Genomic DNA, 46935 nt, shown 5'->3' with positions numbered 1-46935 from the left:
CGGAGGTATACCCAAGTTCGGCTGAAGGGATCGGTCTTGAAAACCGACAGGGGAGTCAAATCCCGCGGGGGTTCGAATCCCTCTACCTCCTCCATTTTTTTAAAAAGCAACAAGTTGTTTTAAAGCAACCTTACATATTAGGAAGTAAAAAAACAGTATTCATGAAAACTTGATGCAAAATGATTCATTATTACCGTCGCGGGGTGGAGCAGTCCGGTAGCTCGTCGGGCTCATAACCCGAAGGTCGCAGGTTCAAATCCTGTCCCCGCAATCATTAGGTCCCGTGGTGTAGCGGTTAACATGCCTGCCTGTCACGCAGGAGATCGCGGGTTCGATTCCCGTCGGGACCGCCATTTTTTAGGCTCAGTAGCTCAGTCGGTAGAGCAAAGGACTGAAAATCCTTGTGTCGGCGGTTCGATTCCGTCCTGAGCCACCATTACAATTTCATATTACGGCGATTGTGGCGAAGTGGTTAACGCACCTGATTGTGGTTCAGGCATTCGTGGGTTCGATTCCCATCAGTCGCCCCATTTCGCGGGTGTAGTTTAGTGGTAAAACCTCAGCCTTCCAAGCTGATGATGAGGGTTCGATTCCCTTCACCCGCTCCAATATGGGCCTATAGCTCAGCTGGTTAGAGCGCACGCCTGATAAGCGTGAGGTCGATGGTTCGAGTCCATTTAGGCCCACCATATTTTATTGTTCCGCAGTAGCTCAGTGGTAGAGCATTCGGCTGTTAACCGAACGGTCGTAGGTTCGAGTCCTACCTGCGGAGCCATGGGGAAGTACTCAAGAGGCTGAAGAGGCGCCCCTGCTAAGGGTGTAGGTCGCGCGAGCGGCGCGAGGGTTCAAATCCCTCCTTCTCCGCCATTCGGCCCGTTGGTCAAGCGGTTAAGACACCGCCCTTTCACGGCGGTAACACGGGTTCGATTCCCGTACGGGTCATAAAAAGAAGCATACTTATGTATGCTTCTTTTTTTATGACTGTTTTTTCTTGAAGAGATGCGACAAGGTTGATGCAGTCTATTTACTTATTATAGATGTATTTAATCAATCCGATGTTTAATAAAGCTAATTCTATCTATTTAACCGATTGCGTAATGTGCATTCCTACCATAATGATCACTCCTATTCCTACTAATACTCTATCAATGTTAAGTTCGCTGAAGGCTGTGCAACAAAATAGCCTATTCCCCCCAGTGAAACAAACATTTCAGCAGCAATTACACCAACTAAGGACTGCCCGATTCCTAGACGTAATCCAGATACAATTTGGGGTAAAGAACCTGGAAGAGCGACCGTAAGGAAAGTTTGAAGCTGAGAAGCTCCGAAATTTGTACCATCCAGTGATTAGTCAGACGCCTATCCCTACGAAAGCAGCTAGAATGAATCCTACGAAAAAATTCTTAAGTGTGAATGCCAAATTTTCCAAAAGTACACCGCTTACAGCTAGTTGATATCCGACCTGTACCATTTGCAATGGAGAACTTAAAAATATAGGATTGATTACTCTAAATTGATAGAGTAACTCCCAAAAGATGAGTACACTTAAGAAGCTAATCAAACCTATATAGGGTGGTCAGCTACATCGTAGGAGTCTTTTTTCTATAAGTTTGATGTTTCCCTCTATAAAGGAAGAGACCTTTTATTAGGATGGGCATATAATATGTCTTCCGTCACTGAACGGTATCTTAATTTATAGAATATATAGGAGCCTGTAATCCTTTTACAAAAAAAAAGACCGCAAGTAAATTCAGAAGAATTTCTTGCGGTCTTTTTATATTTCACTCTTTACTCGAGATTTGCGTGTCGGCCATACATTTTATTCGTATCCAATCCCTTTTTATCCATTATCCTTAAAATGACGCTATCGAAGAAAAGTAAGAGAGTCTGCTCAAATAGAGAGCCCATCGGTTGGATTGTTTGGTAATGACCTTCCGACTGGTCTTTTGTTGAACCAGGCAACTTTATTGAGAAATCCGCCAATTTTCCAATGGTCGATTCGGGGGAAATTGTTACGGTCGCAATGGTTCCACCGATATTCGTTGCTTTCTCTGCTATGGAAATCAAACTTTTTGTTTCTCCCGAACCGGTTCCAAGGATTAAAAGGTCATCTTTTTCGAAGGTGGGGGTGACGGTTTCACCTAATACATATGCATCTATCCCCATATGCATCATTCGCATGGCAAAGGATTTACCCATCATCCCGGATCTTCCTGCACCTGCTACAAAAACTTTCTTTGCTTCAAGAATCCCATTAACCAGTTGTTCAGCTTCTTCGTCAGCTATTAAGTCTACTGAACGACTTAGCTCTTGTATGATTTTAGCCATATATTGTGAAGTCTGCATGTTAAATATTAGCCTTGTTTAATTAATTCTTGTATTTGGGCAGCTGTCCCTTTAATATCGGCTTGTCCAGTGATGCCTCCGCCAACAATGATAAGGTCAGGTTGTACTTTAATGACTTCCGGAAGTGTATCTAATTTTATGCCGCCTGCAATAGCCGTTTTTGCATTCTTTACAACGCGTTTAATGGTTTGAAGGTCCTCAAAAGAGTTTTTTCCAACAGCTTGAAGATCGTAGCCAGTGTGCACACAGATATAGTCGACGCCAAATGCATCCAATTCTTTCGCACGTGTTTCAAGATCTTTCACAGCGATCATATCAACAAGGATTTTTTTGCCTTGTTTTTTAGCTTCTTCAACAGCCCCTTTGATGGACATGTCTTCAGCTGCACCAAGAATCGTGATGATATCAGCGCCAGCTTCAGATGCCTTCATCACTTCGTAACCGGCTGCATCCATAATTTTAAGGTCAGCTAATACTTTTAAAGAAGGGAAAGCTTCTTTCATTTCTTTAACAGCCCGAAGCCCTTCATTAATAACTACCGGTGTACCGATTTCTACGATATCTATATATTCTTCCACCTGTTTAACCAATTCAATTCCTTCTTGAATGTTTACTAAGTCCAATGCCAATTGTAATTCCATTTATCCTTCACTCCCACTAGTATGTTTTAGTATGTTGCACAGTAAGTATGTACCTCTCACGTTCATTCAATGCACAGCAAGAAAATCATCTTGACTATACAATGTATCATATACTAAGTATAATATTTTTGTTAGTACGCACTTTTATTATACATAGTGTTAAAAAGTATACCATGGGATACAGGATTCTAAATATGGAGGTAATTCAGATGACAAGGCTAGAGAATAAAACATTCAATTGTGAGAAGGAATTGACCCTTTCTGTTATTGGGGGAAAATGGAAGATGCTTATTTTATGGCACTTAGGCAAGCAGGGGACCAAGCGTTTTGGTGAATTGAAGGCACTTATGCCGGGCATCACTCAAAGAATGCTGGTTAACCAGCTTCGAGAGCTGGAAGAAGATCTTATTGTTCATCGCGAGGTCTATCCAATCGTACCTCCCAAAGTGGAATACTCTCTGACAGAACAAGGAGAAAGCCTGATGCCGATTCTTGATTCGATGTATAATTGGGGTAAAAATTATATGGAGAATGTCGTTGGAGGGCAAGAAGATAGTAAAGAGAGTATCAAGTAGAAAAGGAGTTCTTTTAAGCATTATAAGGATAGCATTAAAAAAGTGCTGACCCCGTACAAAGTTCTGTACAAGGTCTGGCACTTTTTTATTTTTCATCTATATAGCTGTCTTTCTTCTTGTAAGGGATATCGCCCATTTTAGAATCAATCTTCCGGTCATCGAGCATGTCTTCGTATTCTTCTTTGTTCTCGTTGGATACGACTTGACGATTTTTTCCTTCTATATCATTGGCAGCATATCCTTCATAGTCTTCAGGGAATGTCTCGGTATCGTCTTCTGTATCATAAAGTTCGTTATAGCTTGTGCGATTATGCTGATAGTCTGCCGGAGTGTCTGATGTTCCGAATTGAGCTACTTCACCGAAACTGTCCTCTTTGACCGTATTTTCGTCGTCTGTATCTGAATGGCGCCTGTTCTCAAAGTTATCTCCCTTAGAAGGGATCAGGATATCTTCCTCGGCTGGCCTATATTCATCGGTCACGTCGTCATGGACTTTTTGTTCTGGTGTATGCTCGATACAATATAAGGTGGAAGGAACCACTTCAAGCCGTTCATATGGGATATCTTTGCCGCACTCCTTACAAACACCGTATGTTCCTTCTTTTATGGCTTCTAGGGCAAGATCGATTTTTCCGATTTCCTCTTCCGCGTGCTCATTGATGGCTTGATATCTTTCCTTGTCGAAAAGCTCGGTGCCTAAGTCGGCGGGGTGATTATCATAGGAAGAGATTTCGCCGGAAAAGTCGGTTTGTGCCTGTTTGGTCACGGTCTCATCATTCTTGATTCTTTGTTGAAGCTGCTCTTTTTCACTCAACAGCTCTTCTTTTAATTTCAAGATTTGTTTTTCGGTCGCCATTGGTTTCCTCTCCTTTTATCAGTACGATTATTGTTTATCGTTGTTTTTGTGTAGTTATTAGTAAGTACCCGAATCAGAGGGATGGGAAACAATAAAAAACCCCATGCACCATGCACGGGGTTTAAAGCTTTGTGTTTATTGAATGAAATAATGGATCAGTAAACCGATGAACATCAGCAAACCGAAGAACGTATTCGTTTGTGCCGTAGCTTTCATGGCTGGCACCATTGTGATGGCTTCCGTTTTACCTGCAAAGCCCTTGATGGCAGTCAGGGCCTTCGGAATGCTTAGGAAAGAAAGCAGGATCCAAGGCGTTACGTCTCCCAAGAGGATCAGTCCGACAACCCACACATAACAGAAGGCAAACATGACGGACATGAAAGTTAGTGCATTTTTCCTTCCCATAACGACAGGCATCGTTTTGCGGCCATGGGCTTTATCGCCGTCATGGTCCCGGAGGTTATTCGATAGATTGATCAACCCGACAAGAACACCGCTTGGTACGGCAATCAGGATGGCCAAGGAAGAAACCGTACCGGTCTGGATGAAGTAGGCGATCAAGATGATCAAGAAGCCCATGAATAGACCGGAAAAAAGTTCCCCGAATGGCGTGTATGAGATCGGCAGTGGACCTCCGGTATAGAGGTAGCCGACCAGCATGCAAACAAGGCCGACCGCGGCAATCCACCAAGATGAAGCGGCGCAAATATAGATTCCTAGTAAAAGGGAGATTCCGTACATGCTAAGGGCCAAGGTCATGATCAGTTTCGGGGTCATGCCATGACGGACGATACCGCCACCGATGCCGACCGATTCCTCGGTATCAAGGCCCCTTTTGAAATCATAGTATTCATTAAATAAGTTCGTTGCGGCTTGAATAAGGATGCTTGCGATCATCATGGCCGCAAATAATACCCAATTTACGTCATCCTCCAACAGGGCAATGACGGTTCCCAGCAAAACGGGAACAAACGCTGCAGTAAGTGTATGTGGACGAATTAACTCCCACCAGATTTTCCAGGTACGTTTAAGGGGAAGCTCGTCGTATTCTGTGTGCATTATTTCTCTCCTCAAAAATCATGATCAGTACCTTAAAATTATAACAAAGATTGAATTTGTTCACAAAAGGATATCCTATAAAAATATAGGAAAAGTGTCGCCGAGTGTCAAAGGGATTTGATGAACCAGGACTTCCAAATTAAAGGAGATGCTACATCATTATCTAAGAATCATATAATAAGGAAATAAGCAGGAACGCGTTTGTCGGTTCGAGGGTGGTTTAATTGACATGAGGTTAAATGGAGGTGTATCTTTAAATAGGTTAAAAAGCTTTTAAAATGTACGATTTGGGGGGATTTTTTTGGCTATCTCAAAAGAAACTGAACGGTTTCAGGGACTGGCTATGGCCATACAAAAGGCGAAGAACTTGAATGAACAAGTTCTATTCAGTCATATTAAGAAAATAGAGTGCAATAACCCCCTTTCATTTTATCAAGCTGGAAGAGAACGGTATAAGGGTGAGCGCTTCTTCTGGCAGGATCCCGCAAAAGATATAACCATTACTGGTTTAGGCAACGTTAAGAAAATCCAGGCGGCACCAAATGCCGACCGTTATAGAGAAGTTGAAATGAGCTGGATCAAGCTACAGAATGCTGCTGTCACAACAGGAGTGACTGATGTGGATGCGACCGGCCCTTTGCTATTTGGGGGCTTTTCTTTTGATTATGAAACCAACAGTTCGTCCCTATGGAATCAATTTGGGGACAATCTGTTCTATATACCTGCCTTCATGCTATCGATAGTGGAGGGGGAGGCCTACTTAACGACAAACCTACTTTGTTCGCCGGATGATTCAGAAAAACTCTTCATAGATATGATAAACGAAAGGGAAGCATTCCTTACTGAAAACGTGGATGATGGCGAAATACGAACCAATGTCTTTGTTGAACAGAAGGAAGTCGAACCTGAGGCATGGAAGAAGACCGTTGCACGGGCCGTTGAGGAAATTAAGACGACGGATCTTGATAAGATCGTTCTGGCAAGGGAATTGCGCCTTGTGTTTGAACGCTCCATCGATTCGAAACAGGTTCTGGAGCAACTGATTGCCGAGCAGCCGATGAGCTATATTTTCAGTTTGGAGGCAGGCGGTGACTGTTTTGTCGGTGCCACTCCTGAACGATTGATCAAAAAGCAGGGCAATGAAGTCTTTTCAACGTGTCTTGCCGGTTCGATGGGCCGGGGGAAAACCGAAGAAGAGGATACTCGTCTAGGGAATGAACTTCTTTTGGATCAAAAGAATCTACAAGAGCACCAGTATGTCGTTTCGATGATTTCCAATGCTTTTGAGGCCGTATGTGATGAGGTAACCATTCCATCAGGACCGAAGTTGATGAAGAACCGTCATATCCAGCATTTGTTTACACCGGTGAGTGGAACGTGTAAAGCGGATACGACTATTTTCGAGTGTGTCGAGAATCTCCATCCAACGCCGGCATTGGGGGGACTTCCAAAAGAGAAAGCTGTCACACGCATCCGGGAAATAGAAGGTCTCGACCGAGGCTTTTATGCGGGACCACTCGGTTGGGTGGATTCGAAGGGGAACGGGGAATTCGCGGTTGGAATCCGTTCCGCACTATTACAGGACAATGAGGCATCGCTTTTTGCAGGATGTGGCGTGGTAGAAGATTCAACACCGGAAAGTGAATTCCAGGAAACGGGGATTAAGTTCAACCCGATGTTAAGTGCTTTAGGAGGAAAAATGAATGAATGACCGAGATGCATTGACTGCCTATGCTGCTTCATTTGTCGATGAACTGGCACAAAATCGAATGAAGCATGTGGTCGTGAGCCCTGGTTCGCGGTCTACACCTCTCGCTTTATTGATGGTGGAACATCCTGATATTCAGGTACATATTAATGTCGATGAGCGTTCGGCGTCTTTTTTTGCTCTTGGATTGGCTAAGGCATTAAAAGAACCAGTCGGACTTCTTTGCACGTCCGGAACGGCTGCGGCGAACTTTCATCCTGCCGTCATTGAGGCTTTCTATTCAAGGGTGCCCCTGGTTGTCCTGACAGCTGATCGCCCCCATGAACTGCGGGATGTCGGAGCTCCACAGGCCATCGATCAAATCAATCTATATGGAAAGCAAGTGAAGTGGTTTGTCGAGATGGCACTTCCGGAGAGCAGTGATGAAATGATCCGGTATGTGAGGACCATTGGGGCCAGAGCGATAGCGACGGCATCCATGGAACCTTCAGGACCTGTCCACTTGAACTTCCCTTTACGTGAGCCACTCATTCCAGATTTAAAACAAGCCAAGGAATATAGGCAAAGTAAGGAAACGCCGACTGTGATGATCGATAGTGGGATACGCTCACTAACGGCCGCACAATTAGACGGATTGACCTCTACTTTGTCAAAAGCAAAACAAGGCATCATCGTGTGTGGGGAACTTAGGAACCCAGAGATGAAGGATGCCATCATCACATTAGCAGACAAGCTTGGGTTCCCGATACTGGCTGACCCGCTTTCTCAGTTACGGAGCGGCACACATGACAAAGACGCCATCATCGAGGCTTATGATACATTTTTGCGTGATGAAGCTGCCAAGGCTGCATTCCAACCGGATGTCGTGCTTCGATTCGGCTCGATGCCAGTTTCGAAGCCCCTGCTTTTATTCTTGAAAAAACAAAAGCAGGCTTTGACATTGGTCATCGATGGTGGTGCAGGATGGCGTGAACCGGCTGGATTGGCCACGAGCATGATCTATTGTGATGAAGTCGACTTTTGTCATCGCATCGGTGAAAAATTACCTGAAGCAACAGACAGAGACTGGCTTGGTTTGTGGCAATCCATCAATGGAGCGACGAAGAATGCCTTATCTTCCATCCAGGATGAATCGGAGTTGAGTGAAGGAAAGCTCTTTTCCTTACTCCAGGACATGATGCCGGTAGGTTCGACCATATTTGTCGGGAACAGTATGCCTATCCGGGATTTGGATACGTTCTTTTTAAACAACGAGAAAAGCATCAAGACGATGGCGAACCGTGGGGCAAACGGAATTGATGGTGTCGTTTCCACGGCAATCGGGGTGAGCACGGTTACCGAAAATACGGTGCTGGCCATAGGTGATTTAAGCTTTTTCCATGATATGAACGGATTGCTTGCAGCCAAACTGCAAAAGCAGAACATCACGGTCCTGTTGATCAACAATGATGGCGGAGGGATCTTCTCCTTCCTTCCACAGGCGAAAGAAAAGGAACATTTCGAAACGTTATTCGGAACGCCGCACGGACTTGATTTCTCCCATGCTGCTTTGCTTTATGGAGGGAAATATAACAAGGTGCGGAATTGGGATGAATTAAAACAAGTGTTCACGGATTCCTTTGAAATACCTGGATTGAAAATCATTGAAGTGCCTACAGAGCGGGAATCCAATATGCAAACCCATCGAAATTTGTGGAGTTTTGTTTCCCAGGAAATAAAACGGGTGCTTGATGGGGAAATTTCATGAAAATTGTCAGTGGAGATGTCACATATGCTGTTGAAATAGCGGGAAATGGTGAACCTATAGTATGTCTACATGGGTTCACCGGGAACCGGGATACATGGGACTTTCTTGTTCCCATGTTGCAGGACCGCTATTCTTTGATCATGGTTGATATCATCGGCCATGGGGAAACGATGGCGCCTGATGATTTCCAGCGGTATGGGATGGAGCAAGTAGCAAAGGATTTGAAGCTTATTCTAGAGAAATTGAAGCTGCGAAAAGCCCATATCCTTGGTTACTCGATGGGTGGCAGATTAGCATTGGCGTTCTCTTGCTTGTATCCAGAGTATGTTCATACATTGATGCTGGAAAGTTCCTCTCCGGGTCTAAGGACAGAAGAGGAGCGAGAACACCGCAGGGGCAACGATGCGAAGCTTGCCAAGCGAATCCTTGAACATGGCATGGAAGCGTTTGTCGAACAGTGGGAAAACATCCCGTTGTTTGAAACCCAAAAAAGGTTGTCCACAGATATACAAACTGCCATTCGACAGCAACGGCTCGCAAATACACCGATCGGTCTGTCGAACAGCTTGCTCGGCATGGGGACAGGAAACCAACCATCCTATTGGGAAAATCTTGAGACCCTGGATTTTCCCGTGTTGCTTGTGACAGGTGAATTGGATGAAAAATTCTGCCATATCGCTGAAATGATGCAAAGTCGATTGAAAAATGTCGAATGGAAAAAAATTAATGACGTCGGGCATGCAATTCATGTGGAAGATGGGCAAAAGTTTGGTAAAATAATAAATGGGTTTTTAAAGCGAAATTAAGGAGGAAATACGATGACAATTCAATGGGAAACTATTCGTGAATATGACGAAATTTTATACGAGAAGTATAATGGCATTGCAAAAGTATCGATTAACCGTCCGCATGTACATAATGCATTCACGCCAAAGACGACTGCAGAAATGATTGATGCTTTTGCTAGAGCACGTGATGATGCAAGCATCGGTGTTATCATTTTGACAGGTGTAGGCGGAAAAGCCTTCTGTTCAGGTGGAGACCAAAAGGTACGCGGGAATGGCGGATATGTTGGGGAAGATAATATCCCACGCCTGAACGTACTTGATTTACAACGCTTAATCCGTGTGATTCCAAAACCGGTCGTAGCGATGGTTGCAGGTTGGGCAATTGGCGGCGGTAATGTATTGAATGTCGTTTGTGACTTAACAATCGCTGCTGACAATGCGGTCTTCGGTCAAACTGGTCCGAACGTGGGAAGCTTCGATGCCGGTTACGGTTCAGGTTACCTAGCTCGTATCGTTGGACATAAGAAAGCGCGTGAAATCTGGTACCTATGCCGTCAATACAATGCACAAGAAGCATTGGATATGGGCTTAGTCAACACAGTTGTGCCTCTAGATCAATTAGAAGCCGAAACAGTTAAATGGTGTGAGGAAATGCTTGAGAAGAGCCCAACAGCGCTTCGTTTCTTAAAAGCAGCGATGAACGCCGATACAGATGGACTTGCTGGACTTCAACAACTTGCTGGAGACGCAACTCTTTTATACTACACAACAGATGAAGCAAAAGAAGGCCGCGACGCGTTCAAAGAAAAACGTGATCCAGACTTCGGACAATTCCCTCGTTTCCCTTAATGAAAAAAGTAAGAGAATGAGTGGTTAGATTAGGGGGCAGCTTGGCGGAATTATTCGTCGAGCTGTTTTCTATATACAAAGGAAAAGGAGAGGGCTCTTGGATGACTGAAGAGAAATTGCCGAATTGGCTGAAAAACCGTGCTCATTTATCACCTGACCGTCCGGCGATCGAGTTTGAAGGGAGCACGTATACGTTTCTTGAATTACATAGGTTGACGGAAAATATGGCGGGGAAATTGGCAGCTAGTGGGATAAAGGCTGGTGAACCATGCGCGGTTTTACTTCGGAATCATATTGATAGCGTCGTCATGATTCATGCACTCTTTTATTTGGGCGCGAAAATCGTGGTGCTCAATAATAAGCTGACGGTCAGGGAATTATCTTGGCAAATCAAGGACAGCGAGTCAATGAGGCTGATTTCGGAAGAAGGGTTTATCGAAAAGCTTTCCGGGATCCAATCGTTGCTTCCGGATGTAGAGGTTCTTTTAAAAGAAGAGTTGCCTGCCCAAGGAACCGCTGATGTACGCGATGACTTCTATCTGGAAGATACTGCGACGATCATGTATACATCGGGTACGACGGGCCATCCAAAAGGCGTCATCCAATCGTTCGGCAATCACTGGTGGAGCGCGGTCGGCTCCGTATTGAACCTTGGCTTGAGGGAAGAGGACAGCTGGTATTGTGCCGTTCCAATTTTTCATATAAGCGGGTTATCGATTCTGATGAAAAGTGTAATCTATGGAATGAAAGTCGTGTTGGTCGAGAAATTCGATGAACATGAGGCAAACCGGGCCATCTTGAATAATGGTGTGACGATGATATCGGTTGTGACGGCGATGTTGAATAGAATGCTGCATGACCTTGGTGCTGCGCGTTATCCGGAAACATTCCGCTGTGCACTGCTAGGCGGAGGCCCTGCACCTGTACATATGCTCGAAGCCTGCAGGGAAAAAGGAATACCCGTTTATCAGACCTACGGCATGACGGAAACAGCTTCGCAAATCGTGACACTTGCCCCGGAAAATGCGATGACAAAGGTTGGGTCTGCCGGTAAGGCCTTGTTCCCTTCCCAACTAAGGATAGAGAAGGACGGCAAGATATGCGGACCGGGTGTACCGGGTGAGATTGTCGTATCGGGTCCGAATGTAACGAAAGGCTATCTCAATCGTTTGGATGCGACAGAGCAAGCGATTTCAGGGGGCTGGCTTTACACGGGGGATCTGGGTTACCTTGATGAAGAAGGGTTTTTATACGTGCTTGACCGGCGTTCGGACTTAATCATTTCTGGAGGGGAGAATGTCTATCCAGCCGAGATTGAGAATGTCCTAAGTACGCACCCAGCCGTTTTCGAGGCGGGTGTCACCGGTATCGATCATGAAACATGGGGGCGGGTGCCGCTTGCTTTCGTTGTCAGGCATAAAGGCATGGAAGTTAGCGAAGCTGAGCTGTTGGCCCATTGCCGAGAGGGGCTAGCTGCTTATAAAATTCCCCGCAACGTATTATTTCTTGAAGAACTGCCACGCAATGGTGCAAGTAAGCTCTTGCGCAGGGAACTGAAGAAGCGATGGGGGGACCAGAAATGAAGTTGACATCCATCACTTTAAGGCTCGTGAAGGCCCCTTTAAAGCGGCCATTCACGACCCATCTGGAAACCGTGACGGAACGGGAAGTCATCGTTGTCGAAGCACGAGATCAAGATGGGGGTATTGGATACGGGGAGGCAGTGCCATTTTCGAGTCCATGGTACACCGAGGAAACGGTGAAAACCTGTTTTCATATGTTGGAGGACTTCCTGATTCCTAAGACGTTGGCATTCGATTTGACGCATCCCAATCAGCTTGCGGGCCTTTGGAGCGGTATCAGAAGGAATGCCATGGCAAAGTCGGCCTTGGAACAGGCAATCTGGGATTTGTATGCCAAGCAAGAGGGCATCTATCTCGGAAAGCTATTCGGGGGGGAACGAACCGAAGTGGATGCTGGGGTCGTCGTTGCCTCCGATCACATAGAGGATGCACTCCGGCAAATAGAGGAAGGCTTGGCGGTCGGCTATCGACGCTATAAAATCAAGATCAATCCAGCAAATGATACGGAATACCTGACGCAAATCCGGAGGGCCTATCCAGATATCCCCTTGATGGTGGATGCGAATTCGGCCTACTCGCTTTCGGATGTCCCTCACCTGCAAAAGCTGGATGACTTTCAGCTTATGATGATCGAGCAGCCTCTTGGGCATGATGATATCGTCGAACATGCCATTTTGCAAAAGCAGCTGAGGACACCGATCTGCCTTGATGAAAGCATCAATTCCTACCATGATGCGAAAAGTGCGCTGATGCTAAAGAGCTGCGGAGTGATCACGATCAAAATGGCGAAGGTCGGAGGTTGGTCCCAAGCGGTCAAAATCCATGATCTTTGTGTGGAGCAGGATATTCCCCTTTGGTGTGGTGGCATGATCGAGTTCGGCATATCACGTGCCCATAACCTTGCACTGGCCACGTTAAAGGGATTCACGATTCCGGGAGATATTTCTTCCTCGTCACGTTATTGGGAGCATGACATCATCGAACCGGAAGTCATCGTGAAAAATGGCGTCATTAAGGTTCCGGACAAACCGGGAATCGGTTTTGGCATCCGTGAGAAGAGGTTGGATGAACTGACAAGCTATAGGGTCGTTTATAAGTAATGAAAACCCCGATGCAATAGGGGGGAGATTATAGTGAGTAGATGAAGCTGTCATGGGGCAGCTTTTTTGCTATGGATAAAGGAGAGAACTGGATCGGTTTCCAGTTCGGCGACTCTATTACAATCGTAACTGGTTTTACCTTCCTCCTCATTTATCGATTGAATGATTAGTCCTTATTAAAATAACTCAAAAATGGGGCTTTGTCTATTTTTCCTTTTATGGATTATTTTGTATAATGTAAGAAAGCGAAAACATTTTAGAGAAAGGGAGGGGGGAAGAATATGAAAAAGCCGTACCTTATTGCAGAGGTTTTGTTAAGAAGGGGGATGCCGGATTTTGTCATTAAGGAAATCACTGCATTAGCGGAGTGCGAGTTGTTTCTTTTGAAAAGAAAATGGGGAATGTATGACCGGACGAAGGAAGCATGAAAGGAACCGTCTTCATGGTATGAATCGGTCCCTTTTTATATGGGCTATTCCTTGTTAAGGCGGTATCGATTGACAGGGCGGCCAATATTGCCATACTGGACATCAAGTTGAAGGATTTCTTCATCATGTAAGTACTCGAGATAGCGTCGGGCCGTCACCCGCGCAATGCCGATTCCATCGGCGACGTCCTCTGCGGATAGAGAGCCAGGTTGGGTTTTGATGAATTTCGTGACCTGTTCCAGAGTGGACCCGTTCAACCCTTTGGGGACATCTTTTTTCAATGTCTGCTTAGGAGACGATTGGTTTTGGAAGAGAAGGCGATCCAGTTGGGTTTGAGAGATAGAATGATCTGGCTCAACTTCCATGCGAAAGGCATAATACTGCTCAAGTGTATGTTGCAGCCTTTCGAATTTAAAGGGTTTGATTAAATAATCAAAGGCTCCATTCTGAATCATTTTCCGGATGGTTTTCTGATCATTGGCCGCCGAGATGATGATGACGTCGACATCAAGTTGGTCTTTCCTTATTTGATAAAGCGTATCCACGCCATTCAAGTTCGGCATGAAGATGTCCAAAATGACAAGATCCGGTTTTAGCTTCTTGATTTTTTCAAGACCTTCCAGTCCATTATTAGCCGTATCCACCACGGTAAAGGCGGAAAGGCGCTCGATAAATTGTTTATTTACCTCCTGGACCATAGGGTCATCTTCAATTAAAAGTACACATATTTGATTGGTCATTTGATCTCCTCTATGTCCTGCATGGGAAAGGAAAGAAAAAAGCTGGTCCCTTCGTTAGGCCGCGTCGTAAAACTCATTTCGCCATGCGCCTTTTTTACAATTTGATTGATTAGATAAAGTCCTATTCCCGATCCCTCGGAACCTTTTGTCGTGAAACCATACTCGAAAATATCCTTATGTATAGGTTCGGGAATGCCCGGTCCATTGTCTTCCAGCACGATTTGACAATGCCGTTCATCTTGATAGATGGACAGATAGACCTGCTTGGATTCTTCGGTCGAATATTTGAGTGCCGCAAAAGAATTCTCAATCAGATTTCCGACGATCAAGACAAAATCATGATAATCCAAGTCAGGTGGAAAGCGGTCCAGCTTCGTATGCTTATCCATGGTAAGCTCGATGCCAAGCTCCCTGCCTATGGAAACCTTACTCAAAAGCAGCCCCACTAAATTATCATCGTGTATGTGCTTCGTTAAGAACCTGGTCAATTCCTCCTGTTCCTCGGTGATCTGAAAAATATACTGTAGAGCATCGTCTAAATTTCCTAGTTGTATCAATCCGGCGATCGTATGTAGCTTGTTCATATGTTCATGATTTTGTACACGCAGAGCTTCCACGAATGCCTTTACGCTTGTCAGTTCCTCGGCAAGCTTCGTCACATCCGTCCGGTCTTGGAAAATGGCCACGGCGCCGACGGTCTTATCGTCTATCTTGATCGGTACCCGGTTGCTCAGGATGTTTTTTTGTTGGACGGAAATTTCCTGATTGACGATGGGAGTTGTCCGTTCCAAAACTTCTGGGAGGCGGGTATCATCCACCACATCCGTGATTTTTTTGCCGATCACGGAACCGCTTATGTTCAGCATCTGTTTGGCCTTTTCATTGAATATCGTAATGATCTGATTAGTGTCAATGGCGATGACCCCTTCATGCATGGCATTGAAGGCGGCCGTCCTTTCAACGAGCATCTGGGAAATCTGGTGGGGCTCAAGCTGGAAGGTTTCCTTTTTAATGCGCCTGGCCAGGAGCCATGAGCCGCATACACCAAACAGAAGCGTCAAAAAGAGAAGAATCAGGATTTCCGTCTTTAAGTCAGTGATGACTTCCGGGATCGTCGGCAGGATGTTCCCGACAAGGACGACACCTATCTGTTTGTTTTCTTCATTTAGGATGGGAACGAAGGCACGAACGGAAACGCCAAGTTCCCCTACGGCTTTCGAGATATATTCATGTTCTGCAAAAGCGGCCCGCTCGTCATTGCTTTTCGATAAGGTCCCCAGTTGGCTATAAACCGGATGGGAGTACCGTATATGCTGATCATTCAGGACAACGATATAATCGGCCTGATGAATCTTTCTTAAATTTTCAATGATGGGATTCAGTTCGGTCCAGCCTTCCGGTTCCAGGACCATCTTTTGTACTTCGGGAAGTTCCGCAATCGTATGGGCCGTGATCATCGAACGGGTACCGGTTTCCTCTTCCCTGATGGAGACGATATTCCCAAAAATGATAATCCCACCAATGAGGATGGAAAAGGCCACGATTATAAAGGATAGCAGGGTGATCTTTAATTGAATCGGCATATGAAAGGATTTATCCATTTGTTTTCCTCCATTAGATCTCTCCTTAATACTACCAGAATCTTCGGTTATTTTCGCCCAATTTCCTAGGTTGTCAAACAACGGTGAAAAAGCTGTGATAGAATGAACGTATAATGTGAAGCGTTCGTTAAGGAGATGTCACTATGCGTGCTTACGGGGGATACCTGGTGTTGATCGGAATAGGGGTATTTGTTGCGGTTTATATCGCCTTTCAATCGTTCTTTACAAGCTTTGGGTTCGATTTGCCCATAGATGAGGAACAGGTTGGAATGGAGGATCAAATCGTGATTAAGTTCAGTCATGTGGTGGCTGAGAATACACCCAAGGGTTTGGCGGCAAGCCGGTTTGCGGCCCTTGTGGACGAATATACCGATCACCGTGTCAAAATTGAGGTGTATCCGAATCAATCGTTGTATAGTGATCGCGAAGAAATAGAGGCATTACAAGAAAATAAGGTGCAGATGATTGCACCGACCACTTCTAAAATTACGAACATATCGGAAAAATGGATGCTTTTGGACCTTCCTTATATCTTTCCCACGGATGCTGCCCTCAAAGAAGCGCTGAATGGGGAAGTGGGAGAAGAACTTCTGAATCATTTAGCTGAGGTAAATATCGAGGGTCTTGCCTTTTGGTCCAATAACTTTAAACAAATGACAAGCAATGAGCCCATCCGCCGTCCTGAAGACTTGTCCGGGAAAAACTTCCGGATCATGCCAAGTCCTGTGCTGGAGAGTCAATTCGAACACTTTGGCGCGTCAACCTCGAAGTTGGAGTTTAATGACACATTCAAAAGTCTGGAAATCAAGAAGACGGATAGCCAGGAAAATACGATCTCCAATATCTATTCCAAGAAGCTATATGACGTGCAGAAATATTTAACCATAAGTGACCATGGCTATTTAGGGTATGTCGTCATGATGAATCAATCCTTTTGGGAAGACCTTCCTCCGGATATCCAACAGCAAATCACGCGGGCGATGGATGATACAACATCTTGGCTTTGGGACAAGGCGAAGGAAATGAACCAAACCCAGCTACAAGCCATTAAAGAGAAATCCACGATTGAAGTCTATACCTTATCCGATAAAGAGAGAAAGCTGTGGATGAAAGAAATGACAAGCATCTATCCTGAATTCGAACCAGTCATCGGAAAAGACTTGATGGAGAAGATGGAAAGAATACGCGAGAAATATATCGAGTGAAAAAAACCGGACTCAAATCCAATCTTTGAGTCCGGTTTCTTATGCTTACAAATCCTCAGCGGGTTTGAAGGTGCGGCATCCAGTTTGATGGCTTGTGTGAGCACGTTCTTCGGAATAGTGCTCGATTTTAATCATATCAGCGGAACAACGATTGCCGTGCTTCCAAAACGTACAGCTGTCAACAGCACATTTTACATCCTGAGCCATATGAATTCCTCCTCCTTTAATGGTACATCTATAGCTTTGAACAAAGGAAGGGCATTTACACTGGATTAAAAATGGAAAAGAGGCGAACCATGTGGGTTCGCCTCCTGATATGTTTAGTGTAATGCCGTTTGTAGGGTCTTGATGTTATTTTCCATGAGGCTGAAGTAATCCTCACCGGCTTCGATGTCCTTATCTGTCAGAACGGAAAGATTGTGGAACTCGAGTGCTTCCGCCCTCATTTCCTTCTGGATGATTTCGGTCAGCTTGGAACTGATATTCTGTTCGAAGATGACGTAATGAAGGTCTTCATCTTTAGCCATGGAGACGATGCTAGCCAGCTGTTTTTGCGACGGTTCATTTGACGAGGTAAGTCCGGTTACCCCGATTTGTTCAAGGCCGTAGCGATCTTCCCAATACCCATAAGCAGAATGGGAAACAATCACTTTATTCGTACGACCGGCTTTGATTGTTTTCGCGAACTGCTTGTCGAGTGCCTTCAATTTATCTGAAAGCTCGTTAAAACGCAATGTGAAGTAGCTTTCCTGTTCCGGCATCTGCTTCGTTAACTCGTCTTTCACGGTTTCGGCCATCTGAATGGAGTAAATGGGGTCAAGCCATAGATGTGGGTTGACGCTGCCATGATCATGGCCATCGTCATCGGTTTCTCCATGATCGTGTTCCTCATCATGTTCATCTACTGAAACGGTTTCACCTACAGCGACCGTAGTTACGCCTTCACCCTTTAAGATCGGTTCAGCTTTTGTGACAAAGCCCTCTAAATTATATCCAATATAGAAAAATAGGTCTGAGTTCGCCATGCCTACAATATCCTTTTGGGAGGGATCGAAGGTATGCTCATCTGTACCCGGAGGATAAACCGTCTCAACGTTCACAAATTCGCCCCCAATGGTTTCCGTGAAATATTCCAGAGGATAAACGGTCGTGTATATATCCAGCACATCTTTATCTTCCTTCTGCTTTCCTTCAGACTTGCCGCAACCTGTAAGGGCCAATGCTGCAATGAGTGAAAGAGAAAGTAATAATTTTCTTTTCATGAAAAAATTCTCCTTTTTGAATAATTCGTATTGATTACGATTTAAAATGTATGGTTTTGAAAACGAAATGATTACGATTTGACTATAGTATAATACATAAAATCGTTCCGAAAAGCAAGGTTTTTTTGACGCGTTCCTTCTTATTACTGTTTTTTCTTTTTTTCTGGAACAAGGTCAATACCACCTGGATGGAACGGATGGCATTTAAGAATCCTGATGATGGCTAGCCAGCTTCCTTTGATCGGACCGAAACGGTTCACGGCCTCTAAACCGTAATGAGAACAGGTAGGGTAAAAACGGCATGTTGGCGGTTTTAATGGAGAAACCACAATCTGATAAAAACGTATGATGCCCATGATCATTTTTTTCAGCAAGCACTTTCATCTCTTTTCAAATAAATTCACTATCGTTTATTATACCATATTTCTTTTGTTTTCTAGAAGGTTAATAAAGGATGTGAGAAAGGATTTTAGGCCTGTTCAGCCAATTGGCATAAATTTAAAAGGGTGAAATATATTGTGTTTCAAGGTAAAATAGAAGAGACATACAATTAAGGAGTGAATAAAATGCCTTCAGTTGAAAGCTTTGAATTAGATCATAATGCTGTTAAAGCCCCCTATGTAAGACATTGCGGTGTCCATAAGGTCGGAACAGATGGTGTTGTTAATAAATTTGATATCCGTTTCTGCCAGCCGAACAAGCAAGCGATGAAGCCGGATACAATCCACACTTTGGAACATTTGCTCGCGTTCAACATCCGTAAGCATTCCGAGCAGTACGATCATTTTGATATCATCGACATTTCGCCAATGGGTTGCCAAACAGGATATTACCTGGTTGTGAGTGGTGAGCCGACCGTGACGGAAATCATCGACGTATTGGAAGAAACGTTCAAGGATGCACTACAAATCACAGAAATTCCAGCTGCTAACGAGAAACAATGCGGCCAAGCAAAATTGCATGATCTTGAAGGAGCCAAGAAATTGATGAATTTCTGGTTATCACAAGATAAAGCGGACCTTCATAAAGTATTCGGTTAACCTCAGTAAAAATCCTGTCTTTTCCAAGACAGGATTTTTTTATTTATCTTGGTCTTTTTCCTCTTCTTCGTTTTTTGGCAGCGGGTCAATTGGATCGACAGTATGCTTGTAGCTATAGCCTTTACCGATCGTCAGGACGGATAGCCCTAGTACAATCAAGATGACTATGATGGATATCACTAAAACCGTAAACATATTGACAGCTCCTTTGGGACAAATTATATATTCATTTTAGCATAAGAATTGAAGCGATAAAGGTTTCAATTTTTGTGGAGAGGGAACTATATAGGTATAACCAACTAACGGAGGTAGATATTATGACTCAGAAAAAATTAGGTAAATTAGTAAACAAAGAAATTGCAAACTTCAATGTCCTTTATACAAAAATCCACAATTTTCACTGGTTCGTAAATGGACCTCACTTCTTTGAACTTCACCAAAAACTAGAAGAATTATACACAGAAATCGGTACAGACATGGACGAGCTAGCTGAACGACTTTTAGCCATCGGAGAAAAACCGGTCGCTACGCTTAAAGAATATTTAGAATTAACGACTCTTGAAGAAGCGACAGGTAAAGAAAATACAGAAGATATGGTACAAAGCGTCATCACCGATTTCGAAAAACTTTCTACGGAATTTTTAGAAATCATCGAAGCCGCTGAAGAGGAAGATCCAGTAACAGCCGATATGCTGACTAGCATGAAGAAAAGCTTGAACAAACATGCTTGGATGCTACGTGCTTATTTAGGAAACTAAGCTTAGAATGAGAAGGGTTCTACTTCGGTAGGGCCTTTTTTTGTTTCTAGACTATTTCGTCAAATCACTTCTCGTGTCTTCTGTCTCGGCTTTCATTCGTGGTGCTCTTGCTAGACGCCGAGTCGCTGCCACACAAAGCACCACAGCTATATTCACAGCTATGAGTGTGGGACCAACCTCCTCATGCAGAAAGACAGCTGCAAGCAACAGCCCGAAAAATGGTTGAAGGAGCTGCAGCTGCCCAACCGCCGCTATACCACCCTGAGCGAGACCACGGTACCAGAAGATGAAGCCGATGAGCATGCTGAATAAAGATACATAAGCAAGGCTCAATAGTGAAGGTCCACCAATGTCGTCCCACGAATCCGGGGATAGATAGACGGAAAATGGAAGCATTAGGGGAAGGGATAGAACGAGAGCCCAACAGATCACCTGCCAGTCCCCTAGCTTCCGTGAGAGTCGAGCGCCTTCAGCATAACCGAGACCACATATGATGATCGAGGCCACCATGTAAACGTCGCCGATTGGGGAAGCTTCCCCATCTTGGATGAGGGCATACCCTGCAACCAGGAAGCTACCAGCAGCAGAAAATATCCAGAAGGAGGGACGTGGGCGTTCCCCACCCCGAATCACCCCAAATATAGCCGTCGAGAGCGGAAGTAGACCAATGAAGATGATAGCATGTGCCGATGTGACAGATTGCAGGGCCAAGGCAGTCAGCAGTGGGAAACCGGCCACGACACCAACCGCTACGATCATAAGAGGGACGATATCCGTTCTTTCAGGACGTGACTGCCGGAAGAGAAGAAGAAGGGCACCTGCCAATACACCTGCTATCGCCGCGCGGCATAAGGTAAGGAACACTGGATCGAAATCCGCTACAGCTAAGCGAGTCGCAGGCAGTGAGCCGCTAAAAATCAGTACGCCAATAAAACCGTTCACCCAACCATTTGATGTTTTCTTCATTACAATCACTCCCAATCATATTTCTCCAACATCCTTTTTTATCTGCGTCTTATTCCTTTCAATGGATTACAATGAATATAAACAGAAAATGGTTCTTAATAAACAGCCAGTTTCTTTAAATAAAACCATGCCAGTTAGGAGGGATCATCGAAGTGGATATCACATTTTTTTTAAATCGAAACCACGATACGCCCCTTTATCAACAGCTCTATCAGCTTTTCAAGAAAGAGATGCAGGAAGGGCATCTTCAAAACGGGATGAAACTACCTTCCAAAAGGGTGCTCGCGTCTCAGCTTTCAATCAGCCACACGACAGTCGAGCGTACCTATGATCAGCTTGCGGCTGAAGGGTACATTGTGAGCAAGCCGAGAAGCGGCTGGTATGTGGATTATAGTGAATCCGATTTTGTACATATGGCAAACGACTCTTCCATTAAGCCCAAAATAAAAGAGAATGAACAATGGATTGACTTTCATTATGGCCATGTGGATTCAACCCACTTTCCTTTTTCTTCTTGGCGAAAAAGTATGGTCAGTAGCTTAGATCAATATGGTCAACAGCTTTATCGGCCAGGGAATATATTGGGGGAACCTGTGTTGAGAGAGCTTATTGCCGAATATTTATATCATTCACGCGGTGTTCATTGTCAACCTGAACAGGTCATTTTAGGGGCGGGTAATCCTATACTGTTACAGATCTTATGCCAAGTCTTTGGGCGGGACATTTCCATAGGGTATGAGGATCCGGGCTTTCCGAGAGCGAGGAGGATCTTTGAAATCAATTCTATGAAGATTCTCCCTATGCCAGTGGATGAAGAGGGTATCTGTATGCAGGGAATCCGAAATGAAAATCCTTCTCTTGTATATGTAACGCCTTCTCATCAATTTCCACTCGGCACCACCATGACGGTCAACAGAAGAAGGCAGCTCCTTAAATGGGCAGAGGATAACCAATCTTATATCATTGAGGATGATTATGAGGGGGAGTATAGATACAGCGGACAGCCGATTCCCTCTTTGCAAGGGATTGACAAGCATAACCGTGTCATTTATATGGGCACTTTCTCTAAATCTCTTCTCCCTTCGTTGCGCATCAGCTATATGGTTCTTCCTGCACCTCTATTAGAAAAAGGTACAGAAATCACTTCTTTGTATAAACAAACGGTATCCTGTCACATTCAGTTTACGCTTGCTGAATTTATCAAAAGGGGCGAATGGCAAAAACACATCAACAGAATGAGAAAGCTGTATCAAAAAAAGAGAGAGAGGGTATTAGAGACCATCCAAAACGAATTAGGAAGACATGTGAAGATTCGGGGAGGAGACTCAGGACTGCATATCTTGCTTGACGTGGACTCACGGTTTAATGAAGGAGAGCTTATTGAGAGAGCAAAAATGCATGGCGTGAAAATCTATCCCGCTTCACTGTTTTATACAAAGCAGCCTCCGACCACCACTGTCTTAATAGGGTTCGCAGGGGTTTCAGAAGAAGAGATACAAGCGGGCATAAAGAAATTGAAAGGTGCCTGGGGTCTAGAAGAAGATAAGTTGAAGTAGGGAGACTGAGGAAATTAGGAGGGTCTTCGATGGAACGCAATATTCGGTTATTAACAGATACGGATTTAGAGGAAGCAGCAAAACTGTTCACCAGCGTTTTTAGTTCCAATCTTTGGAATGAACCTTGGAGTGTGAAGACTTCTTACAAACGCTTGTTGGACATAAGCAGGACTCCTGGATACATAGGAATCGGTTATTATAATTCCGAGGAACAATTAATTGGATTTTTAGTTGGAAATGAAGGGCAATGGGCTGATAACAAGAGCTACTATATAAACGAGATTTGTGTGTGTGGTAGCATTCAACAAACAGCTATTGGCACAAACTTGTTAAACTATTTGACGGAAATCTTAGCAGAGAAAAAAGTTGATTCGGCCTATTTATCGACTGAGAGAGGCGAAGGAAAACCGGAGATGTTTTTCACGAAAAATGGTTATACGACAAGTGAGTCTAGAGTGTTAATGACGATGAAGATATGTTGAATCGAAATGATCGAATTTTTTTAAGAGAGAATCTACAATCAAAATGATAGCAAATTATCTAAATAGACATTTTAATCGTTATATAACACTTTTTCAGCTCTATTTGTTTCAATAATGAAGATTATCAAAAAAAGGGGCTGTCCAAAAAGGGGGGAGCCCGAATTGAAAAAAGTGAAGAGGCATAAACGTTGATGTAACAACATTTATGCCTCTTCACTTTGTCGTCCGTTTCCTTCCTAGTATAGTTCCAGCTTTAGTTGTTCTCTGCTATGTATATCTAAAAAAAAGAATCGAAATAACATCAAAAAAGGACCAATATGTTCACATAATGGTCCTTACCGAAGACCTGAGCAATGTACAGGTATAACGTTTTTTTTATAAGAACTCTTGTTTTTGTATGCCTTCCTTCAGAAATAAAAAAGGAAGGCATACAAAAACCTAATATCCAAGCTTAGACAAAGTATTAAATGAACTGATTTTTTTTGTAAAGCTTTTATTCACATTTTCTTTACTCAAATTGCTGACTGTGAAATACCTACAAGAAAATATCTTTCGTTTTTTGTACATTTGCAAACCATTGAGCATGTATATCGTTATGGTGATTGATAATTTGAGAAGCGTTTAAAATGTTAGAGTCGTATGTGCTATGACCATCCTCTGCAAGAATCACTTCATAACCTAGGCTATATGCACGACGACAAGTAGCATCTACACAAACTTCCGATTGAATCCCTGTTATAATAATTCGACTGATTTTTTTGTTTACTAATTGTTGCTGAAGATCCGTTTGTTGGAAGGAATCAGGAAAATCTTTTTCAATGATAACGTCCTCTTTAAAAAGAGGGATCGACGGATGAACTTCCCATCCACGATTTCCTTTCTGATTAAGGGTCCCCGCTTTACCATTGTGTTTCGTGAAAAAAATGGGGATCTGCTCAATACGGGCTTTTGAAATGAGAAATTGAATATTGTTTAATAATTCATCTCCTTTATATATCAGTTTTTCCTTCAAAAATGATCCTATCTGAAGATCAATTATAAGTAATGCCGTGTTTTTTTCCGTGTTCATAAACATCCCCGCTCATTCTGGATTGTTCCTTTCTAATGCTTTTTTAAAATGAGGTAATATTCTATCTAGTTTCCCCTAAATCAAGAGTTTATCCCTAAGATGATTAGCCTATTAAAACCGGAAAAATTAGAGGAAGTACAAGCCGTTGTATGACAATTTTTAGCGAACTTCGGCAATAAATAAGGGTAACCCTTTTAACAGACAACAAAAAGAAAGGCGTCCCAAGATGCGGGACGCCTAATATGGTATGTAATTAATGTATATTCCTTGGTGAAAAGTGAGTAGGTTTCGTATCATTTAAACTATTTTGTGCGAATTTTCCTTTTAACGTTTCAATAATGTAAAGGCCCATAAGATCGGTTAGTTCTTGGTCATCCATCTCTTGAAGCAATTCGAAAATTTCCTTGCGGTCCAATTGTTCCAGGACAGCAAAGGTTAGCATATCAATGTCTTCTTCATCACCAGTCAATTTATTACGGTACATGTTGTACAATTCTTCAATCAACTTCATAACTTTCACCTCACATTTCTTGAAAATCCGTTATCTCTTTATATGTAGGTTATCAAAAAAACCTCATGATGCATATAAAAATCTGTAGGATGCTTGGGCTTATTATATGTTTTACCCTTTGAAAGATACTTTAATCTATTATTTAACATCTTTCCCATTTGTGCAAACAAATTTTTCCATCGTATGAAGGTGGAATCTGGTGAGAAAATAAGCGTAGGAGTTAGGGAAAGGATGATGACGAATGGAAGAAACAAGGAAAAAGTATTACGTATACATCCCAAACGGGCAAATCACGCAGGACCGGGAAAGTTCTCCATGGAATTTTGAAATCGAGGCAACGGATAATGAAATCATCCAGCTTCGGGAATTGTTCGATTACAATTATTCAGTAGGGGAAGATAATTTTTATCGTGCCCACGTACCGTATTTACAATATCATTATGACCGTGAAAATGATGAACAGGATGTCACGCTTCAAAAGATTTATGAAATGATCTATATGCTAGGAACAGAAGAAGGCAAGCGGCATATCGAAAGCATGGGTATTCTGCAGGCAAAGCGGACAGATGATGGCCTCGAATATTAGAGGTCATCTTTTTTGCTACATTCTCATTTTTTTATCTTATAATAAGTATAACTCAAATGGAGAGAAATGGGTGAAATAAGGATTGGTTGTGGGAAATATGAAAAGCTTTATAGACGAAAATGGATATATGGTCGAGTTTTCACATGATGAGGCTTTCGGGGATGCCTATCATGTATTTGTCATATGCCGATACAGTGGCAAGTGGGTATTGACGAAACACCGGAAGCGCGGGTTGGAATTTCCAGGTGGCAAGCGGGAGGATGGAGAAACGATTGAAGGGGCAGCCAAGCGTGAAGTGTATGAAGAAACAGGCGGATTGGTGAACGAGTTGATTTTTTTAGGGCAATACAAGGTCCATGATCCCATAAAACCGTTCATTAAATCCATCTATTTCGCCGAGCTAGGTGGTCTGGAAAGCAAAAAGGATTATCTGGAGACGGACGGACCGCTCCTTTTGGCTAAGCTGCCGGACGTCCCAGGGAAGGAGTACAGTTTTATCATGAAAGACGAAATCCTGCCGCTGAGCCTGGAACGGCTTCAAAGCATGATGGAAGGATGACATGAGCAAAGAGACAGTCAGCAGGCTGTTTTTTTTACGACAATAAGTGGTAAAATAGTAATGGATATAAATACCTAGTTATGGAGTGAGTGAATTGAGGAAAAAAGGTACATTACTATTGATTGTCCTGTTCATGTTTAGTCTGGTCTTTCCGTTAACGCATACCTCAGCAAAAGCAAAGGCGAAGGTCTATCCCGTACATATGAATGATAGTGGAACAGGTGAATTTTCCAAAAAGCTAAAAAATGGGTTGAGCGTGGGAATAGAAGAAAGAGATGAATGGAACTATACGCCTTTTATTAAAAAAGGGAAAAAGAAAGTGTGGAGCTTGAAATATTTATCGAGCACATTTGGATATATGCAATATACAGAAACAAAAGAGAAGGATACGTTCCTGTATTATACGGAAATCGCTGGCGGCGGTGCAAGAACGTCCGTCGTGGGTGTCCATTCTAATGGCAAAGTCTTTTTGAAAAAAGGATATACAAGTGGAGCAGGATTAGACACGAAGTTCCTTTCTGCTAATACGATTGAAGTGGCAATAGAAAGAATGAAGAAAAATTGGGATCCAGGTAAAGAACCGAATGCTGAAAAATATACGGATACTTGGGACGTGAAAAGATATTCCTTATCTAAAACCGGGAAAATGAAGCTCGTTAAAAAGTACGTCCAAAAAAAGAGAAAAACCAATTATTGATTGTAAAACAGCATGGCCCGTTACAGGCACATGCTGTTTTTGCCTATCGTGACAAAAGGAATACTTACATAAAAAAACTGCCGATTTACGATCAGCAGCTAGGTCAGTCCTTGATCAATTTTCGTTCAAGCAGTTCGACAAGCTGGTACATGATGGTTGCGAAGACGGCGATGATCATCAAGGCAAGCATCACGAGGGTGAAATTGAAGACTTGGAATCCATAGATGATTAGGTAGCCGAGCCCTTTTGCCGAAACAAGGAATTCTCCGACGATGACACCCACCCATGAGAGTCCCACGTTCACTTTCAAGGTGGAGATGATGGTTGGAAAGGAAGCGGGTAATATGGCTTCCCGGAACGACTGTAACCGTGTGGCACCAAATGTTTGAAGGACTTTCAGGTAGTTTGGGTCGACTTCCCGAAATGCGGTATAGACGACAATCGTGGTGATGATGATGGAAATGATCGCTCCCATGGAAATAATTGAAGGGAAGCCGGGACCGAATGCGACGATGATGATGGGACCAAGGGCCACTTTTGGCATCGCATTTAAAATGACGAGATAGGGATCAAGGATATTGGATAGTCTAGGAGACCACCAAAGCACGGATGCGAGCACCGTCCCAAGCAGTGTTCCGATAAGAAAGCCGAGTACGGTTTCAAATAGCGTCACGCCCGAATGGGAGAGCAGGGAACCATCAGCCACTTTCGTTAAAAATAACTGCCAGACTTTCGAAGGGGAACTGAAGATGAGCGGATCGATCCATTTCATCCGTGAAAACAACTCCCACCCACTGAAAAAGACGATGAAAATGAGGAGCTGATAAACACGGACCAGCTTTTTTTCTTTTTTCAACGAGGCTTTATATTGGCCATGAAGCTGTTCAATATTCAAGACTTTCAAGCTCCTTCCAAATTGTTTGGAATAACGCGGTGTACTCTGGATGATTACGGGCATGGAAAGGTGTCAGTTCACGCAGTTCCATGGGCACATCGAATGTCTTATGGATTTTACCCGGTTTCGCAGCGAACAAATAGATCCGGTCACTCATCGCAATCGCTTCACCGATATCATGGGTCACAAGGACAGCAGTCTTTCCGAACGATTTCAGTGTTTCCGATACAAGGTCCTCCAGTTTCAGTTTCGTTTGATAATCCAGGGCGGAAAACGGTTCATCAAGAAGCAGGATCTTCGGGTCAACGGCGAGTGTCCGGGCCAGGGCTGCACGTTGCCTCATTCCACCTGAGAGTTCGCGTGGAAACGACTTTTCAGATCCGGCCAACCCCACCTCATTTAATAACTTCAACGCTTTGACCCGTTCCAATCCTTCATTTTTCTTCAATAGGCGTAACCCCAACGTAACATTTTCATCTATCGTCTTCCATGGAAAGAGGTAATCCTGCTGAAGCATATAGCCAATCGGGAAATCATGATCCGTCCCAAGCGGTTCGTTCTCGAGCAGGATTTTCCCAGAGGTGGGTGGAAACAGTCCGGCGATGATGGAAAGCAGGGTCGTTTTCCCGCAACCGCTCGGGCCAAGAAAAGAGACGAATTCACCTTTTTCAATATCGAGAGAAATGCCCCCAAGTGCGGTTTGGGCCGCCTGATTTGAAAAATACGTGTGGTGAATGTCTTCGATCGTCAAAAATCCCATGAGACATCCTCCTTACTCTGTACCTTATTTGGTGACTTCTTTTGCAAAGTCCGTATTGACAAGCTCATCATGGCTGATGCGTGTAGGCAATTCACCGGCTTCGTCCATGATATCCTGCAAGTTATTCCATTCTTCTTCATCCAGAATCGGATCCGGTGCAAAGGAACCTTGCTCCTTGTAACGGTCGATAACGGTCTCCATCGTTTCAACGTCGATATCATCGAAGAATGGTTGGATCACTTTGGCGACTTCTGCTGCATCATTTTCCTGCACCCAATCCTGTGCCTTCTTCAAGGCTCGAGTAAATTTCTCTACGGTCTCTTTATCGTCCTTCAGATAACTTTCCTTGGCCATAAAGGTGGTATAGGGAAGATGACCGGACTCTGCACCAAAGGAAGCGACAATATGGCCCTTGCCTTCTTTCTCGAACACACTGGCAGTCGGTTCAAACAATTGGACGAAATCACCGGTTCCGGATGCGAAGGCAATGGATAACAAGATACATACAAATCATGGTATGGGAAGATTAGTGAGTCTATTTTTATGGTCTATGTCATGATTTCCAGTTTGGCGGTATAAATAGAGGGGGAGAGGTTTGAGTTAAAATGAATAAAAAAACCTTCAATCCTTTTCAGATTGAAGGTTATCGAATATTAATTATAGGCTTTTTCTTTTTTTTTGTGTAAACCAAGTACTTCTGCTGTAGAAGCATGAACTTCTTCAAGAACGTCTGGGTTATCTTTCAAGGAAATGCCGTAAGACGGAATCATTTCTTTAAGTTTCGGTTCCCATTCTTGCTTCTGTTCAGGGAAGCATTTGTCGATGATTTGAAGCATAACATGAACGGCTGTTGAAGCACCTGGTGATGCACCCAATAACGCGGCAATCGAACCGTCAGCCCCTGTAATGACTTCCGTACCAAATTGAAGCGTCCCTTTTCCTTTATCCGTATCTTTGATAACTTGAACACGTTGTCCAGCTACGACCAAATCCCAATCTTCAACTTTAGCGTTAGGGATGAATTCACGTAATTCTTCAACGCGTTGTTCTTTCGATAACATAAGTTGCTGAACCAGATATTTAGTCAAAGGCAATTCTTTTGCGCCTGCTGATAACATTGTCAAGACATTATTCGGTTTGACGGAAGTGATTAAATCAAACATGGAACCAGTTTTCAGGAACTTCGGTGAGAAGCCGGCAAACGGTCCGAATAGCAATGATTTTTTATTATCGATGAATCGTGTGTCAAGATGCGGAACAGACATTGGTGGCGCACCAACTTTAGCTTTTCCGTATACTTTGGCATGATGTTGCTCGATGATTTCTGGATTATTACATACCATGAAGATCCCGCTGACAGGGAATCCACCAATATGCTTTCCTTCAGGGATACCGGATTTTTGCAGTAAGTGCAAGCTTCCGCCCCCGCCGCCGATGAAGACGAATTTAGCATTATGGCGTTCAACATTACCCTTGGCGTTACGAACTTTCAATTCCCAAGAACCGTCGTTAGCCCGTTTAATGTTATCAACAGAATGTTTATATTTAATATCTACATTTTTATTTTCTAAGTGGTCAAATAACATACGCGACAAGGCACCAAAGTTAACATCTGTTCCAGAGTCGATTTTAGTGGCCGCAATGCGGTCATTCGATGGACGGTTTTCCATGATAAGTGGAATCCATTCCTTTAATTTTGCAGGGTCTTCAGAAAATTCCATCCCTTGGAATAGAGGGCTTTCAGATAGCGCTTTAAAACGTTTCTTTAAGAACGCAATATTTTCTTCCCCTTGAACCATGCTCATATGTGGCAATGACGTGATGAAGTCTTGTGGATTATTTATCAGCTTGTTCTTTACAAGATAAGACCAAAACTGAGTTGAAAGTTGAAATTGTTCGTTAATTTTAAGGGCCTTGCTAATATCAATAGAGCCATCTGGTTTTTCAGTTGTGTAATTAAGTTCACACAGTGCTGCATGACCTGTCCCCGCATTATTCCACTCGTTAGAGCTTTCTTCCCCCGCGCTTTCAAGCTTTTCGAACACCTTGATTTCCCATTCCGGTACTAGTTCTTTAAGCATTGTCCCCAAAGTCGCGCTCATGATCCCGGCACCAATTAAGATGACGTCTGTTTTGATTTCTCCGTTGCTCATCATTACCATCCTTATACCCTAAAATTTGCAGAAAGGATGTAGGTGGTCCTGCTTAGGCGTCACAATAAGCCAAGGCGTGACCTGGTCACACATCATTCCTGTCTTTATTATAAGCATATCATACTGTATTGCTTTTTTTAATAGATTAAAATAGCCAATAATACTATATCGTTAAAATATAGATGATGTGAAGTAGTGAACGTAAATTATATCGCTGCTTTGGTTATGAGCATAAACCCAATACCAATAGGTAAAACCAATGAAACATGACCTACCATTTATACATTATCTCCATTATATCTTAAAAACACTCTCAGAAAAAGTTTATCCAATTGGATTTTCCGCCCGAATTTCTTATAGAAGGAAAGTAATGGAGAACGTGAATAAAGACGAAATATGGGACTGTATTGTTTGATAAATCCGGTCGATATTTATTTTACACCTTTTAATGAAAAGAATGCATATTAAATGTAAAAAAAGAGCATTTTAATTATTTGGTTTGCTACTCGATTATCGATAAAGTTCAATAATCTGGTTGGCAATGTATTCGGAACTGAAATGAACGCCATCTTTAAGCCACCACATGATGACACCCAAGATGGAGGAGGCGAGAATATCCATGGATAATGCTACTTCCTTTGTCCGGTCCCTTACACGTTTTATGGCAATGGAGTCCTTTAAGATCATATGCAATTTTTTCTTGAACCCCGGGTGGGCAAAAAGCACGGCAAAAAGCTTTCGGTGTTTATAAAAGTAATCCAAAAACGTAATTAATTGCTCTTCATGATTCAAATTATCAATTTGCAGGATGGGTGACAATTCCGACGATAAGTCGTCGAAAATATCATAGACCAACTGTTTTAATAAATCATTAATATCGACAAAGTGTAAATAAAAAGTTGCACGATTCAGCTCTGCGCGGTCCGATATCTTTTGTACGGTAAGCTTCGATATATCAGGGTTTTCCATCAGTATATCTGTGACGGCCTTTTTAATCATTCGCTTAGAGCGAAGGGCACGGGGATCCTGCTTTTTTTGTGTCGACAACGTAAACCTCCTTCATCTATTATCTCGAACTTCTTCAATATTTTTTAAAAATCTGTTGTTTAATTAACACTTCATAACAAATTGTGAATAGGCATCCAAAAAAATGAATGGTACTATCTATTTTATTGACAAGGTGTTAAAAAAGCAAATGAAGTGAGGGGTAATATGTCGGAACCAATCAATAAAAAGGTATTATTAACCGTGTTGATTTTAGGGTGTTTTTTATCCACTTTAAATCAAACCCTTTTAAACGTTGCACTAAGTAACTTAATGGAGGTATTTTCTGTATCTGCTACAACCGTGCAGTGGATATCCACTGGGTTTATGTTGGTGAATGGGGTGTTAATCCCGATTACGGCCTATTTAATGAAACGTTTTTCTACACGCCAATTATTTATAAGTTCGATGCTGTTTTTATTAATTGGCTCTATTTTGTGCGCGGTAGCACCGAATTTCGCTATTTTACTGATGGGACGTATGATTCAGGCCATTGGGGCAGGAATTATTATGCCATTGCTAATGAGCGTCGTCATGTTTATTTTCCCTCCAGAAAAAAGGGGAAGCATGATGGGGTTGATGGGACTGGCGATCATATTCGCTCCAGCCATTGCACCGACATTGGCCGGTTTCGTTATTGAATATTATTCATGGCGCTGGTTATTCATCGGGATCATTCCATTTGTCGTGATCGTCATATTATTAGCGGTGAAATATTTAATCAATGTTTCGGAAACAGAAAAAGTGAAGTTGGATGTAGCAAGTGTTATTTTATCAACCATCGGATTTGGTCTTATTCTATATGGCTTCAGTAATGCCGGGAGCCATGGGTGGGATGATAAGGTTGTCATAATGACCATACTTGTAGGGATTGTGACGATAGCGATTTTCTGTATGAGACAAATAAAATCATCTGATCCGTTCCTTAACTTATCGGTTTTTAAGAATAAAGTATTTACGCTAACTTCCATCATTAACATCTTCGTTACGATGATGATGTATGCGGATATGATCCTATTGCCGATCTATTTACAAAATGGTCGAGGATTCACTGCATTTGACGCCGGTTTATTATTATTGCCGGGTGCTATCATCAACGCCTTGATGTCTCCGGTCACGGGGAAATTGTTTGACCGCTTAGGCGCGAAACCGGTATTCATCATCGGGTTGATTTTCATCATTCCGTCCATGTGGGTGGTTACAGATTTAACCGAATCGACGACCTTCGTCTTTTTGATGGTGCGGACCATTTTCCTTCGCATAGGATTGAGCTTTATTACGATGCCATTAAACACGGCCGGTTTGAATGCCTTACCGAAAACACTAGTGACACATGGTACAGCCGTGAATAATACGGTTCGCCAAATTGCAGGGGCAATTGGAACGGCTATTGTCGTTACCGTGTTTACGGCACAAACGACAAAGCATGGGGAAATATTGTTGGGGGATACACCAAATGCTACAGGTGAATCCATCCGCGCACTAGCTTCGATTTTGGGTTCGAGTGATGCCTATTATTTCATGACCATCCTAGCGATTATCGCGTTCGTGTTAACCCTGTTTGTTCCGTCTAAAGCAAAGATTAAACAACCATCATAATTGGTCAGCCAGTACTTTCGGGTACTGGCTTTTTTCTATCCTTATGAATCTCATTCTGCCCCAGTATTCTACGGGTAGTGATTAGAAGACTATTAATACTATCATCGCAACGGCCATAGATTATAGGAATCCATGGCAACGGGGTGATGGCGATGACAGAGGAAGCAAATGGAGGGGAAGGGAAACTGATTGTATGGGACACAACGGAATACCAGCACAGAACAGATGAAGAATACGATCATTTGTTGGAGATCTCCGATTATAAGGTGAAGGTGACTTTGAAATTCGCTAAGAGTGAGGCGAGGAACGAGGTGGCGAGAAAAGGGCTTAAAGCGTTTTTTAGGGGGATATGGTTTTGAAGCACCGTTTTAATGAGGGTTTTATTTTAACCGAATGAAACAGGGAAAAAGGGGTGTGAAAATGAAACGGGTTTGGTGCCTGTATCGAGTATCCACCATGAAGCAGATGGCTACGGATGATGATATTCCCATTCAAAAAAACGCATGCCAAGAATTCGTGAAAAATAGGCCGGATTGGCGCATCACTCATGAAGTAATAGAAAAAGGGGTTTCGGGCTGGTCGAAGAAAGCGGACGAAAGGGATGCCCTGAATACGATTAAACAAGGGGCCCTGGACAAGGAATTGGATGTTCTTTTGGTGTTCATGTTTGACCGATTAGGGAGGCGGGAGGATGAAACGCCTTTAATCGTCAATTTCCTGAATCAAAATGCCGTAGAGGTCTGGTCCACGCAAGAAGGAAAGCGGAACACGGAAACACATATCGACAAGCTGTTGAACTATATCAGTTTCTGGCAATCCGACGGGGAAAGCCAGAAAACTTCTATGAGGGTTCGAGAAGCTAAAAAGCAGCTAAGTGAGCAAGGCTATTTTCAAGGTGGGGCCGCCCCGATTGGTTATAGAATCCTCGAAACAGACCGGGTGCATTGGAAGAACAAAGACAGGCACCTGAAAGAGTTGGCGGTGGATGAGGAAGAGTCGGCCATGATAAAGCTGGTCTTCAGTTTATACGTGGACCGACACATGGGGTATCGAAAAATTGTTGATTACTTGAACAACAAAGGCTATCGAAATAGGGACGGGAACATATATGGGGTAAGTACCATTCAGCGCATCTTGGCCAACCCGATTTATATCGGGAACAAACGCTATAAAGGCTTTAATGGGGAAGACGGAAATACACAGCCATATAATGAGAAGTTACGAATTATTCCGGATGAAGTATTCAAGGAAGCGGAGCGGATCAGGAGTGCAAGGAGCACTAAATTATACCAACAAGACAAGGAAGGCATCCCATTGGCAGGGAAGCTGATGTTTTCGGGGTTGGCCTATTGCCAGTATTGTGGGGCAAAGTTGAGTGGAAACTACTTGTATCGCAAAAGTAAGGGGAAGGAGGATCACTCCGCCAAAGTTATATATCGCTATAGGTGCCCGCTCAATAAAGGCAGGATGAATGGCGAACATGTAAGCAGCACATGGGAAGGCAGAAAATACGATGCCATCGTGATGAAAAGGGTGAAGGCCGTTCTGTCTCAACTGGATATGGGCTCCTACTTCGCTCTCTCCTCTCACAAGGCATCACATCTAGCCCAGCTTGAGCGGAACCTAAAGCAGCTGGAGAAGGAACATCAGGTTCTGACGAAGCAATTGGCTAAGCTACATGGTGAAATCATCAAATCATTGGGGGGAGATAGTGCATTCACCCCGGACCAACTGTCGGGTGCCATGGGAAGTGTAGAGAAAAAGTTAACAGAAAATACAGCACGTATGACAGGATTGAAAGCAAATATCGAAAAGGAAAAAGAAGCCTCATCAAGGCATGTCGATCTAGCTGAGCAGTGGGAGAGTGAATTCGATCAGGCGGACAATGATTTGAAAAAGGCTATGCTTTCCAGGGTTGTGGATAAAGTGGTTTTTGGAAAAAATGAAGTCCAGATTACGTTCAATTTAGCTCTTCGGGAATGTTTACATGAAAATACGGAGGAACTTCCTGATAGCGAGGCGCCTTGAAGTATGCATTTTGTTACTGGATGCGAATGCGGTCGCGATGTTCGCAAAATCAATATTCTGAATGAGCGTCAGATCTTTTTGCGGGTCGATATTGTGTTTTTTCAAGACAAATTCCCCCGCCATTTGCGGCATTCCGCCTTTACGCTGTCCGAGGAAGGTGGAGTCTTTCAACATATCCCATTCAAAATTTTCAATCTTTTCACGTGAAACAAGGAAGGTCCCATCCGTTTGCGTTAGCTGGGCAAAGTTAATGACCGGGTCACTGGACCCTTGCGCCTGGACATAGATGGATGTTTCCGATCCGACGAGTGCAATGTCCGCACCATCAGACAGTAGAGTGGTCATCGTCTTATCGCCGCCAGCAGTCGTTTTTAAATCGATTTTTAGGCCTTCTTCTTCAAAAAAACCTTTTTCAATCGCGACATATTGCGGCGTATAGAAAAGCGAGCGTGTCACTTCGGCCACACGGACCTTCGTCGTTTCTTCTTTCTTTGAACCACATGCCCCAAGGGGAATGACTAGCATGCATACAAGTAAAAATAGGACACCCGCTTTACACCATTTCTTCAATTTACCTTCCTCCTTGATATATAGGAATTTTGCCTATCTTATCGTATGAACGAGTGGGAAAATGGTGAATGCCTAACAGGGGATAAAATCGATTGAATGTTTTACAATAAGGGAAACAGAAAGGGGGAGCGGAACATGGAGAACGGAAGGATGATTTCAAAGCAACGGTTCCCTTCACCACATCCTGGCATTCACCTTTTTTTAGTCACATACATGTCTCAAGGTTTGAAGGTAAAGGGATTACTGGCTGAGCCGGTGGATGGGGACATTCACGATGCTTTCCTTTATTTACGGGGTGGCATTAAAAACGTCGGCAAGGTAAGGCCTGGACGTATCATCCAGTATGCGGCAGAAGGGTTCATCGTCTTTGCCCCGTTTTATAGGGGCAACCAAGGCGGCGAGGGGGACGAGGATTTTGCCGGAGAAGATCGGTTCGATGCGATAGCAGGCTTTAACCTGTTGGAGCAGCATCCACGGGTGAATAAGGAGCATATTCATATCCTCGGCTTTTCCCGGGGTGGCATCATGGCACTATGGACGGCGATCCATTGTCAGACGGCTGCGTCCCTTGTCACATGGGGTGGAGTGTCGGATATGTTCATGACGTATGTCGAACGAGTCGATATGCGGCGGATGATGAAGAGGGTCATCGGTGGTAGTCCTAAGAAATGCCCGGAGCAATATGAATACAGGACGCCGTTGTTTGCCATCGAGGAATTGAATGTTCCGGTTCTGATCATTCATGGGGAAAGGGATGATAATGTATCGGTGGAACACGCCTATCGACTGGAAAAAAGGTTGAAGGCCCACGATAAGCCTGTCGAAAGTTGGTATTTCCCACAATTCACGCATTTTTTTCCGCCTGCGGTCAATCGAAAAGTGGTCGAAGATTTAACAACTTGGATGAAAAGTAAAACCGAATAATGGTAGAATGAAGTATATTGACCAGAGGAGGAGATATACATGGGCATGCCTATGGAACTCAACACCATGATCGTGACAAAGGGAAACGAAATTCGTGAAGAAGAAAATGTGTTCAGCCTGACGAAAGCCGGGTACCGCTTATATCCAATCGACATCCCGATTGATGTCCGTAAAACGATTCAATCCGATTCAAGTGGAACGGCCGTCATCCGCAAAGTCGAATGGATGAATGAAAAAACCAACATTACATATCAATTGATCTCACTGAATTCAACAAATTGAATACATGAAGCGCATGCGAATCTAGCATGCGCTTTTTTATGTGGTAGAGAAAGGACGGAATTCGACCGAACTATCCAGCATTCCGCCATTGGTGGCACATAATTCGACGTTCGTGCGATTAATTCGACATTCACGCGGATAATTCAACATTCACAGCGTGCAGACCGGTCGTGGGCCGTTGATTCGCCCACGTTATAAGATCAAACCGAAATTTTATGAAGAATTGTTTGATATTTATAAAAAATCCGGGACACCGGAGTATAATGGATGAGATATTGCTGTTGAAAGAAGGAATGTAGATGGAGGATATTAATCTTTATACGTTGCTGTTTTTGGTGATAGCGGGTTTCATCGCTGCGTTCATTGATTCTGTTGTGGGCGGGGGCGGTCTTATTTCCATACCTGCTTTATTGTTTACGGGAATTTCACCATCTGCGGCTTTAGCGACGAATAAGTTTTCGAGCTCGATGGGTTCCTTGACGAGTACGATTTCATTTATTCGGGCAGGGAAAGTGAACTTCAAATTTGTCATCAAGTTTTTGCCGCTGACCATAATCGGGTCGATATTGGGGGCCTATGTCGTTCACTTTGTTTCGCCTGACATATTGAAGCCGTTGATTCTGTTGATATTAGTGATTGTCGCGATTTACACGATCGTCAAAAAGGATTGGGGTAAAGAAACCTTGTATAAGGGATTGACCCGGAATAAGCTCATCCTGATGTTAGTGGTCATTTTTGCAATTGGTTTTTACGATGGTTTTCTTGGACCAGGGACGGGTTCTTTTTTATTGTTTGCCTTTTTGATCATAGGATTTGATTTTGTTCAAGCGGCTGGCAATGCCAAGATTTTGAACTTTGGCAGTAATATTGCAGCACTCGTTGTTTTCCTATCGATGGGCACGGTCAATTTTGCTTACGGAATTCCGATGGGAATCGCCATGGTGGCCGGGGCTTTAGTCGGGACGAACTTCGCGATTAAAAAGGGATCTTCCTATGTTAGGCTATTATTCATTTGCGTCACCGTCTTATTGATCGGCAAGAATATCTTAAACTATTTCCATGTGATTTAAATGCAAGTATACATACCAGTGGCCGTGGAATGATCTGCGGCTGCTTTTCCCTGTTTACAGAATGGAATTTCTGTGTGATAATTGCCTGACGAACGTTCGTTAGGATAATGAGCGTACCAGTGCGGGTAAAATATTGGTTGATGAAGGGTGAAGGTAATGAAAAGTGAAGAAATTAAAAAAGCGGCACTCAAACATTTTGCGGTTAACGGATATGAGGGCACGTCGCTTTCTCAAATAGCTGATGATGTGAAAATTAAAAAACAGTCGATTTATTCTCATTTTAAAGGAAAGGATGATTTATTTTTAGCCGTCCTTACAGATGCCAAGGAGATGGAGCTATCCTTTTATGAGGCGTATTTTAAGCAAAAACAAGATCCGGAAAGGACGCTATATGGATTCTTGGATGAGATGAGAAGGATGTTTCAGGAAAATGAGAATTTAAAGTTCTGGCTCAGGATGGAGTTCTTTCCGCCTACTCATTTGTATAAAGTGGTGCAGCGGGAAGCGGCGGATCTCGAGAATCAACAGGAAGCACTGTTAGAAAAGTTATTCGATTCATGGATAGCAGAAGGGGCGATTCGTTCGGGAAATGCCCGGACGCTAACATTGGCCTACACAGGTGTGATCGTGGCCATCTTGGTCGAACTTGTATACTCCGATGACCCTAAGCGGTTGGAAGATAAATTTGACGCATTATGGACCGTATTTTGGAGCGGAATTTCCAAGTAAGGTTAAGCAATAGGAGATGGGAACATGGCAATGAGAGAACAACAACAGAAAAGTCTTCTGGAAATAGAATCGACGGGAAAGATCTTCTTACGCTATTTGATTCCTTCCATGATCGGAATGATCTTGATGGCATTGAACTTTGTCGTGGATGGGGTCATGGTCGGTAACAAACTTGGGTCCGTTGCCCTTGCAGGGGTAAATATTGCTGGACCCATTTATACCATTTTTGTCGCCATGTCGATCTGGATTGGTGTCGGCGGTGCAACGCTATACTCCCAAAGCATGGGAGCGAAGGATTATGTGCGTTCCCGCTTCATTTTTACGCATTCCATCGTTCTAATTACAGGCTTCACCATCGTCATTGGTTTGATTGCCTATATGTTTCACAATCAGCTCGTTTTCGCATTAGGGGCAAATGAAGCGACCGCTCCCTTTGCGACGGATTATATGAACGTTTTCTTGATGCTCGGTTTTGTTTTCACCTTAGAAAATGCCTTGAGTATTTTTATCCGGAATAATGGAAATCCGACACTGGCCATGACGGCATTGATCGTGACGGCTGTTTCGAATTTCGTATTGAACTATATCATTTTGTATGTGTTTGATTTAGGGGTGCGTGAAATCGCGTTTGGGACAATCACCGCGTCGGCGCTTGGAATCGTTGTGCTTTCCGCCCATTTCTTCACGAAGAAAAACACCCTTCGTCTGGTCAAGTTCCGGTTTGATAAGCGGCTTTTCCTTTTGACCATGTCAATCGGCTTTCCCAGCTTTTTATCTGAACTCGGTGTATCCGTCTTTACGATTGCGCATAATAATGTGTTTTCCCGGTTGGCGGGAACGGACGGATTGTCCGCCTTTTCCATCGTCAATTATGCCCACAGTGTGATGCTATTGATGTTTCTTGGCATCGGGTCGGCCATCCAACCGCTCGTTAGCTATTACCATGGAGCAAAAGATGAGAAGCGAAAACGCGAGACGGTTCGCATCGCCATTTTTACGGCCATCGGTGCGGGGGTATTCATTACCTTACTCGGACAAGTGACGGCACCGTATATAGTTGCTTTATTCGGAGACTTTTCACAAGACGTGAAGGAACTTGCGACAATTGGCATTCGGATTTTCTTTGGCGGGTATATTCTGATGGGGGTCAACTTCGTCATGATGACCTATTTTCAATCGGTCGGGCAAGTCAAGATGGCAGCCTGGATCACGATTGGCCGGGAATTTCTCTTCATGCTGATATTCCTGGTAACCCTTCCTTTCCTCTTCGGAACCAATGCGGCATGGCTGTCGATTCCTTTATCAGAAGTAGTCATTTTCTGTACCATCCTGCTTTATTTGAAAAGAGAAGGTACGTTTTTTGGTAAAAGAGGTCATGGAATTTAGAGATCACCTATTCGGTGGTCTTTTTTTGTTTTTTAAAATTTCTGAAAAAATATTGACAGAATGATTAACTCTGTTATATATTATTAATACAATAAATATTTTGTTATATAACAGAGGAGGAAAAGTAAAATGAATATGTATACTAAAGCGTATGAAACCTATTTAATGACTTGCGAAAGATATGGAATCGAGTCGATTAACTTTCACCATTTCATCAAACATTTAACCAAGGATCAGTTAGACGAATACAGCAAATTAGCCATTTAAATTGAAAAGGACGTGTTCTTGTAGATGGATCTAGCCGATGTGGAAGCCTTATAGAAACCCCACCCGTTACGAATAGTAGAGGTGGGGTTTTGTTATGTCTAAAAAGGAAAAAGTGATATGGATTCGACGAGGAAACCTAATGACTCTTTAGCGAGCATTAGGTTTTTTTTTCCTTGAAGTGACAAAATATTATGTAGAATATGGTAAAATAGATATAGGACTTTATACTCTTATATGATGGTCAAAGAAGATAGAAAACCGACTTGGGGGATGCTATATGAAATTAACTTTATCAAAAAAATTATGGGGTAGTTTTTTATCTTTACTTGTATTTTTATTGGCCATTGGAACTGTATATTTGTTGATTATCGATGATCTTAATAAACAATATACGTTTTTATTGGATAATCGCGTGAAAAAGACTCAACTTGTGGATGACCTGATCATCAATCAGCAAGATTACTCCAACGATATTCGGGGATATATGATCTATGGAGATGCCAAGTATTTAGAAGGCCGGTCCGAGAAGTATGATAGGTTTGAAGGTGCCTATAAAGAGTTAGAAAAGACGATGGAAAAGAAAGAAGATCGGGTTTTACTGGAAGAGGCATATAAAGCAAAACAGAAGTATACAGAACTTTCAGAACAAATAATCAATAATGTCCAGAAAGAGAAAACACAGGAAGCTTTGGTCATTGCGAAAGAGACCAGTGTACTAGAAGAAACAATCATCGAAAAAGCCATACAGTTAAGTGACAACCAGAAGGTTTATATGCAAGAGAAAAGGAAAGAGATTGATGCTTTGGTGAAGGATATGCTGAGCTTCATCACGTTGGTCATCATCGGAGGCTTCATACTTAGTATCGTGATGCCGACTGTCCTGAGTCGCAGCATCACCCGTCCGGTCCGCAAGCTCACTGCGGCTATTGGTGAGGTTGCTGGAGGAAATCTCCAGGTGGAAAGCATACAGGTCCGGAACAAGGACGAGATTGGGGAAATGGCCGGTGCATTCAACAAAATGGTTAATGAACTGAAGTCGATAGTCTCGAGTATGAGGGATTCTTCGAGCCAGTTAGCCGTTCAAGCGGAGCAAATGTCGGCCAGTTCCGAGGAAAGCCTTGCCTCTTCGGAGATGGTTGCTAAAACGGCAGAGGATAATATGCAAGGAACGAATCAGCAAGTGGTCATTATTGAAAATTCGGTGGATTCCATGAATGAAATGGCTGCAGCCGTCGGGAGAGTTACGGAAAGCAATGTCGACATGCTTCAATCTGCTGAAACGGTGAATTCGCTAGTTCGTGAGGGATCATCCAGCATGAATGCGGTGACAAAGGAAATGAATCATATCAATTCCACCATTCAGGACTCGGCGAAAATCATGGAAATGATGACGAGCCATTCAAGTGATATTCAAAGAGTGACAGCCTTGATTACGGACATTTCCGACCAAACCAATTTACTGGCATTGAATGCCGCGATCGAGGCTGCCCGTGCCGGGGATCATGGAAAGGGTTTTGCGGTCGTGGCAGATGAAGTCCGGAAACTGGCTGAGCAATCGAAATTGTCCGCCTCAGAGATTGCAAACATGGTCAGCATGATTCAAGATGCGACCAAAAAAGGGGTGGAATCCATCAAGATGGGAACCAAGAAAGCGGAAGATGGACTCATTGCCTCGGAGAATTCCTTGCAGGTGTTCGACCAGATCAAAGTGGCAGTCGGTGAAGTGGGAAAACGGATAGAGTCGGCATCCAATGCTATCGAAGACATTCAAGCCATGACCGAAGAGGTGGCAGCAGGGGCCACTTCCGTAAAGGAAATTGCGGTGAGCGCTGCTGAACGGGCACATGATACAAGTGCAGCCACAGAAGAGCAGCTAGCGGCGAATGAACAGATTACGACAGGCGCCCAATCACTAGCAATCCTGGCCGAAAACCTACAGAAGGAAGTAAGCCATTTCAAGATTTAAGAACACGATGAAGAACCCGAACGAAGAACACCACTCACACGGTGTTTTAGTCGTTCGGTTTTTTTCTGTTGCAATGCGGTTTGTCACATGAAATAGGAGGAAGGGGATGGGGATAGCCAAGGGGTGTGCGCGTAGAAAGCTAATGTGAATATGGGGAAGAGGAGGATATCCACGGACTATGCATTCTTGCTTTGATGATAAAGAAAAGGACCAAGCGATTTTCGCTTGGTCCTTTTTCCTATCTTTATTATGCAATCGGCCCGCCAAGTTCTTCGATTTCGTTTGGTACGCTACCGAATTTCTTGAAGTTTGCACGGAATTGAGCGGCAAGGTCTTTTGCTGATTTTGTGTATGCAGCAGGGTCTGCCCATGTTTTGATTGGTTGAAGCACTTCATCAGGAACACCAGGAACATGAACCGGAATGTTCAAGCCGAAGATATCATCTTGAACGGTTTCAATGTTGGCTAATTCACCTTCAAGTGCTGCTTGGATCATGGCACGAGTATAAGCAAGCTTCATACGGCTTCCAGTTCCATAAGCTCCGCCAGTCCATCCTGTGTTAACCAGGTATACTTTTGCGTCATGCTCGTCGATTTTTTCTCCAAGCATTTCAGCATAGCGTGTAGCAGGAAGTGGTAGGAAAGGTGAACCGAAGCATGTAGAGAATGTTGCTTCAGGAGACGTCACGCCTCTTTCTGTACCTGCCAATTTGCTTGTGTATCCGCTCAAGAAGTGGAACATGGCTTGTTCTTTAGAAAGTTTGCTGATTGGAGGCAGTACGCCAGAAGCATCAGCCGTTAAGAAAATGATTGTATTCGGGTGTCCCGCAATACTTGGATTCACGATGTTATCGATCGCTTGCATTTGGTATGCAGCACGGGTGTTTTCCGTTAATGAGCTGTCATCGTAGTCCGCCACGCGTGTTTCGGGATCTACCACGACATTTTCCAATACGGCGCCGAAACGGATGGCGTCGAAGATCTGTGGTTCTTTTTCACGTGAAAGGTTGATGGTTTTTGCATAGCATCCGCCTTCGATGTTGAATACACCGTTAGAAGACCAGCCGTGTTCGTCATCACCGATCAGTTTACGGTTCGTGTCGGCAGATAAAGTCGTTTTACCAGTACCGGACAATCCGAAGAATAAAGCGACATCGCCTTCACGACCTACGTTTGCCGAACAATGCATCGGAAGGATTTCTTCTTCCGGAAGTAGGTAGTTCATGATTGAGAAAATCGATTTCTTCATTTCACCTGCGTATTCAGTTCCACCGATTAGGATAGTACGGCGTTCGAATGATACCATGATGAACGTTTCGGATTGCGTTCCATCAACTGTTGGATCCGCTTTGAAATTAGGTGCGGAAAGGATGGTGAATTCTGCTTCATGCCCTCTTAGTTCTTCGTCATTCGGACGGATGAACAATGTATGAGCAAAAAGGTTGTGCCAAGCATATTCATTAACCACTCGGATAGGAAGGCGTGATGATTCGTCTGCACCAGCAAAACCTTTGAAGACAAAGACTTCTTCTTTTGTCTTTAAGTAATCCACTACTTTACTATATAGTTTATTGAATACTTCCTCGGAAATGGGTTGGTTCACTGGGCCCCAGTCAATTTTGTCCTTTACAGAAGCTTCTTCCACAATATATTTATCTTTAGGTGAACGGCCCGTGTATTTGCCCGTTTCAGCTTTTACTGCGCCGGTTGAAGTTAAAACGCCTTCATTTCTGCTTAATACTTTTTCAACTAATTGAGGAACTGAGAGTTGAGTTTGCACATTATTTCCTGCTAATAATTGGTGTAACTCATTAACGTCAACAGAATTCATATATGAGATACCTTCCTTTGTTTAAGTTTTTATAATACAATTAGTATAACACATTGGATTAAATAGTCTATACTATTTAACTTTTTTTGTGAATGAAAATGGAATAGTCACATTAATCAATTATCTCACTTCGAGTGTAACCTTATGTATAGTGCGGGCATATACTTGCAGTGAGTCATCCTGGATGGATGTTTTCGAATCTGGTTGAATCGGGAGACGATCTGGATGAAGTGAATCTAGGATGTGAAAAACGATTGCTGCCGCAAGTCTTTGTGAAGTCCCGTTTTAGGATTAGTGTACCTTTTCATTTATAATAGGAAGAAAAGAAGTGAACAACCATTTATGTATCTGAAAAAGGGATGAATATGGGGTTCGGATGGTATGTTCATTTTGTCTGATTTATCCATTGTAAGTCAATGGTCTTATCTTCTTAGTTTACACTCTTTAAGGATACTATTTATATTCCGGCTGTGCCAGATAAAAAGTTTTTTTATTTTTCATTGGGGAAAAATGTTCTATTTAGAAAAACATTGACAAATTCAGACTAAATACGATAGTATCTTAAATTGTACGGATTCTCTTATCCCGAGTTGGTGGAGGGACAGGCCCTTTGAAACCCAGCAACCTGCCATATTGAACTTGACTCCAAGGTCAATCGCCGAAAATAAAGCGATGAACCTTCAAGGAATAGTGGTGATGGTGCTAACCTGAGCAAGGTAAAAACCCTTGAACGATAAGAGTGAAAGGATAGATGATAGAATTTTTAAACCTTTCCTCATTTGCCAGGGAAGGTTTTTGTGTTTTTATTCATTAATTCTGTGTCTATGATTGAAACTAATAAGGGAAACGAGTTCCGTAAAAGATCAGGCTCATGCCTACAACATACTAACTTCCAAGGAGGAAATAAGATGTCAAAGAAACGTCTATTTACTTCTGAATCTGTGACAGAAGGCCATCCGGATAAAATTTGTGATCAGATTTCAGATTCCATTTTAGATGCAATCCTAGCTAAGGATGCTAATGCGCGCGTTGCGTGTGAAACAAGTGTAACGACAGGTCTTGTACTTGTTGCTGGAGAAATTACAACATCGGCTTACGTGGATATTTCACGCATTGTCCGCGATACGATTGCAGGTATCGGGTACACTCGTGCGAAATATGGTTTCGATGCCGAGACTTGTGCCGTGCTAAGCTCGATCGATGAGCAGTCTGCTGATATTGCAGCGGGTGTTGATAAAGCATTGGAAGCACGTGAAGGTACGATGTCCGATGAGGAAATCGATGCTATCGGTGCAGGGGACCAAGGTCTTATGTTCGGATTCGCGTGCAATGAAACGGAAGAGCTTATGCCACTTCCCATTTCATTGGCTCATAAGCTATCATTCCGTCTTTCTCAAGTTCGTAAAGATGGCACGCTAAGTTATTTACGTCCTGATGGAAAAACGCAAGTAACGGTTGAATATGATGAAAATAACCTACCTGTACGTGTAGACACAATCGTCATCTCCACACAACATGATCCTGAAGTGACACCTGAACAAATTCAAGCCGACTTAAAAGAACATGTGATTAATGCGGTCGTACCGGCTGACTTAATCAATGAAGATACGAAATACTTCATCAACCCGACTGGCCGTTTTGTAATCGGCGGACCTCAAGGGGATGCTGGTCTTACTGGCCGTAAAATCATCGTTGATACGTACGGCGGATACGCTCGTCACGGCGGCGGTGCTTTCTCTGGTAAAGATGCAACAAAAGTGGACCGTTCTGCTGCATATGCCGCTCGTTACGTTGCGAAGAACATCGTGGCTGCCGGCCTGGCTGACAAAGCGGAAGTGCAATTGGCCTACGCAATCGGCGTGGCTAAGCCTGTATCCATCTCAATCGATACATTTGGAACGGGAACAGTAAGTGAAGAGGTGCTAGTGGAATTGGTAGAGGCGAATTTCGACCTACGTCCAGCTGGTATCATCAAGATGCTTGACCTACGTCGCCCAATCTACAAGCAAACAGCTGCATATGGTCACTTCGGCCGTACAGATGTTGATTTGCCTTGGGAGCGTACGGATAAAGCAGAAGCTTTAAAAACACAAGCTAAAGCGTAAATCATATGAGAAAAGGTGCCTTGCTTTAATGCAAGGCACCTTTTTTGATGGGCAAAAATAGGATTAAATATGGCTTCCTAGGGAATAATTCAAGGAATCCTATTTTTAGCTAAGCGTTTTTTTGTAATCATACGATTGGTGTTACTTTATTCGGTCAGCCTGTTTATAGAGTTGTCCTTTTTCAGCATATTCCCGGACAATGCGATCCATATCCTGGCGATCTTCCTCATTAATTTCACGAACGACTTTGGCCGGCCTTCCAAAGGCTAAGGTGTTCGGCGGGATAACCTTTCCTTGGGGGACAAGGCTCCCTGCACCGATGAAGGCACCTTCACCGATTTCCGCTCCATCAAGGATGATCGAACCCATGCCGATGAGGGCTCTCTTTCGAATTTTGCAGCTATGTAGAATGACTTGGTGGCCAATGGTCACTTCATCTTCGATTATCAGTGGGTTATTGGGACTTTGATGAAGTACGCTGTTATCTTGCACGCTTACTCTTTTCCCGATGATGGTGGGTGCCACATCGCCGCGAATGACGGTATTGAACCAGATCGTTGATTCATCACCGATTTTGACATCGCCTGTCACGACGGCATTTTCAGCAAGATAGG

At 43.4% G+C, this 46935-nt stretch carries 48 protein-coding genes, 10 tRNA genes, 2 pseudogenes and 1 riboswitch (1 of these 61 running past the window's edge); of the genes and pseudogenes, 38 read left to right on the top strand and 22 right to left on the bottom strand.

Going from position 1 to position 46935, the window contains the following annotated elements; genetic code table 11:
• Nucleotide 1: 1 nt before the first annotated feature.
• From ACQKIC_RS02965 to ACQKIC_RS02920, 10 genes are all read left to right on the top strand, one after another.
• Nucleotides 2–94: transfer RNA gene (locus ACQKIC_RS02965), tRNA-Ser, on the top strand.
• Between the two features lie 103 nt (nucleotides 95–197).
• Nucleotides 198–271: transfer RNA gene (locus tag ACQKIC_RS02960), tRNA-Met, on the top strand.
• Between the two features lie 6 nt (nucleotides 272–277).
• A tRNA-Asp gene (locus ACQKIC_RS02955) sits at nucleotides 278–353 on the top strand.
• A gap of 7 nt (nucleotides 354–360) precedes the next feature.
• A tRNA-Phe gene (locus ACQKIC_RS02950) sits at nucleotides 361–436 on the top strand.
• 18 nt (nucleotides 437–454) lie between these two features.
• Nucleotides 455–530 (top strand) — tRNA-His (locus ACQKIC_RS02945).
• A gap of 4 nt (nucleotides 531–534) precedes the next feature.
• Nucleotides 535–608 (top strand) — tRNA-Gly (locus ACQKIC_RS02940).
• Nucleotides 609–612: 4 nt separating this feature from the next.
• A tRNA-Ile gene (locus tag ACQKIC_RS02935) sits at nucleotides 613–689 on the top strand.
• Nucleotides 690–700: 11 nt separating this feature from the next.
• Nucleotides 701–775: transfer RNA gene (locus ACQKIC_RS02930), tRNA-Asn, on the top strand.
• Nucleotide 776: 1 nt separating this feature from the next.
• Nucleotides 777–867: transfer RNA gene (locus tag ACQKIC_RS02925), tRNA-Ser, on the top strand.
• Between the two features lie 3 nt (nucleotides 868–870).
• A tRNA-Glu gene (locus ACQKIC_RS02920) sits at nucleotides 871–942 on the top strand.
• A gap of 192 nt (nucleotides 943–1134) precedes the next feature.
• On the opposite strand, the gene ACQKIC_RS02915 is transcribed toward ACQKIC_RS02920, so the two are convergent.
• The 3 genes from ACQKIC_RS02915 to hxlA all read right to left on the bottom strand — a co-directional run bounded on the left by ACQKIC_RS02915 (nucleotide 1135) and on the right by hxlA (nucleotide 2987).
• On the bottom strand, nucleotides 1135–1344 hold the full coding sequence (locus ACQKIC_RS02915) for an ABC transporter permease subunit (RefSeq protein WP_402957659.1): 210 nt from the start codon (nucleotides 1342–1344) through the stop codon (nucleotides 1135–1137).
• A gap of 444 nt (nucleotides 1345–1788) precedes the next feature.
• A complete protein-coding gene (gene hxlB, locus ACQKIC_RS02910; RefSeq protein WP_427590969.1) occupies nucleotides 1789–2346 on the bottom strand; it encodes a 6-phospho-3-hexuloisomerase in 558 nt (185 codons plus the stop codon).
• Between the two features lie 8 nt (nucleotides 2347–2354).
• Nucleotides 2355–2987 carry a 3-hexulose-6-phosphate synthase gene (gene hxlA, locus ACQKIC_RS02905; protein WP_402991865.1) on the bottom strand — a complete coding sequence of 211 codons (633 nt, stop codon included), beginning with the start codon at nucleotides 2985–2987 and terminating at the stop codon, nucleotides 2355–2357.
• 209 nt (nucleotides 2988–3196) lie between these two features.
• Between hxlA and ACQKIC_RS02900 the strand changes: the two genes are divergently transcribed.
• Complete coding sequence (locus tag ACQKIC_RS02900) at nucleotides 3197–3562, top strand: winged helix-turn-helix transcriptional regulator (protein WP_402875234.1); 366 nt, start codon at nucleotides 3197–3199, stop codon at nucleotides 3560–3562.
• 85 nt (nucleotides 3563–3647) lie between these two features.
• Here ACQKIC_RS02900 and ACQKIC_RS02895 read toward each other — a convergent pair whose 3' ends face one another.
• Nucleotides 3648–4418: a TraR/DksA C4-type zinc finger protein gene (locus ACQKIC_RS02895; RefSeq protein ID WP_427590968.1), complete on the bottom strand. Its 771-nt coding sequence runs from the start codon at nucleotides 4416–4418 to the stop codon at nucleotides 3648–3650.
• A 135-nt stretch (nucleotides 4419–4553) separates the two neighbouring features.
• The gene (locus ACQKIC_RS02890) at nucleotides 4554–5477 is read right to left on the bottom strand and encodes a 1,4-dihydroxy-2-naphthoate polyprenyltransferase (RefSeq protein ID WP_427590967.1); all 924 of its coding nucleotides are present in this window, start codon (nucleotides 5475–5477) and stop codon (nucleotides 4554–4556) included.
• Nucleotides 5478–5778: 301 nt separating this feature from the next.
• Here ACQKIC_RS02890 and ACQKIC_RS02885 point away from each other — a divergent pair, with 301 nt between their 5' ends.
• From ACQKIC_RS02885 to ACQKIC_RS02850, 8 genes are all read left to right on the top strand, one after another.
• Nucleotides 5779–7188, top strand: a complete 1410-nt coding sequence (locus ACQKIC_RS02885) for an isochorismate synthase (protein WP_427590966.1) — start codon at nucleotides 5779–5781, stop codon at nucleotides 7186–7188.
• On the top strand, nucleotides 7181–8932 hold the full coding sequence (gene menD / locus ACQKIC_RS02880; RefSeq protein WP_427590964.1) for a 2-succinyl-5-enolpyruvyl-6-hydroxy-3-cyclohexene-1-carboxylic-acid synthase: 1752 nt from the start codon (nucleotides 7181–7183) through the stop codon (nucleotides 8930–8932). Before ACQKIC_RS02885 ends, menD begins: the two co-directional genes overlap by 8 nt.
• Nucleotides 8929–9738 carry a 2-succinyl-6-hydroxy-2,4-cyclohexadiene-1-carboxylate synthase gene (gene menH / locus ACQKIC_RS02875; RefSeq protein ID WP_402991853.1) on the top strand — a complete coding sequence of 270 codons (810 nt, stop codon included), beginning with the start codon at nucleotides 8929–8931 and terminating at the stop codon, nucleotides 9736–9738. The genes menD and menH overlap by 4 nt, the downstream gene beginning before the upstream one ends.
• 12 nt (nucleotides 9739–9750) lie before the next feature.
• Nucleotides 9751–10569 (top strand): 1,4-dihydroxy-2-naphthoyl-CoA synthase, encoded by an 819-nt coding sequence (gene menB, locus ACQKIC_RS02870; protein WP_402991850.1) that lies wholly within the window; start codon nucleotides 9751–9753, stop codon nucleotides 10567–10569.
• Between the two features lie 101 nt (nucleotides 10570–10670).
• The gene (locus tag ACQKIC_RS02865) at nucleotides 10671–12152 is read left to right on the top strand and encodes an o-succinylbenzoate--CoA ligase (RefSeq protein ID WP_402991871.1); all 1482 of its coding nucleotides are present in this window, start codon (nucleotides 10671–10673) and stop codon (nucleotides 12150–12152) included.
• Nucleotides 12149–13252 carry an o-succinylbenzoate synthase gene (menC, locus tag ACQKIC_RS02860; RefSeq protein WP_427590963.1) on the top strand — a complete coding sequence of 368 codons (1104 nt, stop codon included), beginning with the start codon at nucleotides 12149–12151 and terminating at the stop codon, nucleotides 13250–13252. The genes ACQKIC_RS02865 and menC overlap by 4 nt, the downstream gene beginning before the upstream one ends.
• 41 nt (nucleotides 13253–13293) lie before the next feature.
• On the top strand, nucleotides 13294–13422 hold the full coding sequence (locus tag ACQKIC_RS02855; RefSeq protein ID WP_403125310.1) for a hypothetical protein: 129 nt from the start codon (nucleotides 13294–13296) through the stop codon (nucleotides 13420–13422).
• A 111-nt stretch (nucleotides 13423–13533) separates the two neighbouring features.
• The gene (locus ACQKIC_RS02850; protein WP_402991844.1) at nucleotides 13534–13680 is read left to right on the top strand and encodes a hypothetical protein; all 147 of its coding nucleotides are present in this window, start codon (nucleotides 13534–13536) and stop codon (nucleotides 13678–13680) included.
• A 44-nt stretch (nucleotides 13681–13724) separates the two neighbouring features.
• On the opposite strand, the gene ACQKIC_RS02845 is transcribed toward ACQKIC_RS02850, so the two are convergent.
• A complete protein-coding gene (locus ACQKIC_RS02845; protein WP_402875198.1) occupies nucleotides 13725–14420 on the bottom strand; it encodes a response regulator in 696 nt (231 codons plus the stop codon).
• Nucleotides 14417–16021 (bottom strand): ATP-binding protein, encoded by a 1605-nt coding sequence (locus tag ACQKIC_RS02840; protein WP_427590962.1) that lies wholly within the window; start codon nucleotides 16019–16021, stop codon nucleotides 14417–14419. Before ACQKIC_RS02840 ends, ACQKIC_RS02845 begins: the two co-directional genes overlap by 4 nt.
• 143 nt (nucleotides 16022–16164) lie before the next feature.
• On the opposite strand from ACQKIC_RS02840, the gene ACQKIC_RS02835 reads away from it, so the two are divergent.
• A complete protein-coding gene (locus ACQKIC_RS02835; RefSeq protein WP_427590961.1) occupies nucleotides 16165–17226 on the top strand; it encodes a DctP family TRAP transporter solute-binding subunit in 1062 nt (353 codons plus the stop codon).
• A gap of 45 nt (nucleotides 17227–17271) precedes the next feature.
• Here the strand turns inward: ACQKIC_RS02835 and ACQKIC_RS02830 are convergent, their stop codons facing one another.
• The 3 genes from ACQKIC_RS02830 to yidD all read right to left on the bottom strand — a co-directional run bounded on the left by ACQKIC_RS02830 (nucleotide 17272) and on the right by yidD (nucleotide 18850).
• Entirely contained in the window at nucleotides 17272–17433 is a 162-nt protein-coding gene (locus tag ACQKIC_RS02830) for a DUF1540 domain-containing protein (RefSeq protein WP_402875188.1), read from the bottom strand.
• A 113-nt stretch (nucleotides 17434–17546) separates the two neighbouring features.
• On the bottom strand, nucleotides 17547–18488 hold the full coding sequence (locus tag ACQKIC_RS02825) for a metal ABC transporter solute-binding protein, Zn/Mn family (protein WP_427590960.1): 942 nt from the start codon (nucleotides 18486–18488) through the stop codon (nucleotides 17547–17549).
• Nucleotides 18489–18631: 143 nt separating this feature from the next.
• Nucleotides 18632–18850 carry a membrane protein insertion efficiency factor YidD gene (yidD, locus tag ACQKIC_RS02820; RefSeq protein WP_402875252.1) on the bottom strand — a complete coding sequence of 73 codons (219 nt, stop codon included), beginning with the start codon at nucleotides 18848–18850 and terminating at the stop codon, nucleotides 18632–18634.
• A gap of 204 nt (nucleotides 18851–19054) precedes the next feature.
• On the opposite strand from yidD, the gene ACQKIC_RS02815 reads away from it, so the two are divergent.
• Nucleotides 19055–19528 carry an S-ribosylhomocysteine lyase gene (locus tag ACQKIC_RS02815; RefSeq protein ID WP_402875184.1) on the top strand — a complete coding sequence of 158 codons (474 nt, stop codon included), beginning with the start codon at nucleotides 19055–19057 and terminating at the stop codon, nucleotides 19526–19528.
• Between the two features lie 39 nt (nucleotides 19529–19567).
• On the opposite strand, the gene ytzI is transcribed toward ACQKIC_RS02815, so the two are convergent.
• Nucleotides 19568–19723, bottom strand: a complete 156-nt coding sequence (gene ytzI, locus ACQKIC_RS02810) for a YtzI protein (RefSeq protein ID WP_402875181.1) — start codon at nucleotides 19721–19723, stop codon at nucleotides 19568–19570.
• A 122-nt stretch (nucleotides 19724–19845) separates the two neighbouring features.
• Between ytzI and ACQKIC_RS02805 the strand changes: the two genes are divergently transcribed.
• Nucleotides 19846–20286, top strand: coding sequence for a Dps family protein (locus ACQKIC_RS02805; RefSeq protein ID WP_402875179.1), 441 nt, complete (start codon nucleotides 19846–19848; stop codon nucleotides 20284–20286).
• 51 nt (nucleotides 20287–20337) lie between these two features.
• On the opposite strand, the gene ACQKIC_RS02800 is transcribed toward ACQKIC_RS02805, so the two are convergent.
• A complete protein-coding gene (locus ACQKIC_RS02800) occupies nucleotides 20338–21252 on the bottom strand; it encodes a DMT family transporter (protein WP_427590959.1) in 915 nt (304 codons plus the stop codon).
• A 152-nt stretch (nucleotides 21253–21404) separates the two neighbouring features.
• Here ACQKIC_RS02800 and ACQKIC_RS02795 point away from each other — a divergent pair, with 152 nt between their 5' ends.
• Both ACQKIC_RS02795 and ACQKIC_RS02790 read left to right on the top strand, forming a co-directional pair.
• Nucleotides 21405–22808 carry a PLP-dependent aminotransferase family protein gene (locus ACQKIC_RS02795; protein ID WP_427590958.1) on the top strand — a complete coding sequence of 468 codons (1404 nt, stop codon included), beginning with the start codon at nucleotides 21405–21407 and terminating at the stop codon, nucleotides 22806–22808.
• A 29-nt stretch (nucleotides 22809–22837) separates the two neighbouring features.
• Nucleotides 22838–23290 carry a GNAT family N-acetyltransferase gene (locus ACQKIC_RS02790; protein WP_402957014.1) on the top strand — a complete coding sequence of 151 codons (453 nt, stop codon included), beginning with the start codon at nucleotides 22838–22840 and terminating at the stop codon, nucleotides 23288–23290.
• A gap of 535 nt (nucleotides 23291–23825) precedes the next feature.
• Here the strand turns inward: ACQKIC_RS02790 and ACQKIC_RS02785 are convergent.
• Together ACQKIC_RS02785 and ACQKIC_RS02780 are read right to left on the bottom strand one after the other, a co-directional pair.
• Nucleotides 23826–24359, bottom strand: coding sequence for an isochorismatase family protein (locus ACQKIC_RS02785; protein ID WP_427590957.1), 534 nt, complete (start codon nucleotides 24357–24359; stop codon nucleotides 23826–23828).
• A 253-nt stretch (nucleotides 24360–24612) separates the two neighbouring features.
• Nucleotides 24613–24870 carry a DUF6154 family protein gene (locus tag ACQKIC_RS02780; protein ID WP_402875161.1) on the bottom strand — a complete coding sequence of 86 codons (258 nt, stop codon included), beginning with the start codon at nucleotides 24868–24870 and terminating at the stop codon, nucleotides 24613–24615.
• A 241-nt stretch (nucleotides 24871–25111) separates the two neighbouring features.
• Here ACQKIC_RS02780 and ACQKIC_RS02775 point away from each other — a divergent pair, with 241 nt between their 5' ends.
• From ACQKIC_RS02775 to ACQKIC_RS02765, 3 genes are all read left to right on the top strand, one after another.
• On the top strand, nucleotides 25112–25456 hold the full coding sequence (locus tag ACQKIC_RS02775; RefSeq protein ID WP_402875159.1) for a hydrolase: 345 nt from the start codon (nucleotides 25112–25114) through the stop codon (nucleotides 25454–25456).
• Between the two features lie 97 nt (nucleotides 25457–25553).
• Nucleotides 25554–26015 (top strand): RNA deprotection pyrophosphohydrolase, encoded by a 462-nt coding sequence (gene ytkD, locus ACQKIC_RS02770; protein WP_402875156.1) that lies wholly within the window; start codon nucleotides 25554–25556, stop codon nucleotides 26013–26015.
• Between the two features lie 94 nt (nucleotides 26016–26109).
• Nucleotides 26110–26712 carry a hypothetical protein gene (locus tag ACQKIC_RS02765; RefSeq protein ID WP_427590956.1) on the top strand — a complete coding sequence of 201 codons (603 nt, stop codon included), beginning with the start codon at nucleotides 26110–26112 and terminating at the stop codon, nucleotides 26710–26712.
• A 103-nt stretch (nucleotides 26713–26815) separates the two neighbouring features.
• Here the strand turns inward: ACQKIC_RS02765 and ACQKIC_RS02760 are convergent, their stop codons facing one another.
• The 5 genes and pseudogenes from ACQKIC_RS02760 to ACQKIC_RS02740 all read right to left on the bottom strand — a co-directional run bounded on the left by ACQKIC_RS02760 (nucleotide 26816) and on the right by ACQKIC_RS02740 (nucleotide 31567).
• Nucleotides 26816–27607 (bottom strand): ABC transporter permease, encoded by a 792-nt coding sequence (locus tag ACQKIC_RS02760; RefSeq protein WP_402875150.1) that lies wholly within the window; start codon nucleotides 27605–27607, stop codon nucleotides 26816–26818.
• Entirely contained in the window at nucleotides 27597–28367 is a 771-nt protein-coding gene (locus ACQKIC_RS02755) for an ABC transporter ATP-binding protein (RefSeq protein ID WP_427590955.1), read from the bottom strand. The genes ACQKIC_RS02760 and ACQKIC_RS02755 overlap by 11 nt, the downstream gene beginning before the upstream one ends.
• Before the next feature lie 24 nt (nucleotides 28368–28391).
• A pseudogene (locus ACQKIC_RS02750) lies at nucleotides 28392–28853 on the bottom strand (ABC transporter substrate-binding protein); the annotation flags it as partial.
• Nucleotides 28854–29020: 167 nt separating this feature from the next.
• Nucleotides 29021–30520: a malate:quinone oxidoreductase gene (locus tag ACQKIC_RS02745; RefSeq protein ID WP_402875147.1), complete on the bottom strand. Its 1500-nt coding sequence runs from the start codon at nucleotides 30518–30520 to the stop codon at nucleotides 29021–29023.
• Nucleotides 30521–31030: 510 nt separating this feature from the next.
• Nucleotides 31031–31567 carry a TetR/AcrR family transcriptional regulator gene (locus tag ACQKIC_RS02740; RefSeq protein WP_402957024.1) on the bottom strand — a complete coding sequence of 179 codons (537 nt, stop codon included), beginning with the start codon at nucleotides 31565–31567 and terminating at the stop codon, nucleotides 31031–31033.
• A gap of 165 nt (nucleotides 31568–31732) precedes the next feature.
• Between ACQKIC_RS02740 and ACQKIC_RS02735 the strand changes: the two genes are divergently transcribed.
• The 3 genes from ACQKIC_RS02735 (at nucleotide 31733) to ACQKIC_RS02725 (ending at nucleotide 35191) form a co-directional block, all read left to right on the top strand.
• Nucleotides 31733–33163 (top strand): DHA2 family efflux MFS transporter permease subunit, encoded by a 1431-nt coding sequence (locus ACQKIC_RS02735; protein ID WP_427590954.1) that lies wholly within the window; start codon nucleotides 31733–31735, stop codon nucleotides 33161–33163.
• A 152-nt stretch (nucleotides 33164–33315) separates the two neighbouring features.
• Nucleotides 33316–33522 carry a hypothetical protein gene (locus tag ACQKIC_RS02730; protein ID WP_427590953.1) on the top strand — a complete coding sequence of 69 codons (207 nt, stop codon included), beginning with the start codon at nucleotides 33316–33318 and terminating at the stop codon, nucleotides 33520–33522.
• A gap of 61 nt (nucleotides 33523–33583) precedes the next feature.
• Complete coding sequence (locus ACQKIC_RS02725; protein WP_427590952.1) at nucleotides 33584–35191, top strand: recombinase family protein; 1608 nt, start codon at nucleotides 33584–33586, stop codon at nucleotides 35189–35191.
• A gap of 18 nt (nucleotides 35192–35209) precedes the next feature.
• Here ACQKIC_RS02725 and ACQKIC_RS02720 read toward each other — a convergent pair.
• Nucleotides 35210–35716: pseudogene (locus ACQKIC_RS02720) on the bottom strand (ABC transporter substrate-binding protein); the annotation flags it as partial.
• Between the two features lie 180 nt (nucleotides 35717–35896).
• Between ACQKIC_RS02720 and ACQKIC_RS02715 the strand changes: the two are divergent.
• The 7 genes from ACQKIC_RS02715 (at nucleotide 35897) to ACQKIC_RS02685 (ending at nucleotide 42385) form a co-directional block, all read left to right on the top strand.
• Entirely contained in the window at nucleotides 35897–36685 is a 789-nt protein-coding gene (locus ACQKIC_RS02715; protein ID WP_402957029.1) for an alpha/beta hydrolase family protein, read from the top strand.
• A gap of 39 nt (nucleotides 36686–36724) precedes the next feature.
• Nucleotides 36725–36967: a DUF2584 domain-containing protein gene (locus ACQKIC_RS02710; RefSeq protein ID WP_403080354.1), complete on the top strand. Its 243-nt coding sequence runs from the start codon at nucleotides 36725–36727 to the stop codon at nucleotides 36965–36967.
• Between the two features lie 299 nt (nucleotides 36968–37266).
• Nucleotides 37267–38037: a TSUP family transporter gene (locus ACQKIC_RS02705; protein ID WP_402875132.1), complete on the top strand. Its 771-nt coding sequence runs from the start codon at nucleotides 37267–37269 to the stop codon at nucleotides 38035–38037.
• Between the two features lie 156 nt (nucleotides 38038–38193).
• Nucleotides 38194–38766: a TetR/AcrR family transcriptional regulator gene (locus ACQKIC_RS02700; RefSeq protein WP_427590951.1), complete on the top strand. Its 573-nt coding sequence runs from the start codon at nucleotides 38194–38196 to the stop codon at nucleotides 38764–38766.
• 24 nt (nucleotides 38767–38790) lie between these two features.
• Nucleotides 38791–40152: an MATE family efflux transporter gene (locus ACQKIC_RS02695; RefSeq protein ID WP_402957033.1), complete on the top strand. Its 1362-nt coding sequence runs from the start codon at nucleotides 38791–38793 to the stop codon at nucleotides 40150–40152.
• Nucleotides 40153–40281: 129 nt separating this feature from the next.
• Nucleotides 40282–40419, top strand: a complete 138-nt coding sequence (locus ACQKIC_RS02690) for a hypothetical protein (protein ID WP_403125336.1) — start codon at nucleotides 40282–40284, stop codon at nucleotides 40417–40419.
• Between the two features lie 277 nt (nucleotides 40420–40696).
• Nucleotides 40697–42385, top strand: coding sequence for a methyl-accepting chemotaxis protein (locus ACQKIC_RS02685; protein ID WP_427590950.1), 1689 nt, complete (start codon nucleotides 40697–40699; stop codon nucleotides 42383–42385).
• Nucleotides 42386–42632: 247 nt separating this feature from the next.
• Here the strand turns inward: ACQKIC_RS02685 and pckA are convergent, their stop codons facing one another.
• Nucleotides 42633–44216, bottom strand: a complete 1584-nt coding sequence (gene pckA, locus ACQKIC_RS02680) for a phosphoenolpyruvate carboxykinase (ATP) (RefSeq protein WP_427590948.1) — start codon at nucleotides 44214–44216, stop codon at nucleotides 42633–42635.
• 577 nt (nucleotides 44217–44793) lie between these two features.
• Nucleotides 44794–44956: riboswitch (SAM riboswitch) on the top strand.
• A gap of 168 nt (nucleotides 44957–45124) precedes the next feature.
• On the opposite strand from pckA, the gene metK reads away from it, so the two are divergent.
• Nucleotides 45125–46321 (top strand): methionine adenosyltransferase, encoded by a 1197-nt coding sequence (metK, locus tag ACQKIC_RS02675; RefSeq protein ID WP_427590947.1) that lies wholly within the window; start codon nucleotides 45125–45127, stop codon nucleotides 46319–46321.
• Between the two features lie 141 nt (nucleotides 46322–46462).
• On the opposite strand, the gene ACQKIC_RS02670 is transcribed toward metK, so the two are convergent.
• Nucleotides 46463–46935, bottom strand: partial view of a gamma carbonic anhydrase family protein gene (locus ACQKIC_RS02670; RefSeq protein WP_402875249.1) — the 3' portion only. Its footprint extends 46 nt past the window's final position; only the last 473 of its 519 coding nucleotides appear in the window; the start codon falls outside the window, past its right edge — the gene reads right to left on this strand; it ends in the stop codon at nucleotides 46463–46465.

The sequence above is a fragment of the Peribacillus sp. NPDC046944 genome, from assembly GCF_050272735.1.
Lineage (GTDB): Bacteria > Bacillota > Bacilli > Bacillales > DSM-1321 > Peribacillus.
Note: the sequence above shows the minus strand (reverse complement) of the source record. Positions and strands in the feature narration are given on the sequence as shown.

Coding starts and splice junctions, on each gene's coding strand:
- hxlB (WP_427590969.1), bottom strand. CDS start 2,346: ATGCAGACTTCACAATATATGGCTAAAATCATACAAGAGCTAAGTCGT.
- hxlA (WP_402991865.1), bottom strand. CDS start 2,987: ATGGAATTACAATTGGCATTGGACTTAGTAAACATTCAAGAAGGAATT.
- ACQKIC_RS02900 (WP_402875234.1), top strand. CDS start 3,197: ATGACAAGGCTAGAGAATAAAACATTCAATTGTGAGAAGGAATTGACC.
- ACQKIC_RS02895 (WP_427590968.1), bottom strand. CDS start 4,418: ATGGCGACCGAAAAACAAATCTTGAAATTAAAAGAAGAGCTGTTGAGT.
- ACQKIC_RS02890 (WP_427590967.1), bottom strand. CDS start 5,477: ATGCACACAGAATACGACGAGCTTCCCCTTAAACGTACCTGGAAAATC.
- menD (WP_427590964.1), top strand. CDS start 7,181: ATGAATGACCGAGATGCATTGACTGCCTATGCTGCTTCATTTGTCGAT.
- menH (WP_402991853.1), top strand. CDS start 8,929: ATGAAAATTGTCAGTGGAGATGTCACATATGCTGTTGAAATAGCGGGA.
- menB (WP_402991850.1), top strand. CDS start 9,751: ATGACAATTCAATGGGAAACTATTCGTGAATATGACGAAATTTTATAC.
- ACQKIC_RS02865 (WP_402991871.1), top strand. CDS start 10,671: ATGACTGAAGAGAAATTGCCGAATTGGCTGAAAAACCGTGCTCATTTA.
- menC (WP_427590963.1), top strand. CDS start 12,149: ATGAAGTTGACATCCATCACTTTAAGGCTCGTGAAGGCCCCTTTAAAG.
- ACQKIC_RS02855 (WP_403125310.1), top strand. CDS start 13,294: ATGAAGCTGTCATGGGGCAGCTTTTTTGCTATGGATAAAGGAGAGAAC.
- ACQKIC_RS02850 (WP_402991844.1), top strand. CDS start 13,534: ATGAAAAAGCCGTACCTTATTGCAGAGGTTTTGTTAAGAAGGGGGATG.
- ACQKIC_RS02845 (WP_402875198.1), bottom strand. CDS start 14,420: ATGACCAATCAAATATGTGTACTTTTAATTGAAGATGACCCTATGGTC.
- ACQKIC_RS02840 (WP_427590962.1), bottom strand. CDS start 16,021: ATGGATAAATCCTTTCATATGCCGATTCAATTAAAGATCACCCTGCTA.
- ACQKIC_RS02835 (WP_427590961.1), top strand. CDS start 16,165: ATGCGTGCTTACGGGGGATACCTGGTGTTGATCGGAATAGGGGTATTT.
- ACQKIC_RS02830 (WP_402875188.1), bottom strand. CDS start 17,433: ATGGCTCAGGATGTAAAATGTGCTGTTGACAGCTGTACGTTTTGGAAG.
- ACQKIC_RS02825 (WP_427590960.1), bottom strand. CDS start 18,488: ATGAAAAGAAAATTATTACTTTCTCTTTCACTCATTGCAGCATTGGCC.
- yidD (WP_402875252.1), bottom strand. CDS start 18,850: ATGATCATGGGCATCATACGTTTTTATCAGATTGTGGTTTCTCCATTA.
- ACQKIC_RS02815 (WP_402875184.1), top strand. CDS start 19,055: ATGCCTTCAGTTGAAAGCTTTGAATTAGATCATAATGCTGTTAAAGCC.
- ytzI (WP_402875181.1), bottom strand. CDS start 19,723: ATGTTTACGGTTTTAGTGATATCCATCATAGTCATCTTGATTGTACTA.
- ACQKIC_RS02805 (WP_402875179.1), top strand. CDS start 19,846: ATGACTCAGAAAAAATTAGGTAAATTAGTAAACAAAGAAATTGCAAAC.
- ACQKIC_RS02800 (WP_427590959.1), bottom strand. CDS start 21,252: ATGAAGAAAACATCAAATGGTTGGGTGAACGGTTTTATTGGCGTACTG.
- ACQKIC_RS02790 (WP_402957014.1), top strand. CDS start 22,838: ATGGAACGCAATATTCGGTTATTAACAGATACGGATTTAGAGGAAGCA.
- ACQKIC_RS02785 (WP_427590957.1), bottom strand. CDS start 24,359: ATGAACACGGAAAAAAACACGGCATTACTTATAATTGATCTTCAGATA.
- ACQKIC_RS02780 (WP_402875161.1), bottom strand. CDS start 24,870: ATGAAGTTGATTGAAGAATTGTACAACATGTACCGTAATAAATTGACT.
- ACQKIC_RS02775 (WP_402875159.1), top strand. CDS start 25,112: ATGGAAGAAACAAGGAAAAAGTATTACGTATACATCCCAAACGGGCAA.
- ytkD (WP_402875156.1), top strand. CDS start 25,554: ATGAAAAGCTTTATAGACGAAAATGGATATATGGTCGAGTTTTCACAT.
- ACQKIC_RS02755 (WP_427590955.1), bottom strand. CDS start 28,367: ATGGGATTTTTGACGATCGAAGACATTCACCACACGTATTTTTCAAAT.
- ACQKIC_RS02745 (WP_402875147.1), bottom strand. CDS start 30,520: ATGAGCAACGGAGAAATCAAAACAGACGTCATCTTAATTGGTGCCGGG.
- ACQKIC_RS02735 (WP_427590954.1), top strand. CDS start 31,733: ATGTCGGAACCAATCAATAAAAAGGTATTATTAACCGTGTTGATTTTA.
- ACQKIC_RS02730 (WP_427590953.1), top strand. CDS start 33,316: ATGACAGAGGAAGCAAATGGAGGGGAAGGGAAACTGATTGTATGGGAC.
- ACQKIC_RS02725 (WP_427590952.1), top strand. CDS start 33,584: ATGAAACGGGTTTGGTGCCTGTATCGAGTATCCACCATGAAGCAGATG.
- ACQKIC_RS02715 (WP_402957029.1), top strand. CDS start 35,897: ATGGAGAACGGAAGGATGATTTCAAAGCAACGGTTCCCTTCACCACAT.
- ACQKIC_RS02710 (WP_403080354.1), top strand. CDS start 36,725: ATGGGCATGCCTATGGAACTCAACACCATGATCGTGACAAAGGGAAAC.
- ACQKIC_RS02705 (WP_402875132.1), top strand. CDS start 37,267: ATGGAGGATATTAATCTTTATACGTTGCTGTTTTTGGTGATAGCGGGT.
- ACQKIC_RS02700 (WP_427590951.1), top strand. CDS start 38,194: ATGAAAAGTGAAGAAATTAAAAAAGCGGCACTCAAACATTTTGCGGTT.
- ACQKIC_RS02695 (WP_402957033.1), top strand. CDS start 38,791: ATGGCAATGAGAGAACAACAACAGAAAAGTCTTCTGGAAATAGAATCG.
- ACQKIC_RS02690 (WP_403125336.1), top strand. CDS start 40,282: ATGAATATGTATACTAAAGCGTATGAAACCTATTTAATGACTTGCGAA.
- ACQKIC_RS02685 (WP_427590950.1), top strand. CDS start 40,697: ATGAAATTAACTTTATCAAAAAAATTATGGGGTAGTTTTTTATCTTTA.
- pckA (WP_427590948.1), bottom strand. CDS start 44,216: ATGAATTCTGTTGACGTTAATGAGTTACACCAATTATTAGCAGGAAAT.
- metK (WP_427590947.1), top strand. CDS start 45,125: ATGTCAAAGAAACGTCTATTTACTTCTGAATCTGTGACAGAAGGCCAT.